The organism is Shewanella sp. K8 (assembly GCF_028823715.1).
Lineage (GTDB): Bacteria > Pseudomonadota > Gammaproteobacteria > Enterobacterales > Shewanellaceae > Shewanella > Shewanella algae.
The window spans coordinates 1-57,671 of record NZ_JAPEHY010000033.1 but is presented as its reverse complement, the minus strand read 5'-3'; the positions used below and the strand labels follow the sequence as shown (position 1 = coordinate 57,671).

Below are 57,671 nucleotides of genomic sequence, written 5' to 3'. Positions count from 1 at the left end.
CGCAGAATGTCTGGGTTGGCACTCAGCATCAGGCCCCATGGCTGAGTCAGGGGATCGTCCGGCTCAACCACCTTAATATCCACAGGCGAAGGTTCGAGGCGAAATGCCTGCTTAAACTCACGTTCAAACACATCGTTTTGCACACTGACCTGCAGGGTGTAATCTCCCCAGGGCTGGTTGAGGTTGATATTGGAAGTAAAGGTGCCGTCATCTGGCCGTTCATCCAGCGCCTCTCCGTTGTCCTGATAACTACCGACAATAAGGGTACCAGCGGCAAAGTTTTCATCGCCCGGCTTGTGGGAGGAAACAAAACGCGCCGTCCATTGCAACAGGTATTCAAGCCCGGGAAGTCGCATTCTCAGCGAATCACCGGTGAGATGGGCGGTCAGCTTAAGGCGCTCGCCCTGATACAGTGGCTGAGGCAGTTCATCCACCTCAATCCCCAGCTCGGATACCCGGGTAATTTGCGAGCCGGGCACCACTTTACCAATGAGCTGCCAAGGGCCTGGCACCGGGTTTTCCACCGAAATCATGTCGCCTGTGACGCCATCGGTCCATTTGACATTCTCCGGGTGGCGCGAGGCATACCATTTACTGCCATCAGGCAAAACCACCACCACAGGGGCGGAGCCGTATTCCCGCTGCACCAGAAGCACGATTCTGTCGACCATATGGTCGACCCGAAAACGATTCTTAAGCTCAGAGGCCTGTTCCTTGGGTACTATCTCGGCCACAGCCGGGGCCCCAAGGCCAAGCAGCAGACACACCATGAGGCCCAGCGCTGGTCTCAATCCCATTATTTGCTTCAATCCATAGGTTGTGGCTCGTCGCGCCAGAGGCACTTGCCTGATTTTGCAACTAAATCGAGCCTTTGCTCATGCATATTCAGTTCATCGGCCGATGCGGCGATCACTTTAAGTTTTGCGCGATTGGCATCGAGACGCATGATGCCGCCGGCTTCCTGACCTGCTTGTTCACTGGAGAGGTTGAACTTGGTCTGGCCGCCTGTCATCGCCAGATAAACATCGGCGAGGATCTCGGCATCGAGCAAAGCGCCGTGATACTCGCGGCGGGAGTTGTCTATGTGATAACGCTTACACAGGGCATCCAGATTGTTCTTTTGCCCTGGGTGCAAAAACTTGGCGATGGCCAGGGAGTCGAGGATCTGACAAATATCCGCCGTCACCGGCCCCCTGGGATGGGTCATGGAAAACTCATGATCCATAAAGCTCACGTCAAACGAGGCGTTGTGAGCCACAATCTCCGCCCCTTGAATAAAGGCGATAAAGTCAGCGGCAATTTCATGAAACCTGGGCTCGTTGGCCACTCTCTCATCTGTGATACCGTGAACCGCAATCGCTTCTTCATCAATGGGTTGGCCCGGATTGATATACTGGTGGAAAGTGCGGCCGGTCAAGCGGCGGTTAATGACTTCCACACAGCCGATTTCGATGATTCTGTGGCCTAGATAGACGGGGCCTGCGCCCTGGTTCATACCTGTGGTTTCGGTATCCAGAATGATCTGCCGACTGGCATTCGATATGATATTCATCTATTTTTTGCAGCTTCCTGAGTGAATTTACGGGTATACTCGCCCGCATTTGCCGGATATGGTAACAACTTGATGAGCGAACTGAAACAGATCCAGATATACACCGACGGCTCTTGCCTGGGCAACCCCGGGCCCGGCGGCTATGGTGTTGTCATGCGCTATAAACAGCATACCAAAGAACTCTCCGGTGGCTTTGCCCTGACAACCAACAACCGCATGGAGTTGCTAGCACCTATCATAGCGCTTGAGAGCCTGAAAGAGCCTTGCAAAATCGTGCTGACCAGCGACAGCCAATATATGCGCCAGGGGATCACCCAATGGATCCACGGCTGGAAGAAAAAAGGCTGGGTCACTTCCAACAAGACGCCGGTGAAAAATGTCGATCTCTGGCAGCGACTCGATAAGGCCACGCAACAGCATCAGATAGACTGGCGCTGGGTCAAGGGCCACGCCGGACACCCGGAGAACGAGCGTTGCGACGCCCTGGCAAGAGAAGCCGCCGAGGCCAACCCTGCCACAGTCGATAAGGGTTATCAGGCCAGTCTCTAAACACTTTTGTCCGCGACAGTCTTGAGTTTCAAAAATTTGCCGCAAAAGTCGATAAAGGCCTGCGCCAATGGCGTCAGGCTGTGGCTCTTGTGGCGAATAAGGTAAAATGGCCGCTCGAGCGCCAGCCCCTCCACCTCCACCAACGCCAGCTCTCTGCGAGCCAGCTCTTTATCCAGTGTCAGCTCAGACAAAACCCCAAGCCCGGCGCCCTGCTTCACCGCCTGTTTAATGGCATCCGGAGTTGGAAAACAGAAACGGGCTTCTGGCTGCAGGTCAAGGCGGTTGGCGGCATCGACAAAGTACTCCCGGGTGCCAGAGCCCTCTTCTCTCAATACCCAGGAGAGTCCTTTGAGCTCGCTTGGCGAGACTTTGCTTCCCGCCAGCGGATGTGCCGGATGGCAGAACACCTTAAGACAGTCCTGATGCCAGGGCAACACGGCGATACGACTGTCGAGGCAATAACCTTCAATAAAGCCCAGCTCGGCGCGAAACTCGGCCACATCACGGATAACCTTACGGGTATTGTCTATCGCCAAGTCGACCTGAGTCTGAAGGTGTTGTTGGCTGAATGCCACCGCCGCCTTGGCCAGCAGAAAATTACCTATGGTAGAGCTGGCACTGACATTCAACATACCGGCCAATTCGTGATTATTCGGGGTAAACGCCTGCTCTATACGCTCGATGCGCTGCAGCACATCGCTGGCCAGAGGCAGCAGCAGGCTGCCTTGAGAGTTGAGCTGCAAGCGGTTGCCTATACGCTCAAACAAACGGGTATCGAGCTGCTTTTCAAGCTCCGATAACGCCATAGAAGTGGCCGGCGCGGAGAGGTTAACCCGCTCGGCGGCCTTGGCCACCTGGCCTGTGCGGGCCACGGCTTCAAAAATCATTAACTGTTTCAGGGTAATACGCATTGCAATTATTGCTCTTCTTTAGTGTGGCGCTCCAGTTGCCTGCCGGAGAATCCCGGCGTCGGCGTGGGTTGCCAGCCGGGGATCCGCTGACGACGTTTATCCCCCAAGGGGGTTAACGGCGAATCCAGCTTGCGGGCCACCAACAGATACAGAGAGCCGGTACCCGGCAGCCACTTTTGCTGCCAATGATGCCATATCCTCAAAGGCGCGGCTTCGCTGAGCAGCGAATGGTACAAGAGCCGCTCATCGTGCACCAACTGATACCCCAGAAGCCCCAGCCAGTCCTTGACCCTGGCCGGCATAAAGAAATGGCCGCTCCAGGGTAAAGCCTGCTGAAATCTAGGCAGCAGCTTGCCGAAAAAGGCGCAGCTGAACGGGTTAATCCCGACGATGAAAAGATAACCTCCGCTGACCAGCACCCTGTCGGCTTCACGTAAAATCCGGTAAGGGTTTGTCTCAAACTCCAGTACCAAGTTCATCACCACCGCATCTATGCTGGCCGGCGCCAACGGCAGCGAGGCAAAATCGGCAACTATCGAAGCGCCGTTGCCGGGATAGAGGGAAAACTGATGCCCGACCGGACAGTTTTTGATCTCGAGTTCGCGGCTTAAGGCCCCCAGGCGCAACAGATGATAACCAAACACTCTGGGCCACCAATAGGCCAGTTTGCTTTCCAGTTCACGTTTGATAGTCTCACAGGCTGGCAAACTGTCCCAGGAGCTGGGTCTGGACTCAGACGAGAGAGGCATAGATACTCCGGTTAAGCCGTTCTAGGTTCAGCTTAATAACGAACCCCCTATACAAGCAAGTATGAGGCTCAGTAAAATTGAAACTGATCCCGTCGACTCAAAGGAGCCTTGAGCTTATGTCCAATGTCAATGTCCCCCTCGCCCGGCCAAAGATAACGCCCATTGCCGCCTTCGATGACAACTATATCTGGGCCATAGTGGCACCCCAAGGTGATTGCTGTTGGGTGGTGGACCCGGGTGATGCCGCGCCCGTGTTGGCTTTTTTGGCGCAAAATAACCTGACACTGGCCGGGGTACTGATAACTCACCATCACAGCGACCATACCGGCGGTATCCTGGCCTTGAAGGAAGCTTTCGGCTCGCTCCCGGTTTACGGGCCTGCCAATCCGGCCATCAAAGGCATTACCCGGGCACTAACCGAGGAAGGCGAATATCGGCTTGAGCCTGGGCAAGGCCGATTTGCTTTAGAGTGTCGACTGTTCAAGGTCCCCGGGCACACGCTGGATCATATCGCCTACTTGATTGGCGATGCCCTCTTTTGCGGCGATACCCTGTTCTGCGCCGGCTGCGGCCGCCTGTTTGAAGGCAGCGCCGAACAGATGTACCACTCCTTGAGTCAGTTTGCGGCCCTCGATGACAACACCAAGGTGTATTGCACCCATGAGTACACCTTGGCCAATCTGCGTTTTGCCAAAGCCGTTGAGCCGGATAATCAGGCACTGGCTGACTACCAACTTGCCGCCGAAGCGCTGCGCGAACAGCAACACCCCACACTCCCCTCCACTATTGGTCGTGAAAAGGCCATCAACCCCTTTATGCGCTGCCAAAAGAACACACTGCAGAGCGTACTGGAGGCCCACAGCGGTCACCCCTGCCATGATCCCGTGAGCCGCTTTGCAGTTCTCAGGCAATGGAAAGACAATTTCTGAAAACCGGGTTACAATAAGCCGCTTTTTTGTGTCGTTATTATGACAACCCTAGGCCAAGATAGATTTATCTACTTGTTTTAAATAACAATACTTGGCTTCCAGTAACGGCACTTCTTTTTCACCACGGAAACCAAACCAGGGTAAAAGTACCACCCAAGGTGCTATCCCGGGCCAAGGGACCAGGCCTATCCCGGGTTTCCGTTTGATGTGCGTTTGCCTGTCTGTTCAGGCCATCATTCGAGGATTGCTGTTTTTGAAGCAAATCAGATTTTTTATGTTGGCGGGGAGCCTTTCCCTGCTTGGCGGCTGTCAGCTGCTGTCTCAGGCGCCGGAGTCCACTGCCGAAGCGCCGGTCAAGGCCACTCCGGCACCGGTCATCACTCAGGCTCCACAAGTCATCACTGAGCCGGAAGTCGCTGTCACAGATGTATGGCAACGGATCCGCAGCCAACTCAATATGCCGGTTCCCGATGAGAAGCTGGTGCGCCAGTACCGCCAGTGGTACATCAATAATCCAAGACACCTGGAGCAGATCTCCGAGCGGGCTGCCCCTTTTATGTATTTGATTGTCGAGCAGATAGAAGAGCGTAAATTGCCGATGGAGCTGGCGCTGCTACCGATAGTGGAAAGTGCCTTCGACCCCTTTGCCTACTCCCATGGTGCAGCCTCCGGGCTGTGGCAGTTTACGGCACCCATGGCGCTGCATTTTGGCCTGGAGATCAACTGGTGGTATGACGGACGCCGCGATGTACCTGCTGCCACAGCCGCTGCGCTGAATATGATGGAATACCTCTACGACAAGACGGGCGAGAACTGGCTCTATGCCATTGCCGCGTATAACACAGGCGAAGGTCGGGTGTTGAACGCGGTCAAGCGTAACCGTCAAAAAGGGCAAGCTACCGATTTCTGGTCCCTGTCACTGCCCAAGGAAACCGAGCGTTATGTGCCGCAACTGCTGGCACTGGCCGATGTGATCAAAAACGCCGACAAATACGGCATTAACCTGACACCGATTGTCAACGAGCAGAAGTTGGAAGTTGTCGATGTCGGTAGTCAGATAGACTTGGCCTTGGCAGCCCGCCTTGCCGGTATGGAAGTCAATGAACTGCAACAGTTCAACCCGGGTTTTAATCGCTGGGCCACAGCGCCGGAAGGGCCACACAAATTGGTACTGCCGTTGGACAAGGCCAAAGAGTTTGAAATCGCCCTGGCCAGCACTGAACCCAGCGAGCGCCTCAACTGGCTCAGATACAAGATCCGTAAGGGTGACTCCCTTGGAGTGATAGCCAAGAAACATCATACCAGTATCGATGTGATCCGTTCTGTCAACGGCATCAGTGGCAACAATATTGTCGCCGGTAAGCACCTGTTGATCCCGGTCGCCCTCAAGGATGCATCGGCCTACCCGCTCTCCAAAGAGCAGCGTCTGGGTCAGAATAAGTCCGGCAAGAGCAAACGCAGCTACCATGTCAAGTCCGGTGACTCCCTGTGGCAGATAGCCAAGGATAATGGTGTCAGTGTCAACGAGCTGGTGAAATGGAACGGTATCTCGGCCAAGACTCCGCTGCGTCCCGGAAAACAGCTAACCATCTGGACTAAAGCCTCTGGTAAATCCCAGAATGCCAACGCCGTAATGCGCACCGTGAAATACAAGGTTCGCTCCGGTGATTCGCTGGCACGAATAGCCAACAAGTTCAATGTCACTGTGGATGATCTGCTGGAATGGAACCAGCTCAAGGCCAGTAAGTATCTGCAACCCGGACAGATGTTGACCCTGTTCGTGGATGTGACCCGAGTCAAGACCTGATAAAAACTCCTACCCAAGCGGCATCTTTGATGCCGCTTTTGATCCTGCTCTAACTTTCACAAGCCACTTCGGTACAATTGTTAACCATTTGTTCGCTGTCACAAATTTGACGCTCATCTTTGTCGATAATCATCCGCTGAATTAATCCACCCTAAATAAAAACAAAAATGAGCAGAGATTTGTCCATTACCGGCATCGAGACGCCGGTGCCTGAAGGTGCCCGTATTCTATCAACCACAGATCTCAAAGGGCGTATCACCCACATCAATCAGGAATTTGTCGAACTTTGTGGCTTTTCCCATGAAGAGTTGTTGGGCCATGGGCATAACATAGTGCGCCATCCTCATATGCCCAAGGCGGCCTTTGCCGATCTCTGGCAACAGATCAAGAATGGCAACAGCTGGATGGGCTTGGTAAAAAACCGCCGCAAGGATGGTGGTCACTATTGGGTCAACGCCTACGTCACCCCGATCCGCCGAAAAGGCAAAATAGTTGAATATCAATCAGTGCGAACCAAGGCAACACCAGAACTGATTGCCAGAGCCGAGGCCTGCTACCGGGCCATCAGTCAGGGAAAATCAGTACTGCCACGCGTTAAACTCGACCTGACAACCAAACTGGCGCTCTGCTGGGGTGCATCACTGCTATCCTTGGTGCCCCTGCCCTGGCTAAGCGGTCTCTGGCAATTTGTGCCTGTCTGCACTGCGGCAACTTTAATGGGCTGGAGCCTTTTCAGACTCAAACAGAGGTTAAATAATGTCAGTCAACTCAGCCGCGGAGTACAGAATAATCCACTGATGCAGGCTATTTACTGCAACAGCACAGATGAACTCGCCGAGCTGGAATTGAGTCTGAGAATGCAGCAGGCCGAGATATTCGCCATCACAGGGCGGATAAAAGACAGCGGTGAGATCCTCGATAACAGTTTGAGTGCCCATCAGGCCGCCGTCGATGCCAACTACCGCGAACTGGCACAGCAAACCGGCGCACTGAAACAGCAAGGTGATGCCATCAACGAACTCAAAGGTGCCGTGGCAGAGATTGCCGAAACTTCCGCCGACACCGCCAACGAGGTCACTGAGCTTGAGCAAAGTAACCGGCAAACACTCGAAGCCCTGGCCGCCAGCCGCGCAGCCAACAGTGAAATCACCGCTCTGCTTACCAAGGTGGAGGCTCAACTGCTGGCACTGGATAAACGCTGCAGCAGCATTAACACCGTGCTGGAAGTGATAGAGCAACTATCGGATCAGACCAACCTGCTGGCACTCAATGCTGCAATCGAAGCGGCCCGGGCCGGTGAAGCCGGCCGCGGATTTGCCGTGGTGGCCGATGAGGTACGTAACCTGGCAATGCGCTCCGGTGAATCCGCCGGTGAAATACATCAAATTATTGCCGAGCTCAGTCTGCAAAGTCGGCAGACAGTGACCGAGATGGAGCGCAGCCAGCAACTGACCAAAGAAAGTCTGCAACTGGAGCAAAAGTTGGCGCAGCGGTTGGATGAAGCCACCAGTGCCCTGGGCCGAATTGCCGCACACAGCCAGCAAATCGCCGTTGCCACGGAGCAGCAAGCCTGTGTGGTTGAGCAGTTGCACCGCCACTCAGAGCAGTTGCAACAAGGGGTTGGCAGCCTGACCAGCAACAGTGAAGCCGCAAGCCATCACGGCGAAGAGTTGACCCGCCAAAGTGAGCGGCAAAAGGAACTGATAGCCCAGTTTTAACGCGCTTTACCGCCCGTTACAGCTTGGTCAAAGACTGAGTATCCCAATAAAAAAGTCAGGCTTAACCTGACTTTTTTATTCCAACCTAGATAAGCGCCTTAACGCCTCGCCACCGGCACTTCCAGCATGGCCATAGCCGCCAACTTGGACTCCAGAGGTTTGCCTTCAAAGCGGGCCTGGAAGCTGTATCCCTCAGGGCCAATTCGCTCAAGTGTCTTGGCCGGTACCTTGAACATCACTTTCAGCGTCTGTCCCGGCTTGATACTGGTATCTCTGATAGCCTGAGTGAACATCATTTCATCCGACCAGGCCCAGACTCGCTGTTCCTTATCATCCACCAACCAGAGATCCGCCGTCATCCCTGAGTTAAAGCGGATCCCAACCACGTGCTCGCTCGGGTTACGGATCTCCAGCATCGCCTGCAGCGGCTGCTTATTGACTACTTCTGCAAACGTCAGTTTACCCTCAAGCAAGGCAGCTGTCGGTGCTTTTTTGATGGTACCAAAGTGCAGTGTCGGCATTCTGAGTTCCTCCATCCCAGTCGGAGTCTTTTGAGGCACAGGCTCAGTAGTTGCAGCATTGGAGCCACTGCAACCTGCGAGTGCCAAGACCGCCAGCAAAGGCAAAACGGCACGCATCATTTACCTCCTCCGAGTTTCTTGAAGATGCTGTCTTTAAGCTTGTCTTTCACCTTCTCGGTTTCTTCCTTGAGTTTGGAATCAAACAGCGCCTGGGTATCGAGTGCAAACTTGGGTTCCTGGAATGAACCGGAAATCATCAGCGGAATTTCAACACCGGCCAGATCATTCTTGCCTTCACCGCCTTGGCCCTTGAGACTGCCGACCACTGAGGTTTTCAGCTTATAGTCCAGTTGCTCACTGATAAGGTTGGCACTACCGGCACCCGCCAAGCGAATAAGTGGTGAGGCCATCGCCAGATCCGGGTTATTGGCCACACCATTTTTGAGACTGAAACTGCCGGTCAGGCTGGAGAAGTCTGTCTTGCGTTCGCCCTCTTCCTGAGCCGACAAATCACCTTTTAGCTTGGCCTGGGCGCTGCGGATCATATGAGGGATATTCACGCCGTAAAGGGCACCGTCACTGATTTCAAACTTGCCGTTGGCGTCCAGGTTTTGCTTGATGTTATCCGGAATTAGGCTCTTGCCTTTACCTTTGACATTAAAAGCGGTGGCACCGGCAAGAATTTCCAAATCGGCCGCATCCTTGAGCAAAGGTTGAATTTTGACGCCACTGAGCTGAGTATCAAAATTGTAGCTGGCGACCTTGTTGCGACCGTCAAGTTGTGCCTTGGTCATCAGTTTGCCCTGATACAAGTCAGCGCTGAGCTGCTTCATATCCAGCACGCCATTGTTCAGAGCCAGATCCATTTTCCAGTTTTCAGTGGTCAAGCCGGCAGCCTTAATGGCCTTAACAGTAAGATCCATGGCGAAGTTGACCTGCTTCATCGCACTCAAGTCCGGTTCACTGCCGGCCTTGGCGACCGTTGCCGACTCAGTGGTTTTGGCTGCGGCTTTATCTTCCTCACCGGCAGGCAGTAACTTGTCGAGGTCAATTTCCCCCAGTGCCAACTTGGCTTTTACATCCGGTACCTTGCCGCCGAAAGCCACTTTAAGATCCCCTTTGCCTTCGATATCGGCCACCTTGAGACTGCTCAATACCAGCTCGGCGTTTTGACGGTTGAGATCCAATTTCACATCGGCATTCAGATCGGCGCTCAACTTGCCGCCGGGCATACTCTTGCCTTCAACGCGATTTTCAATGGCAAAGCCGGTGATCTCCAACTGCTTCATGTCCGGTGAGATCTTCAATTGCCCTTTACCCTCGCTGGCAATTTTCATGTCCGGCATGCTGCCGCTGAACTTATAAGCCAGAGGGGCAAATTTACCCAGCGAAAACTCGCCCAGGGTCAGGGACTCAAGTACAAAGGTTTGGTCACTGCCACTGCGCTTGTCGAGCAGATGAATTTGGGTATTGGTGATATTGATGCCACCGATATTGAGACTGGCCAGCCCCTGAGCGTTGCCTTCGGTATTCTTGGGTTGCTCTTTGGCCGTACCGGCATCGCCGCTGAGCCCATCCAGACTGGTGCGGCCGTCTTTCTGGGTTATGAGATCCAGTTTCAAGCCATCGAGGTTTAACTGGGCAATTTCCACTTCTTTACGAAACAGCGGCATCAGAGCAACTTCAGCGACAACCTGATTGACTGCCAACATCTGTTTCTCATCGAAACCATCCGGGTTACTCAGGCTGATACCGCCCAATTCAATTCCCAGAGTCGGGAAAAAAGTCCAGTTGAGATCCTGACTGATGACCAATTCACGCCCTGTCTGTTTTTTTACCGCATCGACTATTTGGGGTTTAAAGTCGTTGGGATCAAATAACAAGGTCAAATACAGAACCAGACCGAGAAACAATACCGCGAAAATACCCAGTATCCACTTAACCACTTTCATAATAGTTTCCTTGTTCAACAATAAGGACAAAGGCGCTTGTTCAACTGATAAAGGCCATATTCAAGGGATTTTGGCTGACGGCGATGCCATTATCATCGGCATAGAGCATCATGCCGGGAGTTATCTGCACATCGCCAATGGAGAGCGCACAGTTGATTTCTCCAGCCCCCTTACGCTCGGTTTTGATAGGTACCGCCGCCAGGGCCTTTACCCCAAGCTGCATGGTCGCCAAAGTGGCAACATCGCGCACGGCGCCATAAATCACGACTCCCTGCCAACCATGGTCAACTGCGCTTTGGGCAATAAGGTCTCCCATCAGGGCCTTGGATGTAGAGGCGCCACCGTCCACCAACAGCACTTTACCCGTGCCATCAGTAGCCAACAGCTGTTTCACCATGGAATTATCCTCGAAACACCTGACGGTTACGACTTCGCCCCAAAAAATAGACTTGCCACCAAACTGGTGAAAAACAGATGGCAGCAACATGAGATCATTTTCATAATGATCAAAGAGATCCGGTAACAAATCCAGCATATAGGCCTCCGTGCAAATACTGCTTTCTAGGTTAACGCCCTTATCCTGCCACCACAAGTTTCATGATAGCAAAACAGGCATCTCCTACGCTGTGCAGTGAAATGCTTGAGTAAGTTCGGAAATATACTATAAACTACTACAAGTGACAGCTTTACGATCCCTTTATCCTGTCCACTCTTTCGGGCAAAACTTCGTTTTAAGTGAACATACATGACAAAAGATCTCGATTTGCAGAGTGCTATTGCGGCGCTCGATGCATATGGATATGAAAAAAAACACTCAACGGATCTTGAGCAAGCCAGAAACAAACAACAGATGACCCGTTATTTGAAGTCTTTGGACTATAGCCTCAGGCGTCTGAAGCTTCTGCAGGAAGCGGTCAATGAATTGGTCGAAGAAACGCAGAACGACTTGCATAAACAAGAGCAAGTCCAAACCTTCAAGACCAAGGTCATCAATTTATCCCGCGAACTCAATATGTCCTACGATGAAGTATTGGTCTATATGGCCAATCAAGGCGGTAAGTAAGTCCTATAGGGAAGTGAGTTCAGTATCGATTGCAATATAGTTCGATATACCAGAAAGGCGCAGACAATATCTGCGCCTCTCTTTTTATAACAATGATATAAACCCTTTCTGTCCAACAACTATTTATTCCATCTTTTAAATTTCATTCCGTTATTGAAAGTTTCTGATGCTTAACAAAAAGCAATAAGTATCCGCTCAAATCCCCAACCTATTATTCGTCCGGATTATTCCAAATAATCCCATGAAAATTATGAGGCTTTATAGCGCACCCTCTTGTTTGCACTACACTTAGGGAAAGTACAAACGGCCCAGTTTGAAAAGATAAGGGCTCAAAGCTGTGACGAATGGAGGGCAGCAACCACTATGGGAAAGATGCTAGTGCCTTTGGCTCTGCTGCTACTCTTGTTTATCTGGCTCAGCGGGCCCAGGCAACCAACCTCCCCTGTTTTACTCAATCAGACCCCGGTTCGCATCGCCGTGTCCACCTCGCTGCTTTCAGCCCCTGTCATCATTGCCGATAAGCTCGAACTCTTTGCCCGCGAAGGCGTCTATGTGGTGCTGCAACCACTTCAAGGTGGCGATCTTTGTTTCGAGGCCCTGCTCTATCACAGGGCCGATCTGGCCACCAGCTCAGAGTCAGTGGTGATGTTCAACAGCTTTGAGCGAACCGACTTTACCGTGCTGGCCAGCTTTGCCGAATCGGATAACGACATTAAGCTGTTAACCCTGAGCCAGAGCGGTATCACTACCCCGGCGCAACTGGATGGCAAACGCGTTGGAGTCGTTGCCGGCAGTGCCAGCGAGTACTTTCTCGATACCATACTGAATATTGCCGGACACCCAGCCTTGGCGCCAGTTAGGGTGGATATCCGCCCGTCTGGCTTGGCACCGGCGCTGTTGGCCGGCGATGTGGATGCGATTTCAGTTTGGGAGCCCTACGGATTTCAGCTGCTCAAGCATCAACCGGGCAAGATAAGCGAGTTCCCCAGCCGGGGGTTATATAGCCTTTCTTTCAATCTCATCAGTCGCAAGGCCGACAACCAAGCGTACTACGAACATCATGTGCGGATCCTCAAGGCGTTGAAACTCGCCAGTGAATTTATTGTTCTGCACCCGCAGGAAGCCCGTCAACTGGTTGCCGAGTATCTGCACCTGCCAACAGAGGAGGTTGCCGCCCTCTGGCCCGACTACCTGTTCCGTCTGTCGCTGGGTAACAGCCTGCTCAGTAATCTGCAGTCGCAGGCCCGCTGGGCCATGGCCAGTGGCACCATTGAAGCCCGGCAGCTACCGGATTTCAGAAGCGTCATAGATCCCACTGCATTGGATCAGATACAACACATGTCTTTGGTGGAGCAGCAATGAAGCTATCCAGCCGCCTCAATATTCTGGTCATTCTCTGCATCACCCTGACGCTGGTACTGGCGCTGTCACTGCTGCAACAGCGCCATTTTTCCCAGCAGACATTCCAGCAGATGCACAAACTGGTGGAGCTGCAACTGCATCTGGATCTGCTGCGCTCCAACTTGTGGCTGCTGCAGCAATACCGGGATACCCGGGCAGTTGAAAATACCCAGCGGGATCTGCTGCGCCTCAACGCCCTCTTGAGTAACACTCAGGTCGATGATGAGCAGCAACAGCAGCTATTGGCCAATTTAAAACGCCAGAGCAGCAACATCAGTACCCTGCTGGAGCATTCCCTGCCCAAGCTGTCGCTGATAGCAGATGATCAGTTGGTCAGCAGCATGTTGCTGTCCAGATACAATATGAGCATTCAATCCATGAGCGAAGATCTGTTTCGCTTTCAACACTACACCATGGACAGAGCCCGTATACTGCAGCTCAGTCATCTCTATCTCAACGGCGCCCTGCTGCTGGCCATTGCCCTGTTGGTGACAGGCTTTACCCTGCATACTCTGAGGCGTTTTCGGCGCCACTTGGGCAGTTTGAAACGCGGCATTCGCGATCTGGCCAAAGGCGATCTTCACAGCCGTATCAGGTTGGAACAACAGGATGAACTCTCGGAGCTGGCCAATGAATTCAACAATATGAAACAGGCATTGATGGAAACTACAGCCCGAAAGGAGCAGTTACAGCTGGAAGTGGAGGCGCAAACCCGTCAGTTGCAGCAGCAACAGGATAGATTAAGATATTTGGCGGATCATGACGATCTCACCGGCGCACTCAATCGCGGTGCCGCCACCACCGAGCTGGAAAACGCCATAGTACGTTGCCAACGTCAACAGCTTAAAGCGGCGCTGCTGTTTATCGATCTGGATAAATTCAAACCCATTAACGACAACTTTGGCCACAGCGCCGGTGACACAGTGCTGGTGGAAATCGCCAAAAGGCTGCGAGAGACCTTAAGACGCTCGGATTTGGTGGCCCGTATCGGCGGCGATGAATTTATCATCTGGCTGGAGCCGATAAATAGCCGCGAAGAAGTCTGTGCCGTGTTGGAAAAGATTCATGCCTTGGGTGCCGATATCCCCTGGCAAGGGCAACAACTGCAAGTCGGCCTGAGTACCGGCATCAGTCTCTATCCTGAGCATGGCGACACCTTGGCCGAACTCATCGGCGCTGCCGACAGTGCCATGTACCAGGCCAAGCAGGCACAACCTCAGGCTTCCATGGAACTGGCACTAAAGAAGCGCTACAGCTTTGCCTCACCCAGTGCCGATGCCTGACTATGCTTGCCCGGCCACACACGCCTGAACTTCAAACTGCCGGCCAAAGGCGCCTAAACCAGTTGAATCTCGGCAGTCTTATCGCCAACAACAGCAACATGGCAGCAAGGTAAAGACTGGGCTCAATGATTTCAGACTTCACCGACCAGTAATAATGCACAGGTACCAACAGGGCTATGGCATAGATACTGTAATGCAGTTGCTGCCAACGTCGCCCCATCCGGCGCTGCAATGCCTTGAACGAGGTCAGCGCCAGCGCAGCAAGCAACAACCAAGCGCTGGCCCCCACCAAAATATAGGGACGCTTGATAATTTCACTGAGTAGCAGCTCCCAGGCAAACAGCAGATCCAGGCTGAAATAGCTGAGAATATGTAAACAGGCCCAGGCAAATACCCAGAGTCCGAGCAAACGCCGGGTCTGCATCAACAACCCCAGTTTGAATTTTCTGGCAACTGGCGATACCAACAAGGTGGCCACCAAGGCGTTGAGTGCCCCTTTGCCGGTGAAATGGATAATATACTGCACAGGATCGCCACCGGCACTGTCTGTCACCACTTGCAGAGCCAAATAAAGCAGTGGCAAACCGGCCGCCAGATGCAGCAACGCCTTTAACCAAGGCAGTAGCTTGGGATCTAAGCGCATCAATAATATTTCCTTAAATCCAGATCCCGGTAAAGATGGGCTACCTGCTCGCCATAACCGTTGAACATCTGGGTAGGGATCCTTTTGGCAGAGAAGATCCCACCTTCGGCAATCCGCCGCTCTGTCGCCTGTGACCAACGCGGGTGATCCACCTTGGGGTTCACATTGGCATAAAAACCATATTCATGGGGTGCCAGCTGATTCCAACTGGTCGGCGGCTGTTTATCCAAAAGCCTAATTTTCACGATAGATTTAATGCTCTTGAAACCGTATTTCCAGGGCACCACCAAACGCACGGGAGCCCCATTTTGCGGTGGCAGTGTCTTGCCATAGAGGCCCACCGACAGGAAGCTTAACTCGTTCATCGCCTCATCGAGTCTTAATCCCTCCACATAGGGATAATGAATGCCGCCGCCCATCAAGCGATTGCGTTGCCCCGGCATCTGCTCGGGATCAAACAGGGTTTCAAAGGCCACATGAGTTGCAGAGGATTTAACTCCGGCCTTGGCCAGCAAAGCCGCCAGCGGAAAGCCGACCCAGGGGATCACCATGGACCAGGCCTCGACACAGCGCAAACGATAGTGGCGCTCCTCCAGAGGAAGCAACTTGAGCAGATCGTCATAATCCAGCATCAAAGGGCGCTCGACCTCGCCTTCCACTTTCAGCATCCAGGGATTGACCTTGAGGTCCTGACTGTTTTCGAAGGGATCTTGTTTACCTGTGCCAAACTCGTAGAAGTTGTTATGGCGGATCACCTTGTCAAGGGGTGTCAGGCTTCCCGGTAATTGAAAGTTCGGGTTGCTGCGATAGTTGAGATTTGAGGTCACAAATGCCTCGCTCTCGCGCTTTTCACCAAAAAGGTCAAACAGGCCTGCCTGAACATGGCCGGGAATACTGGCACCTATGGCGCCGAGCCCCAACGCCTTGACTATGTTGCGTCGATCGCGAAACACGGCTTCCGGCGTGACTTCTGTTGCCGGCAACTCCCAGGGCATTTGCCTGCCGATACCCTGGTTAAATTTTTTATTGCTCACAGAGACCTCTCAATAGCTGCAGTCAATTCAGTTTATAAGACCCAGGCAGGCAAAGAAAAATTTCTTGCTGGAATAATTCCTGCGGCTCCATTGGCTGAACCTTGGCTGACAAGGGGTACAAAATGGGCAACTCTTGGCCATTTATCCTGAGTCTGCATGCCCTGGGCCTTGAAGGCCCTGACTCATTCTGCGACTCTATCCGGGTTTTCCGCTCATCTTTTTGCACTCAAGGGACATGATATGGACTTGGCCACCACAATTTCCGCGCCTCAACTCATTGCCGCCGCAGCCGTATTACTGCTGGGTATCTTGCTTGGCGCCCTCTTTAATCAGCGCATGACCCGCGGCCGCTGGCAACAGATCAAAGACCAGTTGGTGCTGCAACATGAACAAAGATGCAGCGAACTCAACGAACAACTCAGCAGCAGCCAGGAAAAAGCCGAATGGCTGGTGTCCCAGCTTGGCAAGGCAGAGGCCATTGCCGAGCGGGTGCCCGACCTTGAACAGCAACTCAAGGATGCTCAGCGCAAGCAGTTGGAAACTCAGTTAAACCTGTCAAAGTCCAATGCCATGCAGCAGACAATCAGCGCCCGCTTCGACGCCGAGCAACAGGCGCTCAACGATAAGATTGAGCTGCTTGAGCGCAGTGAAACCCGCCTGAAAGAGCAATTTGAAAACCTGGCCAACAAAATTTTTGAAGACAGAAGCGAAAGGCTAAAATCCCAGAATCTATCGCAGCTAGATGGTGTTCTTGGGCCGCTGAAACAACAACTCGAAGGATTTAGAAGACAAATTCATGAATCCTACTCACAGGAACAGAGTGAACGTTCCTCACTGAAACACCAGCTGGAAGATCTCAAGCAGCTCAACCTGCGCATGAGCCAGGATGCGGTCAACCTCACCAAGGCGCTCAAAGGCGACAACAAGCAGCAAGGCAACTGGGGGGAAGTGATCCTGGAGCGGGTGCTGCAGGAAAGTGGCCTCAGACAAGGGCACGAGTATGACGTGCAGCAGGATCTGAAAAATGATGCCGGCAAGCGCTTTAAACCCGATGTCATCGTCCACCTGCCGGCCAACAAGGATGTAGTGATAGATGCCAAGATGTCACTGCTAGCCTATGAGCGCTACTACAATGCCGAAACCGATGAACAGCGCGCCCTGGCGCTGCGTGAACATATCAACTCTATCCGCGGTCATATCAAAGGCCTGAGTCAGAAGGACTACCAGCAACTGCACGGCATCAAGAGCCTGGATTATGTGCTGATGTTTATTCCGGTGGAACCCGCCTTCCTGCTGGCGCTGGAACAAGAGCCGCAGTTGGTTAATTTTGCGCTCGAAAACAACATCATGCTCGTCAGCCCAACCAATCTTTTGGTGGCACTGCGCACCATCAATAACATCTGGCGCTACGAGTATCAGAACCAACATGCACAGAGGATCGCCAGGCAAGCCGGAAAAATTTACGATAAACTCTGTGGCTATCTGGAAGATATGGACAAACTCGGGCGCGCGCTGGACAATGCAGAGAAGTGTTTCAACGGCGCCATGAATAAGCTGGCTACCGGCAGGGGTAACCTTGTCCGCCAGGCTCACCAGATGCAACAGTTGGGCGTTGAAACCAGTAAACAACTGGATAAACAGTTGCTTGAAAAAGCGATGACAGAGACTTCCTTGCCGACAGACCAGGAGGTTGATGCCATAGAGGATACAGAGCCGGACAGCGAACTGGCTTCCTGAGCTCAACCCCGCTCTCAAGTGAACCAGGCCATCAACAAGGAGTTTGAGATGCGCAGAGCCTTGACCCGAATCGCCCTCGCCGGCAGCGTTGCCTTGAGTGCATTGACAGTATCCACTCCCTGGATGCTGTTTCCCGGGATAGGCCATGCGGCCAAGGCACCTGCCGCTTTGGAGCAACAACGCCAAAGCTACCTAAAGGCCAGAGAAGCGCTGGATAAGGGCCAACTTGAGGAGTATCGCAAGCTCAGGGCCCAACTCAAGGATTACCCACTCAATATCTATCTGGATTTTCACGCCGAGCTGGATGACATAATGGCGCTTTCTGGCTCAAAGGCGCTAAAGGCACTGGACAAGTTTGAGCATTCACCCTTGCACGCCAGTGCCCGCCATAGGTACCTGGTGCAAGCCGGTGCCGACAAACGCTGGCAAGACTTTCTGGCCATTTCCCCGGAACTTCCCCGAGCCACAGAGCTGCAATGCTATTTTTACAGGGCCAAGCTTGGCCAGGGTGAGACTCAGGTCGCCTGGGATGGCGCTCGCCAACTCTGGCTCTATGGTCGCTCCCGTCCCAAGGAGTGCGATCCCCTGTTCAATGCCTGGAGCAAGGCCGGGCACCGCACTCAGGAATTGATTTGGTCGCGGATGATGCTGGCCTTTGATGCCGGCCAAAGCGGCCTGTTGCAGTATCTGGGGCGTAAAGTGACTCAGCACCAGAGCCAGGCCAAGCTGCTGCAGGCGGTATACAAAGATCCCAATCGCCTCAGGCACATGAATCAGTTTGATGGCGATGCCCCCATCTACAGCGATATAGTGTCCGCCGGGCTTAAGCGCTTGGCCCGCAAAGATCTGCGTCAGGCAGTTCGCCTGTACGTCAAGTATGAAAAGGCCGGCAGATTCAGCGACTTCCAAGGGCGACAACTCAACCGTTATCTGGTCAGGCGAGCGCTTATCGTCGAGGACGAGGGGCTTAGAGATCATATCGACACCATGCTGCCGCTGCTCAAGGCCGACGATCTGACCGAGCGCCGTCTGCGCTGGGCTATTGCCGAGCAAAATGACGCCGATATCCGCCGTTTTCTGCCGCTGCTCAGCGACGAAGGCCGCAACGACGCCCGCTGGCGCTACTGGCACCTGAGGGTCAATGGCCGGGACGATACCATGCTCGAAGCGCTCAGCAAAGAGCGTAATTTCTATGGTTTCTGGGCCGCCGCCGAACTCGGTGTCGCCCCTAACCTGGCGCATGTGCCGACTCAATCCCAGGCGCAAATGCAGGCAAGACTCGCCGATGACAAGGCGCTGGCGCGGGTATCTGAATTGCTGGCGCTGGATAAACTGGTCGATGCCCGCATCGAATGGAGCCAAATGCTCGCCCGCCACAACAAGCAGATGCGCGCCCAGTACGGCGTCTACGCTCAGGAGCAAGGTTGGGACGCGCTGGCGGTTGAAGCCAGTATTCAAGCCAGGCTATGGAATGATATGGAGATGCGCTTTCCCTATGCAGCAGACCCTTTCTTTACCCGGGCAGGCAAAGACTTCAAGGTCAATGTCAATGAAATTCGCGCAATCTCCCGCCGCGAAAGCGCCTTCTACCCCTATGCGACTTCGTCAGTGGGCGCCAGAGGCCTGATGCAGCTGATGCCGGCCACCGCCAAGCAAACCGCAAAAGAGTTCAAACTGGCGTTCAACGGCAGTCGCAGTCTGTACGACCCGGCCATCAATGTGCCACTCGGTAGCGCCTACTACACCAAGCTGCTGGAACAGTTCGACAACAACCGGGTGCTGGCCGTTGCCGCTTACAATGCCGGCCCTCACAGGGTAAAGCGGTGGTTGAAGCAGAGCGATGGCAAACTGGATGTGATGAGCTTTATCGAAACCATCCCCTTCAGCGAAACCCGCTCCTATGTGCAGGCCGTATTCACCTACCGGCAGATTTATGAGCTGCGTCAACAACAGGCGCTGCCACAATTCAGTGAAACAGAGCTTGGCCGCCGCTATTGAAGCGGCGGTGAATTGGCACTAAGTCAATTTCCCAACGCTTTGATATTAAAGCGCTTGTTCCTCGCTGTATTTTTCAGCGCTCGGTACTTTAGTGGGGTAAATGGGCTTGTTATCCCACGGCTATAATGGGAATAATTAGCATTCATTTAGCTAACTCCGTTGATGACTGCATGGATCTTTCTCCTCCGCGGCACATTGCCTGCGAATATCAACCACTTGTTTGCCCCAGGGCCCTGACCATTCAGGGCTATGAGGCCCTGGCCCGCTTTTACAATCAAGAGGGAAAGGCGCTGGCGCCCAATCTGGTATTCGACTGGCTGCACAGAGACAGCCGCGCCCTGGCGGCGGTAGAACTGCAAGCCAAGCTGTTGCAACTCAATCAGGCGCCTAAAACGCCAAGGCTGCACCTGAATCTGGATCCCCACGCGCTGGACAGCACCAACTGTCAATGCATGATGCAGGCGCTGGACAAATATCAGCAGCAAACCGGAGGCTTGACGGTAGAGCTGATAGAAAACACCTGTGTCAATGACGCCGATAAGGCCCAGGCACTACTCAAGGAACTGCACCGCCGCGGGATTACCGTGGCGCTCGATGATGTCGGTGCTCCCCATGCCATGGTGTCGCTGCAACTGCTGACCGCCATCGACTGCATCAAGCTCGACCGTCACTGGCTGAGTGCCATCAAGGCACCGCTCATGGCTAAGCTTTTGGAAAATCTGCTTAATTTTGCCAAGTCCTGCCAAAAAATAACTATACTCGAAGGAATTGAAACCGAGCAGCACCTGTCTCAGGCACTGGCTTTGGATGTGGATTTAGTGCAAGGTTTCTATTTCAGACCTCAGTTCATCCAGACAGAGCCAGAACTGATTTCAGTGACCATCTAACAAGGAAGCCAATGTGTCCAAGAGCCAGATAACCCAGGTACTGCAGCAACTCGAGCAAGTTTTGATAGGCAAGCCCAGGGTAATACGGCTGGCACTGGCCTGTTTACTGGCCCGCGGCCACCTGCTGATTGAAGATCTGCCGGGCATGGGCAAAACCAGTTTATCCCACGCACTGGCGCAAACCTTAGGCCTGAGTTATCAGCGGGTTCAGTTTACCAGCGACATGCTGCCGGCGGATATTCTCGGGGTTTCCATCTTCGATAAGCAGCAATCTGAGTTTGTATTCCACCCCGGCCCCATCTTCAAACAGATGGTGCTGGCCGACGAAATCAACCGCGCCAGCCCCAAGACCCAGAGTGCCTTACTCGAGGCGATGGCAGAGCGGCAGATCACTGTCGACGGTGTGACCCACAGGCTGCCGCATCCTTTTTTTGTGGTCGCCACCCAAAACCCCACCGACCAATCAGGCACCTTTCCACTGCCGGAATCCCAGCTGGACCGCTTCATGATGCGCCTCTCCATTGGTTATCCCAACCAGGACGCCGAGTTGGCCATGCTCAAAGGGCAAGAGCGCACTCAGCCCCTGCCCCAGTGTCTGAGTGCGCTCGAGCTGGATCAACTGCAGCAGGAGTGCGAGCAGGTGGCCGCTTCCGACGCCCTGCTTAACTATATTCTGGCGCTGGTGGAAGCTTCCCGCAGCCAAAACGAAGGCTATGGCCTTTCCCCCAGAGCCACCAAGGCGCTGCTGGCGGCTGCCAAGGCCTGGGCCTATATCCAGGGGCGTCAATATCTGGTGCCCGAAGATGTGCAAGCAGTGTTTGGCGCCGTTGCCGAGCACCGCCTGCGGCATTCGAGCCAACTTCAGGGCGAGCAGTTATCGGCCAAGTTACTCGGCACCATTAATCCCATTCGGTAACAATGAGATGGCCTCTGTGACCTCCCTCTTCTCTGCCCGGTTCAACCGCTGGTTGTCAAGGCGTATTCCCGCCGCCAAAGAGCAACGTTTGAGCCACAGAAGCATCTTTATTCTTCCCAGCGGCTTCGGCGTTATCTGGCTGGCGCTGGTACTGCTGCTGTTTCTGTTCGGCACCAACTATCAAAACAACCTGGTGATCGGCCTGGCCATAGTATTGGCCAGCGTGTTTCACACCTGCATCATTCACAGTTACCGCAACCTGGCGGGACTGAGACTCAGTGCCCGTAAGCCTCCCCAAGCCTACGCCGGCGACAGCCTCTCCTTCCCTGTGACCGTCAGCGCCGACAGAAGCCTTTTTCGGCTCGGTTTCAGCTACCCGGGAGAGCGGCAAGTCTTTGTTTCCTGTGTCGATAACCAGGAGCAGACGGCTTTGGTGCCCATGCAGCCAAGGCCCAGAGGCCTTTGGCATCCAGGTAGACTCAAGGTGGAGTCCTGCTACCCTCTGGGGCTCTGCCGCGCCTGGTCTCATCTGGATCTCGACACCAGTCAATGGGTGTTTCCAGCGCCTGTGGTCAGCACACCTAAACTGGGGCGCAGTGAACACGTCCCCGAATCCCAAGACAGTGGCGAGTGGCTCAGCGGCGTCGATGAATACGCCGGTCTTAAGAGCTATGTTCCGGGTGAATCGCTCAAACAGGTGGCCTGGAAACAGTGGGCTCAGGGCCGAGGCATGCTCAGCAAGGAGTTTGCCGAGCCTCAGGGGGCGCCCTTGTGGCTGGAGCTTGATCGCAAGTTAACCGGCGATGAGTTGGAAAAGCGCCTGGGTGAGCTGAGTTATCAGGTCAATCAACTGGCCCATTCAGGCCAAACCTGGGGGCTTAAGTTAGCGGGCAGAACCATAGCGCCTTCTCAAGGCGAACCTCAGCGTCAGGAATGCCTCAAAGCCCTGGCGCTCTATCCGGCCAAGGCTGAAGGTACCGGCCGATGAAAACCGCTCGCTTGAAAGCCGCACTCAAGGAAACCTCGGAGGAGATCATCACCCGCCGCACCTTGCTTTGGCTGCTGATCACCAACCTGGCAGTGCTGGCGCCGCTTGCAGGCAAAATCACCTTGGGAACCCTGGGGATCTGCGCCATCTGTTTTGTCTGGCGCTTGGGGATCTATCTTGGCAAGGTCGCTAGGCCCCCCAGAGTGCTGGTGACTGTGCTGGCCATTGCTGCGGCGCTGACGTTGGCGCTGGTGAGTCGCGAACTTGGCCTGCTCAATGCCCTGGTCAACTTGTTGATCCTCGGCTATTCCCTCAAATATATCGAAATGCGCAGTCGCCGCGATGTCAAAGCCGTGGTACTGGTGGGCTACTTTCTTATCGCCCTCACCTTTATCGACCATCAGCAGATGCTCGACACCCTGCAACTCTCGCTGGTGGCGGCGCTCAACACCTGTGTGTTGGCAAGCCTCTACCACGAACAGGCCTCGTTCAATCGCCAGATCAAGCTAACCCTGGTGCTGCTGGCACAGAGTCTGCCGCTGGCACTGCTGCTTTTTGTAGTGCTGCCGCGTTTCAGTCCGCTTTGGATGGTGCCGCAGATGAAAAGCAGTACCACAGGTCTGTCCGATGAGCTTAGCTTTGGTGATATCTCGCGCCTGACCAAATCCAGCGAGTTGGCATTTCGCGCCAGTTTCAAGGGCCAGATACCGGCTCCGGAAGACAGGTATTGGCGCGCACTGGTATTGGAAGAATATGACGGCAAACGCTGGCAGCAGTCGCGGGGAATAAAGGCGCTGCAGCAAGACAGCTTTATAATGAATCGCCGCCCCGAACCCGGCGCCCCCAAAGGGCCTTTTATCGATTACAGCATCATAGCCGAGCCGAGCGGCCAGCATTGGCTGTTCGGCTTGGATCTCGCCTACAGCATGGATCCACGCCTGGTGAATCTGCCGGACTTTCGCCTCTATGCCATAAGGCCGGTAGAACAAAGGTTGCAATACCGGGTGATGAGCTATCCTGATGCCCCCCTGGATAACCGCTTGAGAGCGCCGCTGCGGCAGCTCAATCTGAGCCTCCCCGATGGAATCAACCCCCGCAGCCGCAAACTTGCCGCCGATTTTGCCCGCCGTTATCCGCAAGCCGAACAGCGCTTGACGGCCATGATGCAGTATTTCAACAGTCAGCCCTTTTTCTACACCCTGACGCCCCCGCCGGTGGGGCCGCAGCAACTGGACGACTTTTTGTTTGAAAATCGCGCCGGGTTCTGCGTTCACTACGCCTCGGCATTCACCTTCATGGCCAGAGCCACCGGCTTGCCCGCCCGCATTGTCACCGGTTATCAGGGCGGCGAATACAACCCGCAGGCCGGTTATCTCAGCGTGTATCAATATATGGCCCACGCCTGGAGTGAAGTCTATCTCGAAGGTAAAGGCTGGGTACGTTACGACCCCACCGCCATGATAGCGCCCGAACGAATTGAGCAGGGTTTCGACTCCCTGTTCAGCCCTGAAGAAAGCTATCTTTCCGAACTGCCGTTTGCCGGGGTGCGGGCCAGCGACTGGTACAACAGCCTGAGACTCAGGCTCGCCAGCCTGGATTACTACTGGAGCGTCTGGGTACTGGGTTTTGACAACGCGCGCCAGCAAGAAGTGCTCTCCAAACTGCTGGGGGAAGTGAGTATCGGCCGTCTGGCAGCCTTGGTCCTCGGGGTGATGGCCCTTACCTTTATCGTCATTTTGTTCACCACTGGCCTGCTGCGGCTTAAAAGAGGCCCGGACAACATCAACCGTCACTATCTCAAGGTATGCCGCCAGGCTGCCAGGCTCGGACTGCCAAGGCAGACTTCCCTGGGGCCTGTGAATTACGCCGCGGCGCTTGCCGCGCGCTGGCCGGCGCTGACAGAGGAGATAGAAAGCTGGACCTCACTCTATATTCAGCTCAAGTATCAAGACGCTTCCAAGGAGTCGGCAACGCTCAAACGCCGCTTTATCCGCCAGTCCCGCGCTTTGTGGTTCAAACTGCTGAAACAAGATTTGCAACCCGATAAATCAAGCACCTAGAATAGAGCACCAAAGCAATAAACGGCTCAAAGCCAGGTAACCTTGCTGCCTATGTTTACTCTTATCCAGTCCAACAAGATGGAATTGCTGTCGGCCACCCTGGCAGACCGGCTTCGCGATGGCGTCCCTGGCATGTCGCCGCTTAGCTGTGAGCAAATTCTGGTGCAAAGCCCCGGCATGTCCACCTGGCTCCGCCTGGAGTTGGCGCGCCACAACGGCGTGGCAGCAGCGCAGGAGTTTCCGCTGCCGTCCAGCTTTATCTGGCAGCTCTGTTATCTGCTGCTCGATGACGTGCCCAAGGAAAACCCCTTTACCAAGGCGGCGATGACCTGGAAACTGATGGCACTGTTGCCCTCCCTTCTGGATAGAGACAATTTTGCACCGCTCAGACATTATCTGGGCGACGATGTCGAGCTCAAACTGTTTCAACTCAGCGGCCGTATCGCCGATATTTTCGATCAATATCTGGTATACCGTCCGGAATGGATCCTCGGCTGGGAGCAAAATGAATCTCCGCTGGAGATAGCGCCGCAGCACGCCTGGCAACCCGAGCTTTGGCGCGAGTTGGTGCGTTACAACAATCAGGAGTTGCAACAGAGCCATTACCACAGGGCCAATCTGCACCAGGCGCTGATAGAAACGCTGACAGGCAGCAATCATGCCTTGGAAGGCCTACCGCCCAGATTGTTCGTGTTCGGGATCTCCTCGATGGCGCCACAAACCCTGGATGTACTCTATGCGCTCGCCAGTCGCATCGAGGTAGTGATGCTGAGCCTCAGCCCCTGTCGTCACTATTGGGGCGATATCATAGAGCCCAGGGCGCGAGCGCGAATGGCGCTGGCTTTTGAGGGCAAGAAACAGTTGCCCGAGCTCTGGGAAGACAAGCTGGAAGTCGGTAATCCCATTCTGGCCAATAACGGCCGTCTCGGCCGCGAGCTGCTGGATATGGTGCTGGAGCTGCCTCCCGAGCGGCTGGAACTGGAAGAGCTGTTTCACCCAGGCAACACAGATACCCTGCTCGGCGGCATTCAAAATGACATTCTGGAGATGGAAACCTTAGGCGAGCCTCTGGGGCCGGATGTCAGCAAATACCTGAATATCGCCCGGCGCAGGCCCTTGGCCGCCACCGACGACTCCATCACACTGCGAAGCTGTCACAGCCCGCTGCGGGAAGTGGAAACCTTGCACGATCATCTGTTGCATCGCCTGCGCAGCGCCCCTTCGCTGGCCGCCAAGGATATCATGGTGATGCTGCCCGATGTGGCCACCTACGCCCCCTATATCGATGCGGTGTTTTCCGCCAAGAGCGGCGATCATTTCATCCCCTATGCCATAGCCGATCGCGGCGCGGCCCAGGAATCCCCCTTAATTGCCGGTTTTCTCAACCTGCTGGCGCTGGACAAGAGCCGCTTTGGCCTGACAGACATCATCAGTATTCTCGAAGTACCTGCTGTGCTGGCCCGCTTTGGCATAGCCCAGGAGGAGCTGGAGCAGCTCAAGGGCTGGCTCAAGGCCGCCGGTATTCGCTGGGGCCGCGACAGTCACAACCGCGAAGAGCTTGGCTTGCCCGGGTTTGACAAACACTCCTGGGCCTTTGGGATCCGCCGCATGCTGCTGGGCTATGCCCTGGGCGATGATGCCGAACTGTATCAGGGCGATCTGCCGCTGGCCGGTATTGAAGGTCAGTCGGCGCAGGCGCTCGGCAAGCTGTTGAATTTTATTGAAGAGCTCGATGACTTCAGGGAAGAGCTCAAGCAGCAAACCCCGCCGGAAGAGCGGGTGGCGCAGCTTAACGCCCTGCTCGATGCCTTTTATCTGGCCCAGGAAGACGATGCCAGGGAAGAGATCAACGACATTCGCCAGGCTATAGACAGATTCGCCGAAGAGCTGCGACTGTCGGGCTTTAGCGGGGTATTGCCGCTGACAGTGGTTTGGCAATGGTTCAACTCAACCTTGAGTGAGTCCAGGGTCGGTCAGCGTTATCTCGCTGGCAGCGTCAACTTCTGTACCCTGATGCCGATGCGATCCATCCCCTTCCGCCAGATGTGTTTGCTGGGAATGAATGATGGCGTCTACCCCAGGGTGCAACATCCTGTGGGGTTCGATCTCACCGCCCATGAAAAACCAAGACGTGGCGACCGCTCAAGACGCCTGGATGACAGATACCTGTTTCTCGAAGCCTTGCTGTCGGCCCGGGATCAGCTCTATATCAGTTACATAGGCCACAGCGAGCGCGATAACAGTGAACGTATTCCCTCCATGCTGGTATCGGAATTGCTGGAATACATTCAGCTGTGTTACCGCCCTGACGAGGCGCAATTTACGCCGCCCGCAGTGCCCACAGATGCCGATGAGATAGCCGCCCTTGGCGATCTGGCGGCCGATGCGCTGATGCAGCGCCTCATCATTCAGCAACCGCTGCAGCCCTTCGACGCCCGGCTCTACAAAGACAGCGAGCTGCCCGGCAGTTTTGCAACCCAGTGGTGCCCCCGGGAGATGTTTGCCGCCCAAAGCCCGGCGCCTTTTATTGAGCATGAGCTGGGCGAGGAAACCGCCCTCAAGGAGCCGGAGCTGGAACTCTCGGCGCTGATCCGCTTTTTCCGCAACCCGGCGCAGTATTTCTGCCAGCGGGTGCTGCAGCTGGACTTGAGGCTGGATATCGACAGTCAGGACAATGATGAGCCCTTTGAGCTCAACGCCCTGCAACGCTATCAGCTGCAGCTGCTGATGATGCAGGATGCGCTGGAAGACGAGCGCGGAGAGCTGGATGAAACCCTGCTCGACAAGCTCAAGGCCGAAGGTCTGCTGCCGATGGCGCCGTTTGACGATCTGCTGCTGGATCAATACCGCCGCGATATCGCCCCGGCGGTGGAGCGTACCCGTTTTCTTCGCGCCGAATTGCCCAAGCCGGATGCCGTTGAAATAGCGCTCAAGCTCGAGGTCAATGGCCGCAAACTGCTGCTCTGTGGCCGTATCGAAGACTGCTACCCCAAGGGGCTGGTCAACTTAAGGCCGGGTACCACCAAGCCCAAGGATCTGTTGAGCCTCTATATTCGCCATCTGTGCCTCAATGCCAGCGGCATTCACAGGCACAGCTATCTGCTGGATGCCGGTCACTTCCACGCCATGGCGCCGCTCAAGGCCGAGTCCGCCAAGGCCCTGCTGGGTCAGTTGGCCGCCTTGTTTGAGCTGGGGCAACATAGGCCACTGCCCTTTATGGCGCAAACCTCCATGGCGTACTTCAGCGCCGAGGTAGAAGATGGCTTACCTGTTGACACTGAACATCAGCTGCGGCTTGCTGAGGCCGAGAGCGCCTGGTTGGATGATGCCGGGTTCGGTGACGGCCAGGATCCCCATAACGCCCGCCTGTTCCGCTTTCCGGATGACTTTGGTTTAACCCTTGATGACAACGCCTATGCTGGCACTGCGGCAGATTTTGGACCCAAAGCTGGTGAACCTAAGTTAAGTGAAGATGAGTTGAGTGAAAATGAGTTTACGCTGAGCAACATGAGTGCGGGGTTGCCGGACGGTTGGCAACTCAGACTCCAGCAGAGCCTGAGTTTCCCGGCGTTGGCCCAGGGGATTTTGGCGCCGCTCATCAGCCTTTACCACAAAGACAAACTGGCCGCCCTGGCCGATTTTACCCAGATGGGACAGGAATAATATGCAAGCACTGGAGCCATTGAGTTTACCGCTGAGCGGCCGGCGCCTGATTGAGGCCAGTGCCGGAACCGGCAAGACCTACACCATTTCCGGCCTCTATCTACGCTTATTGCTGGGTGATTTTGAGCGCCCGGGCCTCGGTTGTGAGCAGATCCTGGTGGTCACCTTTACCAACGCCGCCACCGAAGAGCTGCGCGACAGAATACGCAAAAGGATCCGCAACTGTTATCAGCGCTTTATCGGCTTAAGCGTCAAAGACGATTTTATCGAGCAGCTTTATCAGCGCTGCCCGCCAACGCAGCGTGCAACCGCCCTCAAGCAGCTGGATCTGGCGCTCAAGAGCCTGGATGAAGCCGCCATTTTTACCATTCACGGCTTTTGCCAGCGGATCCTCTCGGATATGGCCTTTGAGTCGGCGCTGCTGTTCGAGTCGGAATTTACCCTGGATGACAGTGAATATCTGCGCCAGAGTGTGCGCGATTTCTGGCGCCATGTCTGTTATCGGCTGCCAACAGCGCTGGCGACCGCGATAGCCGCCCATTATGCCACTCCGGATGCGCTGGGGCGCGAATTGAGACCGCTGCTCGGCGCCAGTCAAGCTAGCGCCAACCGCGACCCGGGGAAATTCGACCAATATGCCGAGCAGTTGCAGACTCAGCTCGCAAGGCTACGACTGAGCTGGCCAAGAGAAAGGGACGCCACCGAGGCCCTGCTCCACAGCCTGCCGCTCAACGGCACCAGCTATGGCAAGCAGGCCGATGGCTACCCCAAGCTCACGGCCATGCTGGAGCAGATGGACAACTGGGCCAAGTATCATCAGGGGCTGCCGACCCCGAAACTCCTGGACAGCCTGGCTCTCGGGTCACTGAAACTGAGAAAAGGCGGCGAAATCCCTACAGCACAACAAGCGCCGCTACTGGCGCAGATAGAAGCGCTCAGAGACAGTGTAGACTCGCTTATTCCGGCATTTCTCTATCAGGCAAGAACCCAGATAGCCGAGCGTTTTGCCGAGCTCAAGGCCGAGCGCAACCTGCTGAGCCCGGACGATCTGCTGCTCACCCTGGCCAAGGCCATAGGCGGCCTGACCCAGACGGCGCCGGATAGCGGCCTTGCCATCGGCGAGCAGCTCAAGCAGGAGATAGGCAAACGCTTCCCGGTGGCGCTTATCGACGAATTTCAGGATACGGATCCGCTGCAGTTTGCAATTTTCTCCGGCATCTACCCGGCGCAATTGCCACAGCAGGATGCGGATGCCGGCGCCCAGCCCAAGCCTGAGCCAGAGCCAAGTCGCACTCTGTTGATGATAGGCGATCCCAAGCAGGCGATTTACGCCTTTCGCGGCGCCGATATCTATACCTATATTGAGGCCAGGCGCAATACCGCCGATCACTATAATCTGGACACCAACTACCGCTCGGCCTGCAACATGATTGCAGCAGTCAACCGCCTGTTTGCCAACCGCAGCGATCCTTTTATCAGCGACGCCATCCCGTTCGAGCCGGTCAAGGCCAAGGACGCAGGCAGCAAACAGCTGCTCGCGCCCGGTGCAGACTCGGCGGCGCTGCAGCTCAGGCTGCTCAAGGAAGATCCGGACAAGGGCCTAAACAAGACCCAGGCCCGTAAACTGCTGGCCGAAGATGCTGCTGCCGAAATCGTGCGCCTGCTCAATGCCGCCAACCGCGGCGAGTGCCGCCTCACCGGCAGTGAGCAGCCGCTGCGCGCCCGGGATATCGCCATTTTGGTGCGCGATAGAAATGAAGCCGCCGTCATGCAACAAACACTCAATAGCCGCCAGATCGGCGCCGTGTTCCTCAGCCGCGACTCGGTAATGGTCACTGAGGAAGCGCGGGAAATCGCCCTTATCCTTAAAGCGCTCGCCAGCCCCAGGGATGAACGGGCGATTCGCTCGGCACTGGCCTGCCGCTTGCTGGGCTTCAGCGCCAATAAGATCCATGAGTTCAACCAATCTGAGACACTGCGCGCCGAGGTGCTCGATACCTTCATGTCGCTGCATGAGCTCTGGAGCCGCCGCGGCATCATGCCGGCACTGCTCAATCTCGCTGATCACTGGCAGCTGCTGGAACGGCTTGGCCGAGAGGCCAACGCCGAGCGGCGTCTCACCGATTTTCGTCATCTGGCGGAACTGCTACAGCAAAAATCTACCGAGCTCGAAGGCATGAGCGCCCTGGTCAACTGGTTTGAGCAGGAACTGCTCTCCGGCCAGAGCCGTGAAGAGCAGCAACTGAGGCTCGCCAGCGAGCAAAACCTGGTGCAGATAGTCACCATCCATAAGAGTAAGGGGCTGGAATATCCTGTGTGCTTCATCCCCTTTGTCAGCCTGGCCCGCGACGGCAGTCGCCGCCCCTCGCCCATGCTGTACCACAAAGACAATCAATTAGTCTGGGATCTGGACGCCAGTGACGAAGGCTGGGAAGCCTGTAAACGCGAGACGCTGGCCGAAGATCTGCGCCTCTTGTATGTGGCGCTGACCCGGCCCATATATCGCTGTTATCTGGGGCTGGCCAACCACTGCCGCATGAACAAGACGGGCATCAACAGCTTTTTGAAAGACACAGCCATAGGCTATCTGCTCGGCATTGAAGACAAGGACTGTGACGGCGACAGGTTGCAAAGCGCCGCCGCATCCCTTGTTTGCGAGGCCATCTCCTTGACCGAGATGGGCGATGCAGACCCAAGTTGCCTTCAAGGCATTGAAAACCATTCCCAAAGCCCACTTTGTGCCCAGGTGCCGGCGGCGCGTCAAGGCGCGCCCTGGCGGGTCGGCAGCTATTCCGGCCTGGTCAAACATCTGCCCCACGAGCGGGTGTTGCCGGGCGCCGGTGATGAGGAGTTTGAAATCGAGCCGGCCTCTGTCTATGAACCACAGGATGTCTTACAAGCCAACCGCTTCAGCTTCGAGCGCGGCGCCAATGCCGGTTCTTTTATGCACCTGGTGCTGGAGAAAATCGACTTTACCCAGGCCGAGGAGGAACTCTTGCTGCATCTGCCCCAGGCGATGCAGCAATACGGCATCGACAGCGATTGGCAAGATGTGCTTTATGACTGGTATCGGGATCTGCTTAACGCCGACATCGCTCTGCCTCAGGGGCAGAGTCTGCGCCTTGGCGACCTCAGCAAGCGCCAAAAGCTGGTGGAGATGGAGTTTTATCTGCCCCTTGGCGGCGATACCCAGCTTATCGATACCGAGCTCAGTCGCTTGCTGGCCAAACATGGTTATGGCGGTGAACTGCGCTTCGATGCCTTCAAGGGCATGCTCAAGGGGTTTATCGATCTCACCTTTGAATATCAGGGCCGTTTCTATATTGCCGATTATAAATCCAACCACTTGGGGGACGATTTCAGCGATTACCGCCAGGACAAGATGGCCGCCGCTATCAGCGAGCACCGATACGATCTCCAGTACCTGCTCTACAGCCTGGCGCTGCACAGATACCTGAGCCTCAAACTGCCGGACTATTGTTATCAAAGCCATTTCGGCGGCTGCTGTTATCTGTTTTTACGGGGCATGTCAGCGGCTCATCCCGGCGCCGGGGTGTTTGTGGACAGGCCGGATGAAGCGGTGATCCTGGCCTTGGATGCCTTACTCAAGGGCGAATCGCCCTCGAGCACCCCTCAGTTGGAGTTGAGTCTATGACAGATAGCCCATCAATACTGCAAAGCAGCCAAGCTGTTACTGCGCTGCTCAAGCAATGGGAAGAGCAGCGGCTGCTGACGGCGCTCGACCGCCACTTTGCGCTGCAGATGGCCGCCATTCACCAAGAGCCATCGCCGCTATTTCTGTTGCTGTGCGCCCTGCTGAGCCGCCAGTTATCATCGCAGCACGCCTGCCTGCCACTGGGGAGCATAGCGTTTGATAATCCGCTCGCAGAGCCCCACCCCAGTGTGCGCCTCAATACCGACCCGGCAAGCCTTGAGCTGGCGGTGGCCAATTTTGCCGCCGTCGGCGCCCCGGGTGAAGACAAACCCTTGATCCTCGACGCTGGCCGCCTCTACCTCAAACGCTATTATGATTTTGAGTGCCGGGTCGCCCGGCGCCTCACCGCCATGGCCGTCACTGAATACCCCGCTACCGACGAAGTGCGGCGCGCGCTCGATTGCCTGTTTTTGCCGCCAGTCAGCCATACTAGCCAAGCGACTAATGGTGCAGCTGAAGCCGATAGTGAAGCTCAAACTGATGGTGAAACTCAAACTGATAGTGAAAATTCCGGCAAACGCGATTGGCAAAAAGTCGCCACCGCCACCGCCTATTGTCGCCAGTTGGCGGTGATCACCGGTGGTCCGGGCACAGGCAAGACCACCACAGTCACCAAGCTGCTGATGCTCCTGTGTCTCGGCAATGAGATGAACATACGTCTGGTGGCCCCCACGGGTAAAGCCGCTGCGCGCCTGACCGAATCGATAAAGGCCTCCAAACAGCGCCTGGCCAAAGAACTTCTTCCCTTTGCCGCCGAGCTTGACCTTGGCGCCATAGACAAGATCCCCGAAGAAGCCGCCACTGTGCATCGCCTGCTGGGGGTGATCCCCGGCTCGCACAAATTCCGTCACCACCAAGACAACCCGCTGCATCTGGATCTGCTGATTGTCGATGAAGCCTCCATGGTGGACTTGCCTATGATGGACCGGCTGCTCGATGCCCTGCCCGCCAATGCCAGATTGATACTGCTCGGGGATCAGGATCAACTGGCCTCGGTGGAAGCCGGCGCCGTGCTCGCCGATATCTGCGCCGGTCTGCGCCACCAGCAGGACTGGCGCATGCGTTACAGCGCCGAGTTTGCCGCAACCCTGACAAGGCTCACCGGCTTTGACCTCAGCGATTGCATCAATCTCGCCCCCGGCATAGGCAACAATCTTTGTATGCTGCGTCACAGCCACAGATTCCGCGGCGATGCCGGCATAGGCGTGCTGGCCAAGGCGGTCAACCTCAGTGATGGCGCCGCGATAACTGCGGCCTGGAATGGCGGTTATCAGGAGCTTGAGTGGCTGGAAATCGGTAAACAGCAGCAGGGGCTGGCTCAGCTTCTCAGCCAGGCCTGTGAGCACTACCGCGACTATCTGGAAGTGGTGCACAGGCCGGACATTGGCGCCGAGGAGATCATCGCCCGTTACAACCGCTTTCGACTGCTGTGCGCCACCCGTGGCGGCGATTTCGGTGTCGAGGGGATCAATCGGCAACTGACGCAAGTGCTGAAACAGGCCGGATTGATCGCCCCGCAGCAGGAGTTTTATCCGGGCCGGCCGCTGATCATCCAAAGCAACGATTACAACCTGGGGCTGTTTAACGGCGATATCGGCGTTATTCTGCCCGACCGAGACAGCAACAGGCTGCTGGCGCACTTTATTCAGGCCGACGGCAGTGTGCTCAAGGTGTTGCCGGCGCGTCTTCCCGGCCACGAGACCTGTTTTGCCATGACAGTGCACAAGTCCCAGGGCAGTGAATTTGATTCTGTGGCCTTGGTGTTGCCGCCAAGCCCGAGTCCGGCGCAGCTGCAACTGCTCACCAAGGAGCTGATCTACACCGCCATTACCCGCGCCAAACAACATTTTTGCTGCTTGGGTAACAGCTCAGTGTTTGACGGCGCCTGTCGTCGCCTCACGCGCCGGGCCTCGGGGCTGGCCGATAGGCTGTGGCAGTGATTGTGGCAGAGATTATGGCTATGGCAGAAACTATGACTGTGGCCATGACTATAACGAAAACAGCAACCGAGCCAGATGCCATACGGCCCGTTTCGCTCTGGCGGCAAAATAACCAGATGAGAGCCAGCGTCAGCTGCCGTTATACTCAAGGCCTGTCTAAGCAGGCATAATATCGGCCAAGGTTATTTATCAGGCCGCTCAGTCAGGAGAATTCATGAGCAAAACCCATATCTTGTTACTCTGTGGCGGCGGGGCCGCCGAGCACAGTATCTCTTTGATGTCGGCTGACTATATCGAAAGCTGCCTGGCAAATATTCCCGACATGGAAGTGCTCAGGTTGGAGCTGGACGCCGCCGGCCACTACCACACCAAGCAGGGCCAGGTTTGCGAGCTGACCAATCGCCGTGAAGTGCGCTTCGATGAGGCCGAGCCCAGCTGGCCGGTGGACTATGTGATCCCCTGTATTCACGGCTATCCGGGCGAGACCGGCGATATTCAGTCCTATTTCAATCTGATCAACCTGCCCTATTTCGGTTGCGGCTCCGAACCCAGCAGCAACTGCTTCAACAAGGTCACGGCCAAGATGTGGTTCAGTGCGCTCGGCATCCCCAATACCCCTTATCTGTTTCTCAGCGAAGCCGGTGAAGCGGCCAACACCCGCTGCCGTGAGGCCTTGAATGAATGGGGCTCACTGTTTATCAAGGCGGCATCCCAAGGGTCATCCGTCGGCTGCTACCGGGTGGACAACGGCGATGATATCCCCTCGGTGCTGGAGCAGGCCTTCAGTTACTCCCCCTACGTGGTGGTGGAAAAGACCATCAAAGCCAGGGAGCTGGAAGTGGCCGTATATGAATACCAGGGTGAAGTGATTGCCACAGTGCCGGGTGAAATCATCTGCGCCAACAACACCTTTTACAGCTTCGATGAGAAGTATGATGCCAAGAGCAAGGCGGTGACCAAGGTCGAGGCCGAGTTGAGCCAAGCGCAAATCGATACCATACGCGATTATGCCATTCGCGCCTTTAAGGGCATGAAGCTGTCCCACCTGTCGCGTATCGACTTCTTCCTTACCGATGAAGGCGAGATACTGCTCAACGAGATCAATACCTTCCCGGGCATGACGCCCATCTCCATGTTTCCCAAGATGCTCAGCAACAATGGCCATGATGTCAGCGAGTGGCTGGTGAGTAACATAAGACGCCAGCTGAGCGAACCGCTCAAGTAAAGCACCAGTAAAGTTCCAGGTTGAACCAAGCACCAACCGGACTGAAACAAACGCAAAACCACACCCGCCACTCGCGCGGGTGTTCTTTATCCTGCTAAGCTGACAATAGGTGTGACGGCATGCAGGAGATCTTATGTTCAGTGCGATAGATATAGATCATCTGGTGTTGATCTGCAGCAGTCTGGAAACCAGCGAAGCATTCTACACCCAAGTGCTGGGGGCTCGGTTCGAGCGGCGGCTCGACGCCCCTAGCCTGCTGCAACTGAGATTCGGCGGTGCCCTTATCGATCTGGTGCCAAGAAGCGATCAACCCGCAGGCCTCAATATGGCGCACTTCTGCCTCAATATTGCCGCCAAGGATGAAGCCTCAGTGCTGCAACACCTGGAGCAACACGGCGTGCACCATGAAGGCTTTTCGGAAAAATATGGCGCCCGGGGATACAGCCGCTCTATCTATATTTACGATCCGGACGGCAATCAAGTAGAACTTAAACTGCTGAGTCGGCAACAGCAGAGCGGCCAATAAGGCGTTGCTTAATCATGGATTTTTAATGGCGATTTAACAGATAAAAAAGCGCGCCGGGAAAGTTCGGCGCGCTTTTTTATGAAGCAATAGGTTCTGCCCAGAGCTTTGGGCTCAGAAGCCTTCCACTCCCTGCATATCCGGCAGGTGGTGGGCTATCCCCTTGTGGCAGTCGATACAGGTCTTCTCACCGCTTGCCAGCGAGGTGGAGTGCATATTGGCCGCCCGCTGTGACTGACGGGTGAAGTCCATATACTGGAAGTTATGACAGTTTCGACACTCCAGCGAGTCGTTGGCCTTGAGTCTGGCCCACTCATGCTCGGCCAGTTCACGCCGCTTGGACTCGAACTTCTCCCGGGTATTGATGGTGCCGAACACCTTGCCCCACACCTCTTTTGAAGCCTGCATCTTACGGGCTATCTTGTCGGTCCAATTATGGGGAACGTGGCAGTCCGGACAGGTCGCCCGCACCCCGCTGCGGTTAGTGAAATGTATGGTGGTCTTCAGCTCCTGATAGACGTTGTTCTCCATTTCATGGCAACCGATACAAAAGGCCTCCTGGTTGGTGGCTTCCAAGGCAGTGTTGAAACCACCCCAGAAGATGATCCCGGCAACAAAGCCTCCCAGGGTCAGAAAACCCAGACTGAAGTGAACACTGGGCCGGTTCAGCACCCGCCATATCTGTTTCAGTTTCTCAAACATAGCGACTCCTAATGGCTGGATGGGTTCTCAGCCCCGGACTTGAGCAAGTGATCCATATCGACAAAGTCATTCTCCACCATCAATCTGGCGTCCAGTTGCGGCACATGGCACTGGGTACAGAAATAACGTCTGGGTGACAGCTCGGCCAGAAAGTTATTGTCTCTGTCCATATAGTGAGTCACGCTCACCATAGGCGCCTGCGATTCGCCGGTGCGACTGCGGGCATGACAGGACATGCACTTGTTGACCTTAAGATCCAGCTGATAGCCATCTATCTTGTGCGGTATAACCGGCGGCTGCATCGGGTAGTTACGGGTCTGTTTGATATCCGTATTTCTCACCTTCTGCATCACAGGCGGTGTCGGCTGGCTATTGAGCGGCGCCTGACGCAAAGTCGCCACCTTATCCTCGGGAATACCGGCGGCATTGACGGACAGCGCAGTCAGCAGTGCAGCAAAGGCCAACAGGGTATGATTCGATTTCATCTTCTTATCCTCCTCAGGCCTTCATCACTTTCACGGCACACTTCTTGAAATCGGTCTGCTTGGACAGCGGATCCGTGGCATCCAGAGTCACCTTGTTGATCAACTGACTGGCATCGAACCAGGGGACAAACACCAAACCCACCGGCGGCTTGTTGCGGCCGCGGGTTTCCACCCGGGTCAGTATCTCGCCGCGACGGGATACTACCTTGACCTCATCCCCTCGGCGCAGGCCGCGTTTCTTGGCATCATCCGGATGCATAAAGCACACGGCATCCGGGAAGGCGCGATACAGCTCAGGTACCCTCTGGGTCATGGAGCCTGAGTGCCAATGTTCCAGCACCCGCCCGGTAGAAAGCCAGAGATCATATTCGGCATCCGGGGATTCTGCCGCTGGCTCGTATGGCAGCGCGAAGATAACCGCCTTGCCGTCTTTTTTGCCGTAAAACTCAAAACCCTTGCCGGGTTTAACGTAGGGATCCGAGCCCTCACGGTAGCGCCAGAGGGTTTCTTTGCCGTCAACCACAGGCCAGCGTAAACCATGGGCCTGGTGGTACATTTCAAAGGGAGCCAAGTCGTGACCATGACCACGGCCAAAGGTGGCGTATTCCTCAAAAAGCCCTTTTTGCACATAGAAACCAAAGTGCTTGGCCTCGTCGTTCAGGTACTTGTTATCGCTTTCACTGAGAGGAAACTTGTCAACATTGCCGTTCTGGTACAGCACTTCATACAAGGTCTTGCCCTTGTATTCAGGATTGGCCGCCAACACAGCTTCGGACCAGACTTCGTCTGTGGTAAAGCGCTTGGAGAACTCCAGCAACTGCCAGAGATCAGAGCGCGACTGTCCGGGCGCTGACACCAACTGATGCCAGAACTGGGTACGGCGCTCGGCGTTACCATAGGCGCCCTCTTTCTCCACCCACATGGCGGTGGGTAGAATGAGATCCGCGGCCTGGGTGGTAACCGTTGGGTAAGCATCGGACACCACAATAAAGTTTTCCGGATTACGGTATCCTGGCAAGCCCTCTTCGTTGATATTGGGGCCGGCCTGCATATTGTTGTTCACCTGCACCCAGTAGCAGTTGAGATCGCCATCTTTCAGGCGCCGGTTCTGCTCTACCGCGTGGTAGCCGGGCTTGGGCGGAATGATCCCGGAAGGGATTTTCCAGATGGTCTCGGCAATCTTGCGGTGCTCTGGATTATTCACCACCAGATCTGCCGGCAAGCGATGGGAGAAGGTGCCCACCTCTCGCGCAGTACCACAGGCTGAAGGTTGACCTGTGAGTGAAAACGGACTGTTGCCGGGGGTGGCTATTTTGCCGGTCAGCAAATGGATATTGTAGATAAGGTTGTTACACCAAACCCCTCGGGTATGCTGGTTAAAGCCCATGGTCCAGAAGGAGGTCACCTTCACCTCGGGATCGGCGTAGAGTTTCGCCAGCTCCAGCAATTTATGCTCGGGTACGCCCGAGAGCTCGCTGACCTTCTCCAGACTGTAATCGGCGACAAAGGCCTTGAACTGATCAAAGTCCATCGGGGTAGATTCACCGGCGGTGGCCACGTTCTTGGCTTTTTGTTGCAACGGATGTGAGGGCCGCAGGCCATAGCCAATATCGGTTGTGCCTCTGCGGAAGTTCACATGCTTGTTGACGAAGTCCCAATTAACCTTGTCATTACTGATGATGTAGTTGGCGATATAGTTGAGTATGGCCAGGTCGGTTTGCGGCGTGAAGACAATCGGCAAGTCGGCCAAATCAAAGCTTCTGTGCTCGAAGGTGGACATCACAGAGACTTTTACATGGGGCGCGCTAAGGCGTCTGTCTGTGACCCGGCTCCAGAGGATTGGGTGCATCTCGGCCATGTTGGAGCCCCAAAGCACAAAGGCGTCGGCAGCTTCAATATCGTTGTAGCAGCCCATGGGCTCGTCCATGCCAAAGGTACGCATAAAACCGCCCACGGCCGAGGCCATACAGTGACGGGCGTTGGGATCGATATTGTTGGAGCCGAAACCCGCCTTCATCAGCTTGGAAGCGGCATAACCTTCCCAAACCGTCCACTGACCTGAACCAAACATGCCCACCGCCGTCGGCCCTTTGGTCTTGATGGTGTGCTTCCACTTCTCGGCCATAATGTCAAAGGCCTGATCCCAACTGATGGGGGTAAATTCACCGTGCTTGTCGTATTTGCCGTCTGTCATCCGCAGCATGGGAGTCTGCAGCCTGTCATGGCCATACATGATCTTCGACAGGAAGTAGCCTTTAATGCAGTTGAGGCCGCGGTTGACCTCACTGTTGGCATCGCCATGGGTCGCCACGACCCGGCCTTCGCGGGTGGCTACCATCACAGAGCAGCCAGTACCGCAAAAGCGGCACGGCGCCTTGTTCCAATCTAACTGGGTGTGTTCTGAACTGGTGATCAGGTTGCTGGCGGTGGCAGGTAAAGCCAATCCGGCGACCCCGGCTGCCGCCATGGCGGCATTGGCCTTCATGAATTCGCGTCTGTTCATTTTCATTGCTCTTCCTCTTCGAGCTGTTCACACTGGTGATACACCATAGCGGTGGAGATCACACCCTTGAGGGCATTGATCTTGTCCATGGTGGCGAGGATCGCCTGTTCGGTCGGGCCTTCCAGCACCACAACCAGCTTGCTTTCATCATTCACCGACAACTCGGCATTGCCGAATGACAGAATTTGCTGACGAACGCCGGCCATCTTGAGTGGCATCACCTGAAGGATCAGGCTGCTGACATGCAGTTCCCTACTCATCTCGTTCCCCTGTTTTAAGGACTCTCGTTATGCTTGAGTTAACCGGCTCCCGGTGGACCGGTTAAAATTTGGCTGAACCAGATGGCAAAGCCCAGACCGCTGACCAGTAAAACCGACAGCAGGGGTGCCAAAAAAACCGTCAGGAAGATAAATATCTTCAGCTCCAGACGTTTTTCATCAGTACTCGGTGTCTCGCTCATGGCTCCTCCCTAGGCGCTATGAAGATGGCTTGCTGCTGTGCTGTTCCAGGGCAACGGCCGCCAAGCCAGGCAGATTAAAGCCGCCTTTGAAATGCAACTTGTTTTTCGGTTTCAATCATAAAGGCAAAGTGTTAACAAACTGTATACCCCCAAGTTGGTAAACACCTGATGCCGTTGATCTGGATCATATAAATAGCTGGCAAAAGACGGATATCACAGCTTTCAACCGCCTCAATCGATTGTAATTTCGACATTTTCCGTTTTTAGCTATTCAGGCTTACATGAAATACAGCAAAGAAGTGGCTATTTCGCCAATAAAGAGCGGTCAAAAAACCAACGAAATGAGCAAAATATCCATTAGGGAGTAGAGCCCAGCCGGGGCAGGCTTTAAAGGCATAGATCGGCAATCAAGGACGAAACAGAATCCTGTTCTATGTCACAGAACTCAGTAAAAACAGTATCTTGCAGTTGCAGCGACCGGCGTGGAACCTTAGCATTATCATGCATTTTAGTTAAATCTTTTAATTTCAGGGCAGATTTCACACGCCTGATTGTACGTCGCCCAACCAAGGAGAGCCTTTAGTGAATCCCTTCCCCCACTCTGCTGTCACACTCCCCATTTTGCTCGGCCTGAGCCTGTCATTTTCCGTTGTCGCAGCAGACAAAACATCGAGCCTGCAATATCAGACCTGGGCCCAAACCGCCGAAGAACTGCAGCGGGAAGATATGCTTGAGAAAAACCCCGCCAGCGTCATCCTCTGGGCCGGCTCGGCTTATGCCAAGGAGTACCATAGCCCCAGAGGGCACCACTTTGCCGTCGCCGATGTCAGTCACAGTCTGCGCAGTGGTGTTAGCCCCAAGGCTGGTGAAACAGCCCTGTCGGCCAGCTGTTGGACCTGCAAGACGCCGGATGCGCCCAGGCTGATGAAAGAGCTGGGCGTCGAAGGCTTCTCGGCCAAGAGCTTTGCCGAGCAGGGTCCGGAAATCCAAAACCCTGTGTACTGTTCCGATTGCCATACCCAGGGCTCAGCTGAACTGACACTGCCAAGACCTCATGCCCAGGACGCCATGGCCAAAGTGCACAAACCCTTTGGTGAACAAAATCAGTCGATGCAGCAATCACAGGTTTGCGGCCAATGCCATGTCACTTATTACTTCCAGCCTGAGCGTCAGGACAAGGTCAATATCCCCTGGATCTTCGGCAACAGCGCCGATGAGATAGAAAAGTATTATGATGCCCGACAGTTTTTCGAGTGGGTGCACCCGGTATCGAGAACGCCGCTGGTGAAGGCGCGCCATCCCGAGTTTGAACATTGGAATCGCAGCGCCCACGCCAAGGCTGGTATCAGTTGTGTCACCTGTCATATGACCCAGAAAACCAGCGCCGACGGCAAATCTTTCACCAACCACAAGATAACCAACCATCTGCCGGACTTTGAAGCGGCCAAATGCAGCAGTTGTCACCAGAGTCAGCAGCAAATTACCCAGCTGATTACCGACAACAAGGCGCTGCTGGAAGCCAAGGCGCAGCAGTTGCAGGAACTGCTTATCAAGGCCCATTATGAAGCCGGCGCCGCCTGGAAGGCAGGGGCCCAATGGCAACAGATAGGCTATGCCATCATGGGGATACGACATGCACAGTGGCGCTGGGACTTTGCCATGTCATCCCACGGTATTCACGCCCACAACGCCAAAGAGGGTGAAGCCCTGCTGAACAAGGGCTTAGAGCAGATCCGCGCTGCCAGAGAGATATTGAGCAAGCTGAATGCCGACCTTGGCGTAACCCGAGTCGATTATCCGGACTACAGTACCAAGGCCAAGGCGCAGGCCGCCATAGGCGTAGAGCTGGAAAAACTGACCGAGGAGAAGCAAGCCTTTATCGAGACTGAAGTGAAAAAACATTGGTCCAAGGCTGCAAACTTCGGCTATTGAGCGGCAAGGTGAACAATAGCCGGGATGAGAGCCAAGCCTTAATCAAAACATGCAATTTTGATTGGAGAATAAGCGGCGTTCAACAATAGCCGCGGTGGGAAATATGGCCGTTTACCAGGCGGGCACCAGCAGGCACTGTATTGTTCTTGCTGTGCTCTGGGCCCGCCTGTTTTTTATCGGGTCCACTTTAGGAGCCAGCTGCAGCTGTCCAGTTAAAACTGCTGCAACTGGTTAAGGATGCGCTTTTCCGATATCGGATAGGCAGTGCCCAGACTCTGGGCAAAACAGCTGACCCTGTACTCTTCCAGCATCCAGCGCACCTCGGCCAGCGCCTCCGGTACCGCCTGGCTGCGCGGCACCTTGGCAAGCGCGGCCTTGAACTCTGTCTCGGCGTTGTGAATGCTGTGCAGATGCAAACGGTCACGGTTGGGATCCACCGGCAGCTTGTCCAGGCGCAGCTCAATCGCCTTGAGATAGCGGATCAGATCGCCAAGACGGCGCCAACCGGAAGCTTCAACAAATCCCTTGAACACCAGGGCGTCCAATTGGCTTTGAATATCACTCATGGCAAAGGCGATATCCAGGCTGATTTTGCCCTTGAGACGCTTACGGATCTTCTGGTGCAAAGTCAAAATCTGCTCCACCTTGAGGGCGATGGCCGCTGCGGTTTCATTGAGCTCGGCCCTGACTATCTCCTTGGCTTTGACAAAATCATCGGCGCTTCGGACATCCAACTGCTGCTCATCCAAAAGCTGCTGAATTGCCGCGGCAATAATGTCATCTATCAGTATCTGCACCTGGCCGAACGGATTGAAATACATCGCCAGTTTGGCCTTGTTGGGCAAGGCCTGCTGTAGATGTTTCACCGGCGATGGAATATTGATAAGCAGCAGCTTTCTCAGCCCTTGTCTGTGGTGGGAAAGCGCCTGCTGTTCGTCATCAAATAATTTGATGGAAACTGTATCGCCGGCATCCACCAAGGCGGGGAATGCCTTCACCTCATAGCTACCTTTGCGGCTTTGATATTCTTTCGGCAGGTCGCCAAAGCTCCATTCGGTCAGGGCGTTTTGCTCTATGCCCTTGTCGGCAACCTTGCGTATCGCTTGGTTCACCTGCCCCTGCAATGATGCTTTGAGGCTGTCGAGATCCCGGCTCTGGGCCAAGAGCTTGCCCTTATCGTCTTCCACCTTGAAGTTCATCTTCAGATGGTCGGCAATGGCGTTGAGATCGAAATCCTCCGGATTGACACGGGTGCCACTCATTCTCAGCAGCTGTTTGCACAGGGAGGGCAACAAAGGCTGGGCAAAAGGTTCCATCGCCTGCACACAGGCGCGGGCATAATCCGGCGCCGGCACAAAATTGCGCCGCAGCGGTTTGGGCAAGGACTTGATCAGGGCAACACACTTCTCCTCCCTGAGCCCCGGTACCTGCCAGTCAAAATCGGTTTCATCCAACTGATTGAGCAGCGCCACCGGAATAAGCACAGAGACGCCGTCATCCTCGGCCGCCGGTTCAAAATGGTAACTCAGCTTGAGGCTGAGATTGCCCTGCTGCCAGCTGTCGGGGAAGTCCAATGCTGATACATGGGTGTCATCCCTTTGCATCAAGAGTTCGCGGCTGAAATTGAGCAGCTCAGGGGTCTCTCTCCTGGCCTGTTTCCACCAGGTGTTGAATTTGGGCTGGTTGTATATCCCTTGTGGAATGCGTTCATCGTAGAAGGCGAACAAGGCGTCTGTATCCACCAGAATGTCGCGCCGCCGCGACTTATGTTCGAGATCTTCCACCTCTTCGAGCAACGCCTGGTTGGCCTTGAAGAAGGCTTCATTGCAGCGCAGCTCACCCTCGGCCAGAGCCGAGCGAATAAAGATTTCCCGAGCCTTAACCGGCTCCAGCGGGCCAAACTGTACCCGGCGGCGGTTGACTATGGTGAGGCCATAGAGCACCTGATTTTCCAGGGCGATCACACTGCCCTGTTTGGCTTCGAAATGGGGCTCGTTGTGCTGCTTCTTGACCAGATGCGCCGCCAGAGACTCGAGCCATACAGGATCGATACGGGCGCAGGTACGGGCGAACAGGCGTGATGTTTCGGTAAGCTCGGCCGCCATAATCCACTTGGGGCCCTTCTTGGCCAGCGGCGAGCCGGGAAACACAAAGAAGCGCCGGTTGCGGGCCCCCAGATACTCGTTGTCTTTATCCTTGAAGCCGATATGGCTCAGCAGCCCCGAAAGCAGCGCCTGGTGCAGCGGCTCATATTCGGCGGCCTGACTGTTGAGGCGCCACTTAAGGTCGTGCACACTCTGACGCAGCTGGGCATAGAGATCCTGCCATTCGCGAATACGCAAATAGGCCAGATACTCGGCCTTCACCTGCTTGCGGAACTGGCTGGATGACAGGCTCTTCTGTTGCTCTTTGAGGTACTGCCACAGATTGAGCCAGGCAACAAAGTCGGAGTCTTTGTCGGCAAAACGGCGATGGGCTTCATCGGCGGCCTGTTTCTTCTCATGTGGCCGCTCGCGGGGATCCTGAATCGATAACCCGGCAACAATCACCATCACCTCATGCAGACAGCCAAGCTTATTGGCCTCAAGCACCATGCGGGCCAAGCGGGGATCGACCGGGATCTTCGCCAGATCGCGCCCGAGCGGGGTCAGTTTCAGCGCCCCTTTGTGCTTGCTCACCGCCTGCAACTCTTCTAGCAGCAGGAAACCGTCGCGGATATGGCGCGGATCCGGTGGCTGAATGAAGGGGAAGCCCTCAATGTCACCCAGGCCTATGGCCAACATCTGCAGGATCACGGATGCCAGGTTGGTGCGCAGAATTTCAGGATCGGTAAACGCCGGCCGATTGATAAAGTCCTGTTCGTCATAGAGGCGAATACAGATCCCCGGTCCAACCCGGCCGCAACGTCCCTGGCGTTGATTGGCACTGGCCTGGGAGATGGGCTCAATCGGCAAACGCTGCACCTTGGTGCGATAGCTGTAGCGGCTTATCCTGGCAGTACCTGGGTCGATAACATAGCGGATCCCGGGCACAGTCAGCGAGGTTTCGGCCACGTTGGTGGCCAATACAATGCGCCGTCCTGGATGCGGCTTGAATACCTTGGACTGCTCGCCGTATGACAAACGGGCATAAAGCGGCAAGATCTCGGTATCGCGCAGGTTACGCTTTTTCAGCTGCTCGGCGGTATCGCGGATTTCGCGCTCGCCGTTCATGAAAATCAGAATGTCCCCCGGGCCTTCGCGACAGAGTTCATCGACGGCGGCAAAGATGCCGTCCATCAGATCCAAGTCGGCGTCGTCATCCTGCAACAGGGGGCGATAGCGGGTTTCCACCGGATAAGTGCGGCCGGACACTTCCACCACGGGCGCATTGTCAAAGTGCCTGGAAAAGCGCTCCACATCTATGGTGGCCGAGGTGATGATCAACTTGAGATCCTGGCGCTTTTGCAAAATTTGCTTCAGATAACCCAGAATAAAGTCGATGTTGAGACTGCGCTCATGGGCCTCGTCTATGATGAGGCAATCATACTGACTGAGCCATTTATCCGATGCCAGTTCTGCCAGCAGGATACCGTCTGTCATCAACTTGATATAGGAGTCCTGGGAAACCGCATCGGCGAAACGAACCTTAAAACCCACCGCCTGACCCAGCTCTGTCTTGAGTTCATCGGCAACCCGGCTGGCCACGCTGCGGGCCGCCAGCCGTCTGGGCTGAGTGTGGCCAATCAGACCACGGCTGCCAAGCCCCAAGTCGAGACAGATTTTGGGCAGCTGAGTGGTCTTGCCCGAGCCGGTCTCACCGGCCACTATCACCACCTGATGATTGATGATGGCCGAGGCGATTTCATCGCGTTTTTGTGACACCGGCAGCTCATCCGGATACTCGATGACAGGTCTGTCTGCCAGCCTTTGCTGCGCCCTTTCATAAGCCTGCAGCGCGGCTTCACTGAGCTCGGCGAGTTTTTGCTGTTTGGCTTCTGAGTCGGGGCTTTTTTTCAAGCGAAACAAGCTGCGGCGAATGCGCGCCGCATCGGCCTGAAAGCAGAGATCCAGATATTCGCGGGAGAGTGGGTGCAGCTTAGCGTTCAAAACCTGTGTCCATTGGGATCAAAAACGGCGATCCTAACAAGGATACGCCGTCTTGGGTATGCTTACTGACTGATAACACCCAAATTTCAGTCAAATCAAGCGTTGTTGTCAGGCCGGAGTCAAATAACACTGCTGCATATAGATGTTCATGGCCTTGAGCACATTGGTACGGTTGATGGTTCCCACCACCCGGCCATCTTCCACCACTGGGTATATTTTCGGCTTCTGCCCCAGCATCTGCTCGGCCAACTGCAATATGCTGTCATCCGGCCTGACCCAAAGAACATCGGCGCGCATACAGTCGCGCACCACGGCGGTCAGATCGCAGTGATAACTGCTCTTGAGCATGGCGGCCATACAGTCTTGCTGTGACAAAAAGCCCACCAGACTGCCGCCGGCATCCACCACGGGCGCCCCACCCTTATTGGCCTCAAGCAGTTTTTCCACCGCAGTGGCTATCGACATATCCGCCTTCAGCAACACAGGCTGACGGTCCATATGATCACGTATTTTTATCGAATCCATAGCTTTCCCCAAGTTCAAAACGGCTTCATTGTTCAGTGTAGCCAATATTTTGCCCTTGGGGTTCAAGGCAGCAGCGATTGCCTCAATCCAAAATTTTAGTTATCCCGCCAGATCATCACTTCCGCCGCTTGATTGCTCTTGCGCCAGGCACGGTACATACCTTCGGTGTTGAACGGTGTTGCCACATTGCCTCTTTGGTCAATGGCGATCACCCCGCCACTGCCGCCGGCTGAGATCAGCCGCTGATTGATCACTTCATCGGCGGCCTGCAAAATCGATTTTTGCTGATACTTGGCCCTGGCGCAGATATCGCCGGCCACATGGAAACGGATAAAGTACTCACCGTGGCCGGTCGCCGAAACGGCGCAGACACCGTTCTCGGCATAAGTGCCGGCACCTATTACAGGTGAATCACCGATGCGGCCATAACGTTTGGCTGTCATGCCGCCGGTCGAGGTCCCGGCTGCCAGGTTGCCCTGCTTATCCAATGCCACTGCGCCAACGGTACCGAACTTGTAATCAAGATCCAGAGGACTAAGTCGCGCCTGAAAGTCTTTATTGGCTTCGGCGGCGTTGATTTTGGCCTTGGCATCGAGAAGCTGCTGATAGCGCGCTTCGCTGTCAAAGCGATTGCCGGGCACCAGCTCCATTCCCAACGTCAGGGCGAACTCCTCGGCGCCCGCCCCCGAGAGCATCACATGCTCTGACTTGTCCATCACGGCTCTGGCGAGATCGATTGGATGACGTATATGTTTAACCCCGGCCACTGCACCGGCATTCATGCTCTTGCCGTCCATAATGGAGGCATCCAGTTCATGAGCACCATCAAAGGTATACACTGCGCCGACTCCGGCATTAAACAAGGGACTGTCTTCCAGCACTCTGATGGCAGCCTGCACCGCCTCCATGCTGGCGCCGCCCTTATCCAGCACCTTATAACCGGCATTGACGGCTTCAGTCAGCTTGTCGCGGTAGGCTTTTTGCTGCTCTTCAGTCAAGGCCGCCTTGGAAATAGTACCGGCGCCACCATGAATGGCAATCGCAAAAGGAGCCTCGGCCGCCCAGGCCGGCAGCAACCCGGGCAACAGGAGTCCCAGGCTCAGGGCAAGAGTTTTTATTTTTGTTTTCATTGTATTGCTTCCATATTAACGACTGCTGCCTTTGTAACCATTTTATGCCTGGATGGCAATCTGTTACTTGCCTGAGCCAAGATCAGAGGCGACAATAGCAGCAATGTTACGCTAAGCAAAAGTTCTGATTTCCTTGACCAAATACAGTCGCTTTCCCGCGTATATCCTGAGTTTTGCGTCGATCATGCTGGCAAGCCCCCAGGTAGTGGCCGCCGATGATCCTCTGCTTAATCTCCGCATTGAAGGGGTTTCGGGCGAGCTTGAGAAAAATATCCGCGCACACTTGGGCAACTTTCCGGAGTCCAAGGTGCAGCGCCGTGCCTATCTATTTAATGTCAGCGACAGCGTTGAGGCCGCGCTGGAATCCATGGGTTATTACCATGGCAAGCTGGAACAAGAGCTCAAGGAAAGCGAACAAGGGCCGTGGGAGCTCAAGCTCACTATCACTCCGGGAGAAGTTACCCGTCTGCAGTGGGTCGATATCCGCCTCGAAGGCGAAGTACTCAACGACCCCTGGATCAACCGCTGGCTCAGTCAGGTCAAGGTCAAACCCGGCGATCCCCTCAACCACGGCGATTATGAACAGATAAAGTCGCAGCTTATTTCGCTGGCGCTGGCCCGGGGCTATTTTGATGGCCATTATCAAAAATCAGAGATCCGCGTTAATCGCGATCTCAATCTGGCACAGTTCAACCTGTATTTTGACTCGGGCAAGCGTTACCAATTTGGCGAAGTAAGCTTTGAAGGCCACAGCCTGCAGCCGCAATTGCTCGATGACTTGTTGCCATTCAAACCCGGCGCGCCCTACAGTACCCGCAAGCTCACGCGGCTCAATCAGGAGCTGCTGGATACCGGCTATTTTGCCAATATCAAGGTGTTGCCCCAAATCGACAAGTTGACAGAAGACAGCATCCCGGTACGGGTCGAATTGACCCCAAGACCGGATCACTCCATTGAGCTGGGTCTGGGTGCCGATATCGGCTCCAGCACAGACAGCAGCCTGGATCCCAGGGTCCGGGTGACCTGGCGCACCCCACAGATTAACAGTTACGGCCATTCCCAGGAGACCAGCATAGAGTGGTCGAGAGACAGACCCAAATTCCTCTCTACCTATACTATTCCCCTGACTCATCCTTTGGATGATCAGCTCAAGATCCGCGTCGGTCTGCTGAGGGACAAATACGGCGTAACTCAGGACTATGTTCCTGAGGACAGGGACTTTAGCAATACAGGTCAGTTGGAATCGACCAAGAAGCTTCTCGGGGTTGGCCGCAGCAAACGCCTGCATAACGGTTGGCTGCTGAGCTACTCGCTGGAAGCGATTCAGGAAAGCTACACCCAGTCGGATATTGATTATGATCCTGGATTTTTGCTGTTTGGTACCACGCTGTCCAAGACCATACGCGGCGATAACAGCCTGGATCCCAAGTCGGGTTTCCGGCAACTTTACAGTATTGAATATGCCGATCCTTCACTGGGTTCAGAGATCCGCCTGACTCGGATGCAGGCCAAATTCAAATGGATTGAGACTTTCTTTGAAAAGCACAGATTTGTTTCCCGTCTTGATCTCGGGGTCAACCTGGCGGCCGAAGGCGATCTGGCCTTGATCCCGCCGTCGCTGCGTTACTTCGCCGGTGGCGATCAGAGTATTCGTGGTTACAGCTATCAGGAACTTGGGCCTCACTTGGATTACACCAATGATCAGGGCGGCCTTTCACGGGAAGTGGTCGGTGGCCGCTATCTGGCGGTCGGTAGCCTGGAGTATCAATACTACCTGACTCCAAGCTGGCGGCTGGGTACCTTTGTCGACGCAGGTAACGCCTTTGATGTCAGTCAATTTGAACCTGTGGTTTCCGTGGGCGGTGGTATTCACTGGATATCCCCCATAGGCCCCATCAAACTGGATGTGGGCTTTGGCCTGCACGAATCCGATGCCGAAGACAGGCCCTGGCGTATTCACCTGACCATGGGGACAGAATTATGAGCCAAGCCCCAATGCCACAGGAACCCAACCCAAGCAGCAAGCAAGTGGCGAAAAAGACGCGCCCCCTGTGGCTCAAGTCCTTGAGGTGGTTCACCCGCACACTTTTGTATATCCCGCTCGGCTTGCTGGTGCTGTTGGCACTCTTGCTGGGCACGGCACCCGGGAGCCATTTGGCGGTATTTCTTGCCAGTGCTCTGGTGCCGGATCTTGAGCTGGAATATGCTTCCGGCACCCTGAACCGGGAGCTGCAACTCAAACAAGTACACTGGCAGATGGACGGCATCAGTGTTGATGCAGATGCCGTTACCCTTGCCTGGCAGCCTGCCTGCCTTTTGCAAAAGCAGTTATGTGTCGATGCCCTGGAGTTGACAACAACCCGGGTCGACATAGACACCAAGGCCTTCGCCTCAGATTCAGCCTCTGAGGAAGAAGCGCCAAGCTCGGGAGAGCTAGTACTGCCCTTTGGCATCAGCCTGAAACAAGCAAGCATCACGGATATTCAAGTGCGGGTCGATGAGATGCATTTTGATGCTGCGGCATTGAATACAGCAGCCAATTGGCAGGAAAGTGGTTTGCAGATCATCCAGCTTGAAAGTCGCGGGCTCAGCGTGCTGATCCCTGAGGCTAATGCGGCAGAAGCGCAAGCGACAGACAAAGACAAATCAGCCGCAGTGGCCAAGCAACAAAAAGCGGCACCAAAGAGTGAGACTGATGAATGGGCGCTGGCGCAGATGCCAAACGTTGCCATGCCCTTCCCCATCTATTTAAAGCATGCCGAGCTAAAGGACTCACGCCTGCAGATCATGGGGCGGGATGATAGGTTTGAGGAACTGCGTCTCAGCGCCAGCTACATTGGCGCTGAGCTGCGAGTCAACGAGTTTTATGCCAAACACACAGATGCCAGTCTGTCGCTGGAAGGTGAACTGACTCTGGATAAACATTGGCCCATGGCACTGACGGTACAACTGGAGTTACAGCGTTTACCTGAACTACCGGGACTCGAACAGCAACAGCTGGATCTCGCCCTCAAGGGAGATTTCAGCGACTTGCAGCTCAAGGCCAAACTCAGTGGCGAGCAGAGCCTGGCACTCAATGCCAGCGTCAATCTCGCCAACCCTGAACTGCCATATTCAGTGAACATCTCAGAAGGGGAACTGCATTGGCCCTTTGATCTGGCTCAGTACAGTGTCAGCGAACTGGCGTTGGAAAGCCGCGGCAGCCTCAAGCAACAGGCCGCCAGTGTGGTCGCTCAGATAAGCACTCCCTTCTACCCTGAGCTCAGCCTCAATACCCGCCTGGCGCATCAAGGCCAAAGACTCAAGATTGAAGAGTTCAACAGTGACAGCAGTGCCGGTAAACTTGTACTCCAGGGTACGCTGGATTACGCCGATGGCATCGCCTGGGATGCAAATCTTGCGCTTTCACACTTCAACAGCGGCGCAATAACCCTGCCTTCTACCGAAGAAGCTGCGAAGGAAAAAGACCCAAATAGCCAAGTTGCCCACAACAAGCGTAAGAGTGACAACGAGGCAACAAGTGCACAAAGCCAAGCTGACGAGGGCAAATCTGAAGAAAGTCTGGCGGTAGATACGCCGGTGATCCCGTCCAGCGATATCAGCGGACAGCTGGCCAGCAGTGGTCGCTGGCAGGATAGCAAGTGGCGAGTGAGTCTGAAGCAGACCCAACTTCAGGGCTCATTGGACCGCCTGCCCTTTGAACTGACTGGCGATCTGGATATAGATGATTCGCTGCAGCTCAGCAGCCAGGGATTATCGCTGCGGGCGCTCAATACCCGCCTGGACCTTTCCGGCAGCGCCAAAGAGCAATGGGATCTCAGTGCCACGCTGGACGTGCCCGATTTCAATCTCTGGCATCCCGAGGCTTTCGGTGCTTTGACAGCCGATATCCAGGTGGTGGGCGATGCCAAACACCCGCAGGTACAGCTCAAGGCCAATACCCAGAGCATCAGATTTGGCGATCTCAAACTCAGCGGCAGTCAACTCAAGGCGCTCTATGCACCGCTGGATCTGCATGAGTTTGCCCTATCGCTGAAGACAGGTGAATTTGACGGCGCAGGTATTCATCTCGATGGCATCACTCTCAGAGCCAAAGGTAATGAACAGCAACAGAAACTGGGGCTGGAAACCGAGGGCGATCTGCAGCTGGATACTGCCATCCACAGCAAGCTGGATCTCGCCAAACAAAAGGCCAAGGTGGAACTCAGCAAATTCAACTTGGGATCCGTTCTGGGGCTGTGGCAGCTTGAACAAACAGTGTCACTGGACTGGGATCTCAAGCAGAACCGTGGTGAACTCAGTGGCTTTTGTTTGAGTCACCCATCCAGCAGACTCTGCCTGACCGATAATGTTAGCCTCAGTGACAAGGGTGACGCCAAGTTGCATTATCAGGGGCAACCCGGGCAACTACTCGCCAAGCTGTTACCCGAGCAGTTCAGCTGGCAGGGTGACGCCTTGATGGATGCCGCCATCGCCTGGAAACCCGGCGCGCGTCCGCAGGGTAAGCTCGACTTCCAGTTGGCTCCCGGGAAACTCAGCCTTAAACGCAAACAGCAAGCCAGTGCCAGCGTCGACTATCAGGCGTTGAAACTCAACGCCACCCTGGATGATGATGCGCTGAGAAGCCATATTCTGTTCAATTCCGATGCTCTCGCCCGCTGGGAAAGCCAGCTGGATATCAAGGTCACTCCGGATCGCAGCCTCAGTGGTTACGTCAATATTGAAAAAATCAATCTACAACTGCTTGGCCAGTTCATGCCACAACTTGAAACCATTGAGGGTTTACTCGGCGCCAACCTGAAGTTGGCTGGCAGCCTCAACAACCCAGAGCTCAGTGGTCAACTTAACCTACACGATGGAGCCCTGGCCAGTACAGTCAACCCCACTAGACTGGAGCAGATATCACTGGATATGGCCTTTGCCGGCCAAACCGCCGAGCTCCAGGGCCAGTGGATGATGGGCAGTGGCCAGGCGAACCTCAGCGGTCAACTGCGCTGGCCTGAAGGACAATTCAGCGGTGATATCCAGCTCAAGGGGCAAGAGCTCGGTGTCATTCAACCACCACTGGCGATTGTCAATGTCAGCCCGGATATTCAACTGCATTTCAGCCCGGACGCGCTCGATATCAAGGGTGAGGTCAAGGTGCCTTCCGGCAATATCAAGGTGGTGCAACTGCCGGCCGGAGGGGTGAGCGTATCATCCGATGTGGTATTCAGCGACTCTATTTCCGAGCAGGAGACCAAGGCATCCTCCATGGCCTTGAGCGCCGATCTGAATATTGATGTCGGTGATAAGCTGGCTATCGATGGTATGGGTCTCAAAGGGATGTTGGTGGGTACCTTACGGATGCAGCAATCGCCGCAGAAGCCGCCGCAACTCTTTGGTGATATCAAGGTAGTTAACGGCAGCTATAAATTCATGGGGCAGACGCTGAAAATTGCCACAGGTGCGGTGCAGTTTGTTGGGCCTATGCAAATCCCCAACCTCAATATCGAGGCTATCCGGGAGATCCGCGATGAAGATGTCACCGCCGGGGTACGTATTACAGGCACTCCCAACAAACCGATAGTGACCCTGTTTTCCAACCCTGCCAAGGAGCAGGCCGAAATCCTCTCCTATATTGTTCAGGGTAAAGGTTTTGGCTCCGGCAATGAGCAAAACAACTCATTGATGATGGGCGCAGCGCTGTCGCTGAGCTCCCAGGTCGATGGCGGCGCCATTTCCAGCCTGGGCGACACGGCGGCCGGCCTGGTGGAGATGTTTGGCTTCTCCAATGTGCAGTTGGATACCAATGATGATGGTAAAGTCGCCATCAGCGGCTATATTGGCAAAGATTTGATGATCAAATACGGTGTCGGTGTATTCAATCCGGGTTATGAAATGACGGTACGCTACTATCTGTTGTCGCAGCTCTATCTGGAAAGTGTATCCGGCACTCTGGGCCAGTCACTGGATATCTACTACAGCTTTGATCTTTAAGCTGTAAACACTCATGGTAGCGGATGTCAGCCTTGCGGGCATCCGCTACTTATCCCATCCGGCCTGGACATAAAATGCGACTTAAAGCCTAACTAGCTGTCCCTGCAGCTCCAAACCCAAAATGCAGACATAAAAAAAGCGCCCTGAGGGCGCTTTTCAACATCCAATTATCGATTAAGCGTAAACGAAGTCTACGTGCTCGATCATTGGCTTGAACGCGTGACGCTGCATAGCCTGAGCGCGTACTTTAACCTCTTTACCGTCCAGAACTATGGTCAGATCGCTGGTGTAGAAGTCATCGTTGGTTTGGATGTTGATGATATCTTTGTGCTCGAACACAATAGCAACGGCTTCTTTGCCGGCGCCATAGATAACGGCTGGAACTTTCCCGTCACGACGCAGGCGGCGGCTCGAACCTTTCCCAATCTCAGTGCGGGTTTGTGCTGGAATAGTGTAAGACATAATAATACTCTTTTGATAGTCAATAACTGGAACTGGCCACTATTTTCGACCAATAGCGGCCTTCATATAAAGCGGGCGAATACTAGCACAGAGGTAACTGAGCAGACAAGCTGATTTACCCTTTACAGGTAAAAGTGAAGTCAATTTCTCTCTCCCGCTGTTGCTCATCTGTAACATCTGTAATCATTAAGAAAAGCCATTGCTTAGCAGAGGTTTTACCCTGATCGAGATCACAATTTTTCCATCGCCCTGCTGCTACCCTGCTTTCAGTAATCTGGTTTTATTACATGAAGCAGGCCGATGAACGCCAATCTGCAGCAACTGATACGGGATGATAGCCTGTGCTATAAACTGGCAGCGGAACTCCATTACCTGATCGAACATGCTCCGTTTCAACAGGAGAAGCTCGACCTGATTTTATTGGAGTTTCTCGCCTGTAATCAGCAGAAAAGCGGCCATCTGTTACATTTGATGCGTGCCTGCAACTGCCCGGATCTTATCGAGCAATTGAGCTCAGACGCTCTCTTTTATGACAGACTCAACACCTTGGTCGCCGACTGGCAGCAAACCCGCGAGCTGTTACGTCTCAGATTGCAATTCAGCGAGCTGATGGCACTGCTTGAAGATAGAAAGCCCCGCGAACAGGGCTTTATCCGCAGGGCAGAAACCAATCTCTCTGTGCCGGAAAAACCTACCAGTTGCGCACCGGCCCGCAGTCAACGTGGACAAATCCCGACTTCGGATAATAGCCGACTCCCCCTAGTTTTAATGACAGGGCAGCCTCACGCAAAGTCTCAAGCTTAACTCCGGGGATCGCGATATCCATTGCCATACCCCGCATATGGTAACTCTTCTTGGCTACGCCGTTACTCTTGCCGGCCAGCATGGCGTTGGTTTTAGGCGAGCGATAACCTGAAATCACATGGATCTCTTCAGAAACCGACAGCGTCTGCTGCAGGTTGAACAGGAGATCGAACAGGCGTTTATCCATAGGGGCCGCCAAATTCAGCCGATGATCTCTCAGCAGATGGCTGAACTGCGACAGAGTGTTACTCTGATAATGACCGTCTTTCCAATAAGTCCCATCGCCACGCTCCCCTGTATGCCGGTTATAAAAACTCAGATATCGACTACCTTTAGTAGACCGACTCGCCATCGCTTTTGAAGGAAGCATAGAAACCATTGCCGCGCCGCCAAGGCCCATCAACAACTGCCTACGGGCAGGACATACTACTGACACTTATTCACCTTGCACAAAAAACAACCACAAGGCGGCAAATTATACGGGATTAACGCCAAGGTCAAGCGCCGATTTAGAGGCAGCGCCGCGGCCTTTTGAGATGAAATAGACAGAAATCGAGATAATTCCTTGCACCACATTAAGTTAGTAAAGCTTGGGTTCGGCGCCCCAAAGATACTGTTTCTCAAGGACGCAGCAAATGCTCTTCACGTCCCTGACGCTGCTCTGCCTTGTGGGCCAATTCAGTATTCCTTATTGTCTGCGCCCCAAGAGCCACCTTAACTCCCGGGCTCAATTGATAGATGTCACTGCGAAATTGCGCTCTTTCCCGCTCATCCATCCACGCAGTCCAATAAACCAGATGAACAGGCAGGCGCTGCTCAAAGGCAAACCATTGAGTGGTTTGATAGTCACTTTGCATCCGCTGCCAGGTTCTCTTGTCCCGCACCAGATTATTGGCCATCCAGGACGCCAACTCTTCCACCTTGTCGACCCGGATACAACCGGAAGACAGGGCTCGATTGGCTTTGGCAAACAGATGCTTGTCCGGTGTGTCATGCAGATAAACATTAAAGCCATTGCTGAAATGGAACTTGTAGCGTCCCAAGGCATTATCGGCGCCCGGTTGTTGTACCAAACGATAAGGGAAACGGCCACTCGCCTCTTTTTGCCAGGCTTCGGCGCTCTCTTCCACTCTATTGCCCTGATAGTCATAGACATTGAAATGCCGCTGCTGCAGATATTCACCATCCTTGCGGATCTGCGGCAGTAAGTCGCGCCTCAGTATACCCCTTGGCACAGTCCAGGTAGGATTTAAAACGATATTGGATACCTCACTGCTGAGCAGTGGTGTTTGCCGATAGGGTTTGCCGACTATGACCCGGGAGCGTAACTGCACCTGGTTGTCATCCACCAGAGTCAACTCAAACGCCGGGATATTCACCAACAGATAGCGCTTTCCCAATTGCTGCTTGTAGACGGTGCGGGCGACGAAGTTGCCGGCCAGCATGCGGGCACGTTGCAATGGTTCAGTATTGAGCCAACGCAGCGTATCAGGGCCTATGATGGCATCGGTTTTAAGCCCATGACGGGATTGAAACGCTTCTACCGCCGAGGCCAGCTGCGGTGAATAAACCTTGTTATCGCCCGGCTCGCTGCTGAGATCGCCAAGCCAATATAGACGCTTCGCAATTGTTGGGATCAGCAGATGACTGTCGCCAGGGCGTAACCAACCACCGGGATCCAACCTGGGCCATTGATGCCGCTCAGCGAGCCAAATCAGATAGCGGATCCGGCTGCTGGTTGCCAGATAGTCGTCTTCCTGAGGTTCCAGCGCCAGCGCCCGGCTGAGCGAATTGGCGTCAAGGGGTAGCGTGTTGAAGGCCAAAGGAACGCCACGACGCTTCCAGAAGGCCGCAATATCCTGTTCAATCCCCTCGCGCAACTCCAGTTGAAGGTTAAGATCGCCGCGGCTCATGGAACGTAAATCATCGGCAAACTCCTGCCCTTCAGGCAGCAGAGCCAGCAACTGCAGCTGATTATTCAGGATCCTGATAGCGGCATCATCGGCTTTAACTGCATATGCCGCGCCGCTGAGGAGCAGAATGATCAGTAAAGGCATTAACACGCGCTTTGTCATATCGGCCTCCCGGGACATAAGCTCAATTATGGCAAATATGCGCCGTGATTCGATGATATTTTGCTGACAATTGGCTGAACGACCCTTGATTAACATAGGACATTGGCAAGTCAATGATTATTAGCGATTGATAATTAATCACTTATCAGCACAAGCCTGTGATCATGGAGATTATTCTGATATAAAATCCTGCCAAAGCAGTAACAGGCAATATAATGAACAGACAAATGCTCATTCGGCAGATGGCCGAAAGACAACAGATCTCGCAGGCTCAAGCCAAAGTGCAACTGCAGCATATTCTGGCTAGCCTTACCCAGGCACTCAGTGAAGGCGAGAAGGTTTATCTGCCGCAGTTTGGCACTTTCGAGCTCAGATACCACCTTCCCCGCAACGGCCGTAACCCACAAACCGGTGAACCTTTGGAGATTGCCGGCAGCAATCAGCCTAGCTTTAAGGCTTCCCCTTCGCTGAAACAGGCTCTGCAGCCAGAGTAATACGTTCTCGGGGCAGGCTCTCTGCCCCCTGCATCAATAGTCATGCTTGTTTCCGGCCAAAGATATCAATACTGACGCTTGTTTCTGACAGTTGAACCGGGATTTGATGTGATAAAAGTCAGCAGCTATTAACGAACGTAAACTTGGTATGAAAACAAGGGCTAAGTCTGCTTCTAGTGACTTTAAGGGAATTCAATTTAGGGGGATTAAATTTGGAGGCGCGACCCGGAGTCGAACCGAGATCGACGGATTTGCAATCCGCAGCATA

General features: G+C 54.7%; 42 protein-coding genes and 1 pseudogene (1 of these 43 running past the window's edge). 23 read left to right on the top strand and 20 right to left on the bottom strand.

Going from position 1 to position 57,671, the window contains the following annotated elements:
- A protein-coding gene (locus ON072_RS16635) for a TIGR03503 family protein (protein WP_052658025.1) crosses the window boundary here: on the bottom strand, positions 1 to 797 show its 5' portion. 514 nt of this gene lie to the left of the window's left edge; only the first 797 of its 1,311 coding nucleotides appear in the window; it begins with the start codon at positions 795 to 797; the stop codon falls past the left edge of the window.
- Positions 798 to 805: 8 nt separating this feature from the next.
- The gene (gene dnaQ, locus ON072_RS16630) at positions 806 to 1,552 is read right to left on the bottom strand and encodes a DNA polymerase III subunit epsilon (RefSeq protein ID WP_144168270.1); all 747 of its coding nucleotides are present in this window, start codon (positions 1,550 to 1,552) and stop codon (positions 806 to 808) included.
- A gap of 72 nt (positions 1,553 to 1,624) precedes the next feature.
- On the opposite strand from dnaQ, the gene rnhA reads away from it, so the two are divergent.
- Positions 1,625 to 2,101, top strand: coding sequence for a ribonuclease HI (gene rnhA / locus ON072_RS16625; RefSeq protein WP_261752490.1), 477 nt, complete (start codon positions 1,625 to 1,627; stop codon positions 2,099 to 2,101).
- Here rnhA and ON072_RS16620 read toward each other — a convergent pair.
- Both ON072_RS16620 and ON072_RS16615 read right to left on the bottom strand, forming a co-directional pair.
- Positions 2,098 to 3,012, bottom strand: coding sequence for a LysR substrate-binding domain-containing protein (locus ON072_RS16620; protein ID WP_261752489.1), 915 nt, complete (start codon positions 3,010 to 3,012; stop codon positions 2,098 to 2,100). The two genes, rnhA and ON072_RS16620, sit on opposite strands and share 4 nt — an antisense overlap.
- Before the next feature lie 5 nt (positions 3,013 to 3,017).
- Entirely contained in the window at positions 3,018 to 3,761 is a 744-nt protein-coding gene (locus ON072_RS16615; protein WP_261752488.1) for a class I SAM-dependent methyltransferase, read from the bottom strand.
- A 116-nt stretch (positions 3,762 to 3,877) separates the two neighbouring features.
- Here ON072_RS16615 and gloB point away from each other — a divergent pair, with 116 nt between their 5' ends.
- The 3 genes from gloB (at position 3,878) to ON072_RS16600 (ending at position 8,215) form a co-directional block, all read left to right on the top strand.
- Positions 3,878 to 4,690, top strand: a complete 813-nt coding sequence (gene gloB, locus ON072_RS16610; protein ID WP_044734420.1) for a hydroxyacylglutathione hydrolase — start codon at positions 3,878 to 3,880, stop codon at positions 4,688 to 4,690.
- Positions 4,691 to 4,964: 274 nt separating this feature from the next.
- Complete coding sequence (locus ON072_RS16605; RefSeq protein ID WP_261752499.1) at positions 4,965 to 6,497, top strand: LysM peptidoglycan-binding domain-containing protein; 1,533 nt, start codon at positions 4,965 to 4,967, stop codon at positions 6,495 to 6,497.
- 167 nt (positions 6,498 to 6,664) lie between these two features.
- Positions 6,665 to 8,215: a methyl-accepting chemotaxis protein gene (locus ON072_RS16600; RefSeq protein WP_261752487.1), complete on the top strand. Its 1,551-nt coding sequence runs from the start codon at positions 6,665 to 6,667 to the stop codon at positions 8,213 to 8,215.
- Positions 8,216 to 8,313: 98 nt separating this feature from the next.
- Here ON072_RS16600 and ON072_RS16595 read toward each other — a convergent pair whose 3' ends face one another.
- The 3 genes from ON072_RS16595 to ON072_RS16585 are packed head-to-tail and all read right to left on the bottom strand — an operon-like array spanning position 8,314 to position 11,223.
- Positions 8,314 to 8,856 (bottom strand): BsuPI-related putative proteinase inhibitor, encoded by a 543-nt coding sequence (locus ON072_RS16595; RefSeq protein WP_081782881.1) that lies wholly within the window; start codon positions 8,854 to 8,856, stop codon positions 8,314 to 8,316.
- Positions 8,853 to 10,688: an AsmA family protein gene (locus ON072_RS16590; protein ID WP_044734417.1), complete on the bottom strand. Its 1,836-nt coding sequence runs from the start codon at positions 10,686 to 10,688 to the stop codon at positions 8,853 to 8,855. The genes ON072_RS16595 and ON072_RS16590 overlap by 4 nt, the downstream gene beginning before the upstream one ends.
- A 40-nt stretch (positions 10,689 to 10,728) precedes the next feature.
- Positions 10,729 to 11,223 (bottom strand): putative 4-hydroxy-4-methyl-2-oxoglutarate aldolase, encoded by a 495-nt coding sequence (locus ON072_RS16585; RefSeq protein WP_025009658.1) that lies wholly within the window; start codon positions 11,221 to 11,223, stop codon positions 10,729 to 10,731.
- Between the two features lie 210 nt (positions 11,224 to 11,433).
- Here ON072_RS16585 and ON072_RS16580 point away from each other — a divergent pair, with 210 nt between their 5' ends.
- The 3 genes from ON072_RS16580 to ON072_RS16570 all read left to right on the top strand — a co-directional run bounded on the left by ON072_RS16580 (position 11,434) and on the right by ON072_RS16570 (position 14,435).
- Positions 11,434 to 11,751, top strand: coding sequence for a hypothetical protein (locus ON072_RS16580; protein ID WP_025009657.1), 318 nt, complete (start codon positions 11,434 to 11,436; stop codon positions 11,749 to 11,751).
- Positions 11,752 to 12,114: 363 nt separating this feature from the next.
- Complete coding sequence (locus tag ON072_RS16575; RefSeq protein ID WP_028779269.1) at positions 12,115 to 13,113, top strand: ABC transporter substrate-binding protein; 999 nt, start codon at positions 12,115 to 12,117, stop codon at positions 13,111 to 13,113.
- The gene (locus ON072_RS16570; protein ID WP_025888076.1) at positions 13,110 to 14,435 is read left to right on the top strand and encodes a GGDEF domain-containing protein; all 1,326 of its coding nucleotides are present in this window, start codon (positions 13,110 to 13,112) and stop codon (positions 14,433 to 14,435) included. The genes ON072_RS16575 and ON072_RS16570 overlap by 4 nt, the downstream gene beginning before the upstream one ends.
- A gap of 31 nt (positions 14,436 to 14,466) precedes the next feature.
- Here the strand turns inward: ON072_RS16570 and msrQ are convergent, their stop codons facing one another.
- Together msrQ and msrP are read right to left on the bottom strand one after the other, a co-directional pair.
- Entirely contained in the window at positions 14,467 to 15,081 is a 615-nt protein-coding gene (gene msrQ / locus ON072_RS16565) for a protein-methionine-sulfoxide reductase heme-binding subunit MsrQ (protein ID WP_044734415.1), read from the bottom strand.
- Positions 15,078 to 16,073 (bottom strand): protein-methionine-sulfoxide reductase catalytic subunit MsrP, encoded by a 996-nt coding sequence (msrP, locus tag ON072_RS16560; protein WP_221056207.1) that lies wholly within the window; start codon positions 16,071 to 16,073, stop codon positions 15,078 to 15,080. The genes msrQ and msrP overlap by 4 nt, the downstream gene beginning before the upstream one ends.
- A gap of 279 nt (positions 16,074 to 16,352) precedes the next feature.
- Between msrP and rmuC the strand changes: the two genes are divergently transcribed.
- The 11 genes from rmuC (at position 16,353) to ON072_RS16505 (ending at position 35,767) form a co-directional block, all read left to right on the top strand.
- Complete coding sequence (gene rmuC / locus ON072_RS16555; RefSeq protein WP_044734414.1) at positions 16,353 to 17,849, top strand: DNA recombination protein RmuC; 1,497 nt, start codon at positions 16,353 to 16,355, stop codon at positions 17,847 to 17,849.
- A gap of 123 nt (positions 17,850 to 17,972) precedes the next feature.
- Positions 17,973 to 19,847, top strand: a complete 1,875-nt coding sequence (locus ON072_RS16550) for a transglycosylase SLT domain-containing protein (protein ID WP_391564754.1) — start codon at positions 17,973 to 17,975, stop codon at positions 19,845 to 19,847.
- A 170-nt stretch (positions 19,848 to 20,017) separates the two neighbouring features.
- A complete protein-coding gene (locus ON072_RS16545) occupies positions 20,018 to 20,734 on the top strand; it encodes an EAL domain-containing protein (RefSeq protein ID WP_093982997.1) in 717 nt (238 codons plus the stop codon).
- A 13-nt stretch (positions 20,735 to 20,747) separates the two neighbouring features.
- The gene (locus ON072_RS16540; protein WP_025009650.1) at positions 20,748 to 21,650 is read left to right on the top strand and encodes an AAA family ATPase; all 903 of its coding nucleotides are present in this window, start codon (positions 20,748 to 20,750) and stop codon (positions 21,648 to 21,650) included.
- Entirely contained in the window at positions 21,538 to 22,638 is a 1,101-nt protein-coding gene (locus ON072_RS16535) for a DUF58 domain-containing protein (protein WP_261752484.1), read from the top strand. Before ON072_RS16540 ends, ON072_RS16535 begins: the two co-directional genes overlap by 113 nt.
- Positions 22,635 to 24,698 (top strand): transglutaminase family protein, encoded by a 2,064-nt coding sequence (locus ON072_RS16530; RefSeq protein WP_261752483.1) that lies wholly within the window; start codon positions 22,635 to 22,637, stop codon positions 24,696 to 24,698. Before ON072_RS16535 ends, ON072_RS16530 begins: the two co-directional genes overlap by 4 nt.
- A 51-nt stretch (positions 24,699 to 24,749) precedes the next feature.
- Positions 24,750 to 28,361, top strand: coding sequence for an exodeoxyribonuclease V subunit gamma (recC, locus tag ON072_RS16525; RefSeq protein WP_261752482.1), 3,612 nt, complete (start codon positions 24,750 to 24,752; stop codon positions 28,359 to 28,361).
- A 1-nt stretch (position 28,362) separates the two neighbouring features.
- Positions 28,363 to 32,016, top strand: a complete 3,654-nt coding sequence (gene recB, locus ON072_RS16520; protein ID WP_261752481.1) for an exodeoxyribonuclease V subunit beta — start codon at positions 28,363 to 28,365, stop codon at positions 32,014 to 32,016.
- Positions 32,013 to 34,016 (top strand): exodeoxyribonuclease V subunit alpha, encoded by a 2,004-nt coding sequence (gene recD, locus ON072_RS16515; RefSeq protein ID WP_107004750.1) that lies wholly within the window; start codon positions 32,013 to 32,015, stop codon positions 34,014 to 34,016. The genes recB and recD overlap by 4 nt, the downstream gene beginning before the upstream one ends.
- Before the next feature lie 214 nt (positions 34,017 to 34,230).
- Positions 34,231 to 35,241 carry a D-alanine--D-alanine ligase gene (locus ON072_RS16510; protein ID WP_107004749.1) on the top strand — a complete coding sequence of 337 codons (1,011 nt, stop codon included), beginning with the start codon at positions 34,231 to 34,233 and terminating at the stop codon, positions 35,239 to 35,241.
- Between the two features lie 133 nt (positions 35,242 to 35,374).
- A complete protein-coding gene (locus ON072_RS16505; RefSeq protein WP_101058896.1) occupies positions 35,375 to 35,767 on the top strand; it encodes a VOC family protein in 393 nt (130 codons plus the stop codon).
- Positions 35,768 to 35,878: 111 nt separating this feature from the next.
- Here the strand turns inward: ON072_RS16505 and ON072_RS16500 are convergent, their stop codons facing one another.
- The 5 genes from ON072_RS16500 to ON072_RS16480 are packed head-to-tail and all read right to left on the bottom strand — an operon-like array spanning position 35,879 to position 39,914.
- Positions 35,879 to 36,466: a cytochrome c3 family protein gene (locus ON072_RS16500; RefSeq protein ID WP_025009645.1), complete on the bottom strand. Its 588-nt coding sequence runs from the start codon at positions 36,464 to 36,466 to the stop codon at positions 35,879 to 35,881.
- A gap of 8 nt (positions 36,467 to 36,474) precedes the next feature.
- Positions 36,475 to 36,951, bottom strand: a complete 477-nt coding sequence (locus ON072_RS16495; RefSeq protein ID WP_062793459.1) for a nitrate reductase cytochrome c-type subunit — start codon at positions 36,949 to 36,951, stop codon at positions 36,475 to 36,477.
- Between the two features lie 13 nt (positions 36,952 to 36,964).
- Positions 36,965 to 39,454, bottom strand: coding sequence for a nitrate reductase catalytic subunit NapA (napA, locus tag ON072_RS16490; RefSeq protein WP_045282887.1), 2,490 nt, complete (start codon positions 39,452 to 39,454; stop codon positions 36,965 to 36,967).
- Positions 39,455 to 39,456: 2 nt separating this feature from the next.
- Complete coding sequence (locus ON072_RS16485; RefSeq protein ID WP_045282741.1) at positions 39,457 to 39,714, bottom strand: chaperone NapD; 258 nt, start codon at positions 39,712 to 39,714, stop codon at positions 39,457 to 39,459.
- A gap of 38 nt (positions 39,715 to 39,752) precedes the next feature.
- Positions 39,753 to 39,914, bottom strand: coding sequence for a nitrate reductase (locus ON072_RS16480; RefSeq protein WP_025009643.1), 162 nt, complete (start codon positions 39,912 to 39,914; stop codon positions 39,753 to 39,755).
- A gap of 582 nt (positions 39,915 to 40,496) precedes the next feature.
- Between ON072_RS16480 and ON072_RS16475 the strand changes: the two genes are divergently transcribed.
- A complete protein-coding gene (locus ON072_RS16475; protein ID WP_391564753.1) occupies positions 40,497 to 41,846 on the top strand; it encodes an ammonia-forming cytochrome c nitrite reductase subunit c552 in 1,350 nt (449 codons plus the stop codon).
- Between the two features lie 212 nt (positions 41,847 to 42,058).
- Here the strand turns inward: ON072_RS16475 and hrpA are convergent, their stop codons facing one another.
- The 3 genes from hrpA to ON072_RS16460 form a co-directional block, all read right to left on the bottom strand.
- Positions 42,059 to 45,934: an ATP-dependent RNA helicase HrpA gene (hrpA, locus tag ON072_RS16470; protein ID WP_261752480.1), complete on the bottom strand. Its 3,876-nt coding sequence runs from the start codon at positions 45,932 to 45,934 to the stop codon at positions 42,059 to 42,061.
- A 108-nt stretch (positions 45,935 to 46,042) separates the two neighbouring features.
- Positions 46,043 to 46,459 carry a CBS domain-containing protein gene (locus ON072_RS16465; protein WP_071237621.1) on the bottom strand — a complete coding sequence of 139 codons (417 nt, stop codon included), beginning with the start codon at positions 46,457 to 46,459 and terminating at the stop codon, positions 46,043 to 46,045.
- Between the two features lie 95 nt (positions 46,460 to 46,554).
- On the bottom strand, positions 46,555 to 47,589 hold the full coding sequence (locus ON072_RS16460; RefSeq protein ID WP_071237610.1) for an isoaspartyl peptidase/L-asparaginase family protein: 1,035 nt from the start codon (positions 47,587 to 47,589) through the stop codon (positions 46,555 to 46,557).
- A 184-nt stretch (positions 47,590 to 47,773) separates the two neighbouring features.
- Here ON072_RS16460 and ON072_RS16455 point away from each other — a divergent pair, with 184 nt between their 5' ends.
- The gene (locus ON072_RS16455) at positions 47,774 to 49,573 is read left to right on the top strand and encodes an autotransporter assembly complex protein TamA (protein WP_037474016.1); all 1,800 of its coding nucleotides are present in this window, start codon (positions 47,774 to 47,776) and stop codon (positions 49,571 to 49,573) included.
- Complete coding sequence (locus tag ON072_RS16450) at positions 49,570 to 53,568, top strand: translocation/assembly module TamB domain-containing protein (protein ID WP_261752479.1); 3,999 nt, start codon at positions 49,570 to 49,572, stop codon at positions 53,566 to 53,568. The genes ON072_RS16455 and ON072_RS16450 overlap by 4 nt, the downstream gene beginning before the upstream one ends.
- 174 nt (positions 53,569 to 53,742) lie before the next feature.
- On the opposite strand, the gene rplY is transcribed toward ON072_RS16450, so the two are convergent.
- Positions 53,743 to 54,030: a 50S ribosomal protein L25 gene (rplY, locus tag ON072_RS16445; RefSeq protein ID WP_045282740.1), complete on the bottom strand. Its 288-nt coding sequence runs from the start codon at positions 54,028 to 54,030 to the stop codon at positions 53,743 to 53,745.
- 300 nt (positions 54,031 to 54,330) lie between these two features.
- Here rplY and ON072_RS16440 point away from each other — a divergent pair, with 300 nt between their 5' ends.
- Positions 54,331 to 54,834, top strand: coding sequence for a hypothetical protein (locus ON072_RS16440; RefSeq protein WP_044734399.1), 504 nt, complete (start codon positions 54,331 to 54,333; stop codon positions 54,832 to 54,834).
- Here ON072_RS16440 and ON072_RS16435 read toward each other — a convergent pair.
- Entirely contained in the window at positions 54,722 to 55,270 is a 549-nt protein-coding gene (locus ON072_RS16435) for a DUF882 domain-containing protein (protein WP_261752478.1), read from the bottom strand. The two genes, ON072_RS16440 and ON072_RS16435, sit on opposite strands and share 113 nt — an antisense overlap.
- 184 nt (positions 55,271 to 55,454) lie before the next feature.
- Positions 55,455 to 56,909: a L,D-transpeptidase family protein gene (locus tag ON072_RS16430; RefSeq protein WP_025888058.1), complete on the bottom strand. Its 1,455-nt coding sequence runs from the start codon at positions 56,907 to 56,909 to the stop codon at positions 55,455 to 55,457.
- Positions 56,910 to 57,112: 203 nt separating this feature from the next.
- On the opposite strand from ON072_RS16430, the pseudogene ON072_RS16425 reads away from it, so the two are divergent.
- Positions 57,113 to 57,403 (top strand): annotated as a pseudogene (locus ON072_RS16425) (HU family DNA-binding protein); the annotation flags it as partial.
- Between the last annotated feature and the right edge of the window lie 268 nt (positions 57,404 to 57,671).

Coding starts and splice junctions, on each gene's coding strand:
- ON072_RS16550 (WP_391564754.1), top strand. CDS start 17,973: ATGCTGTTTCCCGGGATAGGCCATGCGGCCAAGGCACCTGCCGCTTTG.
- recB (WP_261752481.1), top strand. CDS start 28,363: ATGCAAGCACTGGAGCCATTGAGTTTACCGCTGAGCGGCCGGCGCCTG.
- dnaQ (WP_144168270.1), bottom strand. CDS start 1,552: ATGAATATCATATCGAATGCCAGTCGGCAGATCATTCTGGATACCGAA.
- ON072_RS16505 (WP_101058896.1), top strand. CDS start 35,375: ATGTTCAGTGCGATAGATATAGATCATCTGGTGTTGATCTGCAGCAGT.
- rmuC (WP_044734414.1), top strand. CDS start 16,353: ATGGACTTGGCCACCACAATTTCCGCGCCTCAACTCATTGCCGCCGCA.
- ON072_RS16480 (WP_025009643.1), bottom strand. CDS start 39,914: ATGAGCGAGACACCGAGTACTGATGAAAAACGTCTGGAGCTGAAGATA.
- ON072_RS16455 (WP_037474016.1), top strand. CDS start 47,774: ATGCTGGCAAGCCCCCAGGTAGTGGCCGCCGATGATCCTCTGCTTAAT.
- recC (WP_261752482.1), top strand. CDS start 24,750: ATGTTTACTCTTATCCAGTCCAACAAGATGGAATTGCTGTCGGCCACC.
- ON072_RS16495 (WP_062793459.1), bottom strand. CDS start 36,951: ATGAAATCGAATCATACCCTGTTGGCCTTTGCTGCACTGCTGACTGCG.
- gloB (WP_044734420.1), top strand. CDS start 3,878: ATGTCCAATGTCAATGTCCCCCTCGCCCGGCCAAAGATAACGCCCATT.
- ON072_RS16510 (WP_107004749.1), top strand. CDS start 34,231: ATGAGCAAAACCCATATCTTGTTACTCTGTGGCGGCGGGGCCGCCGAG.
- recD (WP_107004750.1), top strand. CDS start 32,013: ATGACAGATAGCCCATCAATACTGCAAAGCAGCCAAGCTGTTACTGCG.
- ON072_RS16585 (WP_025009658.1), bottom strand. CDS start 11,223: ATGCTGGATTTGTTACCGGATCTCTTTGATCATTATGAAAATGATCTC.
- ON072_RS16615 (WP_261752488.1), bottom strand. CDS start 3,761: ATGCCTCTCTCGTCTGAGTCCAGACCCAGCTCCTGGGACAGTTTGCCA.
- ON072_RS16570 (WP_025888076.1), top strand. CDS start 13,110: ATGAAGCTATCCAGCCGCCTCAATATTCTGGTCATTCTCTGCATCACC.
- napA (WP_045282887.1), bottom strand. CDS start 39,454: ATGAACAGACGCGAATTCATGAAGGCCAATGCCGCCATGGCGGCAGCC.
- ON072_RS16430 (WP_025888058.1), bottom strand. CDS start 56,909: ATGACAAAGCGCGTGTTAATGCCTTTACTGATCATTCTGCTCCTCAGC.
- ON072_RS16620 (WP_261752489.1), bottom strand. CDS start 3,012: ATGCGTATTACCCTGAAACAGTTAATGATTTTTGAAGCCGTGGCCCGC.
- ON072_RS16530 (WP_261752483.1), top strand. CDS start 22,635: ATGAAAACCGCTCGCTTGAAAGCCGCACTCAAGGAAACCTCGGAGGAG.
- ON072_RS16450 (WP_261752479.1), top strand. CDS start 49,570: ATGAGCCAAGCCCCAATGCCACAGGAACCCAACCCAAGCAGCAAGCAA.
- ON072_RS16595 (WP_081782881.1), bottom strand. CDS start 8,856: ATGATGCGTGCCGTTTTGCCTTTGCTGGCGGTCTTGGCACTCGCAGGT.
- ON072_RS16460 (WP_071237610.1), bottom strand. CDS start 47,589: ATGAAAACAAAAATAAAAACTCTTGCCCTGAGCCTGGGACTCCTGTTG.
- ON072_RS16535 (WP_261752484.1), top strand. CDS start 21,538: ATGTGCAAGCAGTGTTTGGCGCCGTTGCCGAGCACCGCCTGCGGCATT.
- ON072_RS16580 (WP_025009657.1), top strand. CDS start 11,434: ATGACAAAAGATCTCGATTTGCAGAGTGCTATTGCGGCGCTCGATGCA.
- ON072_RS16545 (WP_093982997.1), top strand. CDS start 20,018: ATGGATCTTTCTCCTCCGCGGCACATTGCCTGCGAATATCAACCACTT.
- rnhA (WP_261752490.1), top strand. CDS start 1,625: ATGAGCGAACTGAAACAGATCCAGATATACACCGACGGCTCTTGCCTG.
- ON072_RS16440 (WP_044734399.1), top strand. CDS start 54,331: ATGAACGCCAATCTGCAGCAACTGATACGGGATGATAGCCTGTGCTAT.
- msrP (WP_221056207.1), bottom strand. CDS start 16,073: ATGCCCTGGGAGTTGCCGGCAACAGAAGTCACGCCGGAAGCCGTGTTT.
- ON072_RS16485 (WP_045282741.1), bottom strand. CDS start 39,714: ATGAGTAGGGAACTGCATGTCAGCAGCCTGATCCTTCAGGTGATGCCA.
- ON072_RS16605 (WP_261752499.1), top strand. CDS start 4,965: ATGTTGGCGGGGAGCCTTTCCCTGCTTGGCGGCTGTCAGCTGCTGTCT.
- ON072_RS16500 (WP_025009645.1), bottom strand. CDS start 36,466: ATGTTTGAGAAACTGAAACAGATATGGCGGGTGCTGAACCGGCCCAGT.
- ON072_RS16575 (WP_028779269.1), top strand. CDS start 12,115: ATGGGAAAGATGCTAGTGCCTTTGGCTCTGCTGCTACTCTTGTTTATC.
- ON072_RS16600 (WP_261752487.1), top strand. CDS start 6,665: ATGAGCAGAGATTTGTCCATTACCGGCATCGAGACGCCGGTGCCTGAA.
- ON072_RS16465 (WP_071237621.1), bottom strand. CDS start 46,459: ATGGATTCGATAAAAATACGTGATCATATGGACCGTCAGCCTGTGTTG.
- ON072_RS16590 (WP_044734417.1), bottom strand. CDS start 10,688: ATGAAAGTGGTTAAGTGGATACTGGGTATTTTCGCGGTATTGTTTCTC.
- rplY (WP_045282740.1), bottom strand. CDS start 54,030: ATGTCTTACACTATTCCAGCACAAACCCGCACTGAGATTGGGAAAGGT.